The organism is Pseudomonas sp. LH1G9, assembly GCF_002949975.1.
GTDB classification, from domain to species: Bacteria; Pseudomonadota; Gammaproteobacteria; order Pseudomonadales; family Pseudomonadaceae; genus Aquipseudomonas; species Aquipseudomonas veronii.
This window is the reverse complement of record NZ_CP026880.1, coordinates 5053617-5110851: the sequence shown is the minus strand read 5'-3', so window position 1 is coordinate 5110851 and position 57235 is coordinate 5053617. Positions and strand designations below refer to the sequence as shown.

Below are 57235 nucleotides of genomic sequence, written 5' to 3'. Positions count from 1 at the left end.
GCCATCGCGCCAGGCGGCCTCGGCGGCACCTACGCCGGTAGCCCGATCGCTTGCGCCGCGGCCCTGGCCGTGCTGGAAGTGTTCGAAGAAGAGCACCTGCTGGATCGCTGCAAAGCCGTCGGCGAGCGTCTGGTCTCCGGCCTCAAGGCCATCCAGGCCAAGTACCCGGTGATCGGCGATGTGCGTGCCCTGGGCGCGATGATCGCGATCGAGCTGTTCGAAGGTGGCGACACCCACAAGCCAAACGCTGCTGCCGTTGCCGCCGTAGTGGCCAAGGCGCGTGAGAAAGGCTTGATCCTGCTGTCCTGCGGCCCTTACGGCAACGTGTTGCGCATCCTGGTGCCGCTGACCGCGCCGGACGAGCAACTGGACAAAGGCTTGGCAATCATCGAAGAGTGCTTCTCCGAGCTGTAAGCCCGGGCTGAACCGATCGATAGAAAAAACCCGCTTCGGCGGGTTTTTTTTTACCTGATGCAGCACATTCAGTGGTTGTTCATTGTACGTAGGCCGCCGCATTGTCTAAGGTGCAGGCATTGCAGATGGAGCGTGCAGGATGAGTGCTGTGGATTTACCCGCTGTACCCCGGGTGTTGATTGCTGAGGCAGACCCTTGGTCGCGGGACCTGCTCAAGCAGGTGTTGTTGAATGTGCGTTGCGACGCACGGCTGGATATGTGTGGCGATGGCCGGCAAGCGGCTACGCTGCTGCGCGACAAAGCCTACGACCTGATCGTGGCGGATTGGGAACTGCCGGGCATCGATGGCCTGAGCCTGTTGCGCAATGTGCGTCAGCAGCGTCGCTCGCCCGCGTTGCCGTTCATCCTCTTGAGCAGTCGCAATGACAGCGCCAGCGTGCGTGAGGCCTTGCCCTTGGCGCCCACGGCGTATCTGACCAAACCGCTGAACATGGACGGCCTGACCCAGCGCCTGCAAGACCTGCTGCTCAACGAAGGCGAAAGCGTGTACTGCGAAGTGCCGCGACTGGCGCCGGGCATGACCTTGCCGGTGTTCCTCGAGCGCCGCCGCGACGCCTGCGATGGCGCGCCGCTGTGGGTCGATGTGAAGGCCGCCGTGCAAGACAGCCTCGGGCCGGAGGGCCTGGACCTCAAGTGCCTGGAAGACCGCGTGTGTATGGACCCGCAGATCACCGCCGTGCTGATCGCCGCCGCCAACAGCGCCGGCCATCACGGCACGCCGGTGCAGACCCTGTCGGCGGCGTTGCACAAGCTGCAGGCCGGGCAAAGCATGAACCTGATACTCGGCCTGGCGCTCAAGCACAACGTGGTATTGGGTGATCCAGGCCTGGTGGCGTATGCCGAGCGTCACTGGCAGTTGTCCCAGGACACCGCCGACTACGCACGCCGTCTGGCGCGCATGCTGGAGCTGGACCACGAGCGCTGTTACAGCGCGGGCATCCTGCATCGGCTCGGCGACCTGGCGTTGTTGCGCTGCCTGGAAGACTGGCGCCAGGGTGGCGGGGCGCTGGATGACGCAGCGATTGGCGAGTCGCTGCACGCTTTGGGTGCCGCCTACGGTTCGGCGTTGCGCACGCGTTGGCGCTTGCCGCTGGAACTGCGCCAGTTGATCGCGGCGATCTACTCCCTGGAAGGCGGGGTGTATTCGCGGGAGGCGCTGGTGATGAACCTGGCGGCGCAGATGGCGCGGTTGACCGAGCATGAAGGGCTGGAAGCGCTGGTCAGGAGCAAGACCGCGCGCTTGCTGAAAGTGGGGCTGTCGGAGCTGATGAGGTTGCGCAAGGCCTAAAGGGCTATGAAATTCACATGTGGGAGGGGGCAAGTCCCCTTCCACTGTGATCTGTGTTGATTCTCTAGCCAGCAACCACGCGGTTTTTGCCCAGGCGCTTGGCCTCGTACATGGCGCCATCCGCGCGGGCGAACAGGCTGTCCAGGGTCGAGTCTTGCTCGTTGAGGCTGGCCAGGCCCTGGCTGACCGTCACGGTGAACGCGTGGCCTTCATAGCTGAAGCTCAACGCCTGGATTTCCTTGCCAAGCCGCTCAGCGACCTGCTGCGCCATCTCCGGCGCGCAACCGGGCAGCACGGCGGCGAACTCTTCGCCGCCAATGCGCCCGAACAGGTCGCCACGGCGCAGTACGCCACGACCGCTCTCGGCAATGCGCCGCAACACCTGATCGCCCTCCAAGTGGCCGTAGGTGTCGTTGACGTCCTTGAAGTCATCGATGTCCAGCAGCAGGAATGCCAGCGGCGCAGCCTGGGCGCGGGCGCTGTCGAAGGCCTGGTTGGCGCATTCGAAAAAGTGTCGGCGGTTGCTGCTCTGGGTCAGCACGTCGGTGGTGGCCAGGCGGTGCAGTTCCAGCTCCAACTGTTTCTTGTCGGTGATGTCCTCGGCCATGCCGACCACGATCAACGGTTCGCCCGGTTCGGCCTGCTGGTTGATGTAGCACTTGTCGCTGAGCCAGCGAATCTGCCCGCCGGCCGTGATGATGCGGTACTCGCGGTCTTCCACGGCGCCTTGTTCGAGTACGCGGGCCAGGCTGTGTTCGGCGTAGTCGAGGTCTTCGGGGTGAATGCTGTTGCGCCATTCCCGGTGGTCGGCCAGCAGCATGCCGGCGGAACGGCCAAACACCCGCTCATACGCCGGGCTCACATACAGCACGCGCCGCGACGCCCAGTCGATGGCCCATAGCACCGCATTCACGCTGACCAGCAGGGAACTGAGTAATTGCTCACGTTCACTCAGCCGCTCGACCTCGCCCTGGGCGTGCATCAACGCCAGCAAGGTTGCTGCGGCTGCGGGGCGTGGGGGTTCAGCGGTGGGGGGAGCGGGCAGGTGCGTTTTTTCTTGGACCATCGGCACAACTCTCTCTGGGCGCGCCGCAGGGTTCAGCAGCGGTCACAACAAGGGGCCACCATGATGGCGAAGTGTTGTTTGAGAGGGGCGAATTGCGTCTAAGTTCCGTCATTGGGGGCGATTGTGACGGATTTATGGGTGTCTGGAGAATGGCGTCAAAAAAGCGATCAAAGGGGAAGGCAAGCCTTCCCCTCCGCGTGTTCACACCGTTGCAGGGCGCAACGAGTAGGTCTTCAATTGGTGGGCAAAATCGCGCAGGGACTGGATGCCGCTGGCCTCGGCCTCATGCACCCACTCCTTGATCGCGGCCAGCATATCGTGGCCGTTGGAGCTGGTCTTGAGCCAGATCTGCTGCAGGGCCAGACGCTTTTCGTAGATCACTTTCAGGGCCTGGCTGTGTTCCAGCATGCTCTGGATACGCAGGTGGTGGCGGTCATCCAGCAGGCTGGTTTCCCGCGACAGCAGGCGCTTGGCACGGTGGAACTGGTGGCGCACCGAGTGATCGACCTTCTCCAGTTCCTGCTTGACCAGCGGGCCGATCACCAGCTTGCGGTACTGGGCCATGATCTGGAAACGGTTGTTGAGGATCGCCATGGCGGTGTCCATGTCCAGGTGGCCCTTGCCTTCGACACGGTGGGCAATCGGCGCGACGCGCTGCACCTTGGCCAGGCGCAGCAAGCTGAACAGCTTGATCCACGCCCAGCCGAGGTCGAACTCCCATTTCTTCACCGACAGTTTGGCGGAGTTGGGGTAGGTGTGGTGGTTGTTGTGCAGCTCTTCGCCGCCCACGATGATGCCCCACGGCACCAGGTTGGTCGCCGCGTCCCGGCATTCGAAGTTGCGATAGCCCACGGCGTGGCCGAGGCCGTTGATCACACCGGCGGCCCAGAATGGAATCCACATCATCTGGATCGCCCAGATGGTGATGCCGATGGTGCCGAACAGCAGAAGGTCGATCACACCCATGATTGCCACACCCAAGAGCGGGTAGGGCGTGTAGAGTTTGCGTTCGATCCAGTCGTCCGGGCAGTTCTTGCCGTAGATGCGCAGGGTCTCGGGGTTTTCCGCTTCGGCGCGATAGAGCTCGGCACCTTTGCGCAATACGGTAGACAGGCCTTTAATGACGGGGCTGTGCGGGTCGTCGACGGTTTCGCATTTGGCGTGATGCTTACGGTGGATGGCGGTCCACTCGCGGGTGTTCTGCGCCGTGGTCAGCCACAGCCAGAAGCGGAAGAAGTGTTTCAGGCCGGCATTGAGCTCCAGGGAGCGATGGGCTGAATAGCGGTGCAGATAGACGGTGACCCCAATAATGGTCACGTGGGTCATCAACAGGGTGACTGCCACCAGTTGCCAGGCTGACAGGTCAAGAAAACCGTTGTACCACATAGGCTGTATGGCCCTCAGATAAAGAAAAAAACAGCTCACGCATTATCACTAAGCTCACAGAGAAAACCAGCCGACCTTTCAGATAGGAGTGACGGGATGTTTCTTATTCTATAATCCGTAACCTTTGTAGGGCGAATCTAGCTTTTTAGTAAGGATTACTGGCCATATGTTGTTCTCATACCGAGGTGCCCGGCGCGCGGGGTTGGTATATCTGCTGGTTTCGCTGCTGTGGGTTGTGCTTACTCACCGGGTATTGATCAAGTTCCTTGATGACCCGGTTGAGTTAGATCAGTGGCTGCAGCTGCGCGGCTATGTGTGGGTGGCCCTCAGCGCCCTGGTGATTTACCTGATTTGCGCGCGCTTTGCGCGCGTCAACGAATTGCAGCAACCGCTCAAAGAGAGTCGTGAGCGCCTGCGCCAGGCCGCTGCCGTGTTCGATTGCACCCGTGAAGGGGTGCTGGTCACCGATGCCAAGGGGCAGATCGTCCATGTGAACCGGGCCTTTATGGCGATCACCGGCTATCGGCGCGAAGATGTCATGGGCGAGCAACCCAGCTTGTTCAAGTCAGGCCGCCATTCGTCGAGTTTTTACCAGCAGATGTTCCTGGCCCTGGAGCAAACCGGCGAGTGGAGCGGGGAAATCTGGAACCGGCGCAAAAGCGGCGAGATTTATCCACAGTGGCAAACCATCCGGGTGATTCACGACGACCTCGGCCATGTCAGCCATTACGTCGCGGTGTTTTCCGATATCAGCGCCATCAAGGATTCCGAGCACGAACTGGCGCACCTCGCGCACCACGACCCGCTGACCGACCTGCCCAACCGCCTGCTGTTCACCGACCGCGCCGAACAGGCCCTGGCTTCGGCGCAAGTGCATAAACGCGGTTGTGCGTTGCTGCTGCTCGACCTGGACCACTTCAAGATCATCAACGACAGCCTGGGCCATAACGTCGGCGACCAGTTGCTCAAATTGGTCGGTGAACGCCTGAGAAGCCAGTTCGGCACCGGCGTGACGCTGGCGCGGCTGGGCGGGGACGAATTCGCGGTGTTGGCGGAAAACTGTCCACAGGTGGTGCAGGCCGCCGCGCTCGCGCAACGCATGCTCGATGCGATGAAACTCCCGTTCAATTTCGACGGCCACCAATTGTTTATCAGTGCGAGCGTTGGCATCAGTCTGTTTCCCAGCGACGCGCTGAGTGCCCAGCAGTTGTTGCGTAACGCCGATTCCGCGTTGTTCAAGGCCAAGAGCGTCGGCCGTGAAGGCTACGCGTTGTACACCGAAGAGTTGACTGCCCACGCGCAGAACCGCGTGGAAATTGCCGGCGAACTGCGCCGCGCCCTCGACCAGCAGGAGCTGCGTGTCTACTACCAGCCGGTTCACGACCTGCACACCAGCCGCCTGATCGGCGTCGAAGCCCTGGTGCGCTGGCAACACCCGGAGCGTGGCCTGGTGCCGCCGGTCGAGTTCATCCCCATCGCCGAACGCACCGGGTTGATTGCCGATATCGACGCCTGGGTCATGCACGAGGCTTGCGCCCAGATGTGCCAGTGGCTGGAGGACGGCGTGCCGTTGAGGTTTATCGCGATCAACGTGTCCAGTCGCTTGTTTGCGCGACGCGAGTTGTATGAGCAAGTCGCCAAGGTGCTGCACGACACTGGCCTGGACCCGGCTTACCTGGAGCTGGAAGTCACCGAAAGCGCGGTGATGGAAGACCCCGAAGTGGCCCTGGAACAACTGCACCGCCTGCGCGAGCTGGGCCTGCGCCTGGCCATTGACGACTTTGGCACCGGCTATTCGTCGCTGCTGCGCCTCAAGCGCCTGCCGGTGCAGAAGCTCAAGATCGACCAGGGCTTTGTCGCCGGGGTGCCGTGGGATGAAGACGACGCCGCCATCGTGCGCGTGGTGATCGCCCTGGCGAAAAGCATGGGCATGCAGGTACACGCCGAGGGGATCGAACAGGTGGAGCAGGCGCGGTTCCTGCTGGAGCAAAACTGCGACATGGGCCAGGGCTATTGGTTTGGCCGCCCGATGCCGGCGTGTGAGATCGATTGGGACCGAGCCCCCGCCATCCCGAGTTGAAATGCAGTCAAGTGTGGGAGGGAGCAAGCCCCTCCCACAATTGGATATTCGCCAGGCTCGATTTTGGCACTTGGCCACAAAACGCCGTCGTAACCCCACGTCCGGCCAGAAAATTCTTTCTGGTTATATAAACATTCTTAAATAGTATTTTTAAGAATATCCGCGCTTATCTACTATCGCCCTCACGCCGCAAGCAGTGCCGCCACTGCGCGGCACTCTTCATTTCAGGAGCGAGACCATGAGCGCATCTCTACGTAGCGTCGACGGCCAGGACGAAGCAGCCATTTTGCGTGAGATCCAGAGCGCGTTGCGCGATCTGCGCTTTGGCGCGGTGGAAATCACTGTACACAACGCTCAAGTAGTACAGATCGAACGCAAAGAAAAATTCCGCCTGCAGAACCCGGGTAACAAACCGGCCTGAGCAAGAGCGGCGATAGACCCATCACTATAAGAAATGCCCCTGTAGGCGCGAGCTGGCTCGCGAAAAGCTTGAAGGCAACGCGTTGCACCTGATGTGCAGCGTTATCGTTGACGTTTTTCGCGAGCAAGCTCGCTCCTACAGTCGTCAGCCAACACCCCGGAATTTCAGGAGCTTTCTATGTCGTCGATTCGCCGTTACGCCCTGGCTGCCTTGGCCAGCGCCGTGTTTGCCGGGTCTGCCGTTGCCAAGGACTACGAGTTGCTCAACGTCTCGTATGACCCGACCCGTGAGCTGTACCAGGACTACAACGCTGAGTTCACCAGCTACTGGAAACAGTCCCACCCCGGCGACAGCGTCAAGATCCAGCAATCCCACGGCGGCTCGGGCAAACAGGGCCGTGCGGTGATCGACGGCCTGCGTGCCGACGTCGTGACCCTGGCCCTGGCCGGTGATATCGACGAAATCGCCAAGTTGGGCAAGACCCTGCCGGAAAACTGGCAGACCCGCCTGCCGGATGCGAGCACCCCGTACACCTCGACCATCGTGTTCCTGGTGCGCAAGGGCAACCCCAAAGGCATCAAGGACTGGGGCGACCTGATCAAGAAAGACGTGTCGGTCATCACCCCGAACCCGAAAACCTCCGGCGGTGCGCGCTGGAACTTCCTCGCCGCCTGGGCCTATGGCCTGAAAGCCGGTGGCAGCGAAGCCAAGGCGCAGGAATACGTCAAAGAGCTGTTCAAGCACGTACCGGTCCTCGACACCGGGGCGCGCGGTTCGACCATCACCTTCGTCAACAACGGTCAGGGTGACGTGTTGCTGGCCTGGGAAAACGAGGCGTTCCTGGCATTGAAAGAAAACGGCGGCGCCGACAAGTTCGACATCGTCGTACCGTCCCTGTCGATCCTCGCCGAGCCGCCTGTGGCCGTGGTCGACAAGAACGCCGAGAAAAAGGGCAACACCGAGATCGCTACCGAGTACCTCAAGCACCTGTACAGCCCGGCTGGCCAGGAGATTGCGGCGAAGAACTTCTACCGCCCACGCGATGAGAAAATCGCCGCCAAATACGCCCAGCAGTTCCCGAAGCTGGATTTGGTGACTATCGACAAAGACTTCGGCGGCTGGAAAACTGCGCAGCCGAAATTCTTTAACGACGGTGGCGTGTTCGACCAGATCTACTCGGCGCAATAAAAACACCGCCCTCTGTAGGAGCGAGCTTGCTCGCGAAGAAGGTCCAGGCACCGCATGCACCCAGAATGTGCGCGTTATCGTTGACGTTTTTCGCGGGCAAGCCCGCTCCTACAGAGCACGCATTCACCTGCGGGTTTTGTGTGTCAGACCTGCTAACCAAGGACTTTTATGTCGCGTCGTATTTCCCCCGTCATACCCGGCTTCGGGCTGACGCTGGGCTACACCGTGGTGTACCTCAGCCTGATCGTACTCATCCCCCTCGCGGCGATGTTTGTACACGCCGCTCAACTTACCTGGGATCAGTTCTGGAACATCATCACCGCACCGCGTGTGCTGGCGGCATTGAAGTTGAGCTTCAGCACCGCGCTGTACGCCGCGCTGATCAATGGCCTGATCGGCACGCTGCTGGCCTGGGTGCTGGTGCGCTACACCTTCCCCGGGCGCAAGATCATCGATGCGATGATCGACCTGCCGTTCGCCCTGCCCACGGCCGTCGCCGGTATCGCGCTGACCGCGCTGTACACACCGACCGGCCTGGTCGGCCAGTTCGCTGCCGACCTGGGCTTCAAGATCGCCTACAGCCCCTTGGGCATCACCCTGGCGCTGACCTTCGTCACGTTGCCGTTCGTGGTCCGCACGGTGCAGCCGGTCCTCGCCGATATCCCCGGGAAATCGAAGAAGCCGCCGCCTGCCTGGGCGCCAAGCCGTTGCAGGTGTTCCGCTACATCCTCGTGCCCGCGTTGCTGCCTGCCTGGCTGACCGGCTTCGCCCTGGCGTTTGCCCGTGGCGTCGGTGAGTACGGTTCGGTGGTCTTCATCGCCGGCAACATGCCGATGAAGACCGAGATCCTGCCGCTGCTGATCATGGTCAAGCTCGACCAGTACGACTACCACGGCGCCACCTCCATCGGTGTGCTGATGCTGGTGGTTTCCTTCGTGTTGCTGCTGCTGATCAATTTGCTGCAGCGGCGCATCGAACACCCATAAGGAGGCGCGGAACATGTCCCAATCGTCTATCTCCGCCGCGTCCTCGGCCAACGCTGCCCGGCGTGGCAGTGCGTTGTCGCGGCGCATCCTGATCAGCCTGGGCTGGCTGGTGTTCTTCCTGTTCCTGGTGCTGCCGCTGTTTATCGTGGTGTCCCAGGGCTTGAAGAATGGCCTCGGCGCGTTCTTCACCGCGATCCTCGAGCCCGATGCGCTGTCGGCGCTCAAGCTCACGGTGGTCGCCGTGCTGATCTCGGTGCCGCTCAACGTGGTGTTCGGCGTCAGCGCCGCATGGTGCGTGAGCAAGTACTCGTTCCGTGGCAAGAGCATCCTGGTGACGCTGATCGACCTGCCGTTCTCGGTGTCGCCGGTGATCGCGGGCCTGGTCTATGTGCTGATGTTCGGCGCCCAGGGCTTCTTTGGCCCGTGGCTGCAGGCGCATGACATCCAGATCGTGTTCGCCTTGCCGGGCATCGTGCTGGCGACCATCTTCGTCACCGTGCCGTTCGTGGCCCGGGAGCTGATCCCGCTGATGCAGGAACAAGGCACCCAGGAAGAAGAAGCCGCGCGGCTGCTTGGCGCCAATGGCTGGCAGATGTTCTGGCATGTCACCGTGCCGAATATCAAATGGGGCCTGATCTACGGCGTGGTGCTGTGTACCGCGCGGGCGATGGGTGAGTTCGGCGCGGTGTCGGTGGTGTCCGGCCACATTCGCGGCGTGACCAACACCTTGCCGCTGCACGTCGAGATTCTCTACAACGAATACAACCACGTCGCCGCGTTTGCGGTGGCGAGTCTGTTGCTGATCCTGGCGCTCTTCATCCTGCTGCTCAAGCAGTGGAGCGAGAACCGTATCAACCGCCTGCGCGCAGCTGCGGCTGAGGAATAATCCATGTCCATCGAAGTCCGTAATGTCAGCAAGAACTTCAACGCCTTCAAGGCCCTGAACAGCATCAACCTGGACATCCAGAGTGGCGAGCTGGTGGCGTTGCTGGGGCCCTCCGGCTGCGGCAAGACCACCTTGCTGCGCATCATCGCCGGTCTCGAAACCCCGGATACCGGCAGCATCGTGTTCCACGGTGAAGACGTCTCCGGCCACGACGTGCGTGATCGCAACGTCGGGTTTGTGTTCCAGCACTACGCGCTGTTCCGCCACATGACCGTGTTCGATAACGTCGCGTTCGGTCTGCGCATGAAGCCAAAAAACCAGCGCCCGAACGAAAGCCAGATCGCGGTCAAAGTCCACGAACTGTTGAGCATGGTGCAACTGGACTGGCTGTCCGACCGCTACCCGGAACAACTCTCCGGTGGCCAACGCCAGCGCATCGCCCTGGCCCGCGCCCTGGCGGTGGAGCCCAAAGTGCTGCTGCTCGACGAACCCTTCGGCGCCCTCGACGCTAAGGTGCGCAAAGAGCTGCGCCGCTGGCTGGCGCGCTTGCACGAAGACATCAACCTGACCTCGGTGTTCGTGACCCACGACCAGGAAGAGGCGATGGAAGTCGCCGACCGTATCGTGGTGATGAACAAGGGCGTGATCGAGCAGATCGGCTCACCGGGCGATGTCTACGAAAACCCAGCCAGCGATTTCGTCTACCACTTCCTCGGCGACTCCAACCGCCTGCACCTGGGGGGCGACCAACACGTGCTGTTCCGCCCCCACGAAGTGTCGCTGTCGCGCCATGAACTGGAAGACCACCATGCCGCCGAAGTGCGCGATATCCGGCCGCTGGGGGCGACCACGCGGGTGACCTTGAAAGTCGAAGGCCAGAGCGAACTGATCGAAGCCGAAGTGGTGAAAGACCACGACAGCCTGATCGGCCTGGCACGAGGCGAGACCTTGTTCTTCAAACCCAAGGTCTGGCAAAAAGCCTGAACACACTGCAATAACAAATGTGGGAGGGGGCTTGCCCCCGATAGCAGTGGATCAGTCACTGAAGATATTGACTGACCCACCGCTATCGGGGGCAAGCCCCCTCCCACATTCAAACTTCTCTCGGCTTTAGATCGCGGCGAGCGACTGGCCCGGAGCGGCGTTCAATCTGCTCTTTGAGCTCATGCCGCAACCCCAGCAAAAACGCCAACTCCGCCACCACAAACAACGGCCCGACGATCAGCCCCGACACATCATCCACAAACGCCGGCTTCTTGCCTTCGTAGTAATGCCCGACAAACTGAATCACCCAACCCACCACGAACATACCGATACCGCCGCTCAGCCAGACCGGCGTGCTTTGCGCCGCCAGTACATGCCCGGCCCACACCGACAAGCCCATCAACACGCTCATCAGCACGCCCAGCGCGAGTTCCAGGCGCAGGTAGAACCACGCCGCAAGCAGCGCGACGATCAGTGCCGGCGACAGCCAGAGCCCGGCCACCGGCCACTCCGGGCGTGAAAGCAACGCGGCGACGGCGACCACGATCAGCGGGATGCCGATAAAGTGGCTGGCGATATTGCGCGGGTCGCGGTGGTAGGCGGCGTATTGACTGAGGTGGTCGACGAGGCTTTTCATTGTTATTCCTCCTGTAGGATGTTTGATCATGCCCTGTCAGCCTTCGCCTAACTGTCAGCTGGGCGACAATCTTCGGAGTTCTCATGAACGCAGAGCAATGGCGACCCCGGCTGGCTGCCGGGCACTGGTTCAGCCACTTGCCCGGCGCTTTTCAGCATAGTCTGCTGGCCCACGCGCGGCTGCGGCTGCTGACGGCGGGGCAATACCTGTTCAAGCGTGGTGACCCGCCCTGCGGCTTGTATGCGGTGCTCGACGGCAGTTTGCGGATCAGCGCGGTGAACGAGCAGGGCAAGGAAGCGCTGCTCAGCCTGGTGGAGTCGCCCTACTGGTTCGGTGAAATCTGCCTGTTCGACGGCCTGCCGCGCACCCACGACGCCTGTGCGGTGGGGCCGTGCAGGCTGTTGCAGGTGCCCCAGCAGGCATTGCTCGACATTCTCGATGAAACCCCGCAGTACTGGCGCGACTTGGCCTTGCTGATGAGCCAAAAGTTGCGCCTGAGTTTCATCGGCCTCGAACAGCTCAGCCTGATGCCCGCCTCGGTGCGGCTGGCCCATCGTTTGTTGATGATCATTGAAGGGTACGGCGACATCGAGCCCTCAAAACGCCGCCTGCAGTTACCCCAGGAAGACCTGGCGGCGATGTTGAGCCTGTCGCGCCAGACCACCAACGCCTTGCTCAAGGATCTGCAAGCCCAGGGCATCGTGCGCCTGGGCTATGGCGAGATCGAAATCCTCGATGCACAGCGCCTGCGTGAGGCGGCGCACACCTGAGGGTGTTAGCCTGCAGGTCTGATCAATCGAGGTGTGTTATGCGCGTGCTGTTAGTGGAACATGAATCCGAAGAAGCACAGCGGATGGCCCAGGGTTTGAACGAGGCCGGTTATTCCGTGGAAGTCGCGGCCAACGGCATGGCCGCCCAGCGGCTTGTCGAGGGCAACGAGTACGACCTGGTGATTCTGGACGTGATGCTGCCCGGGCAGAATGCCTGGAAGTTGCAGCAGGCGATTCGGCACAAAGGCGAGACGCCGGTATTGTTTCTGACCAGCCCGGGTGGGATCGAAGACCGTCTGCGCGACTTGGAATTGCATGAGGATGATTATTTACTCAAGCCGTTTGAAGACAAGGCGCTGGTCATGCGCGTGAAAAAACTACTGCGTCGCGATCGCGGGCGCTGATAGATGTGTGGCCTGGGCTCTCGCGATCGCGGGCAAGCCCGGCTGTTAAATGTGGGAGGGGGCTTGCCCCCGATGACGGTGGATCAATTGATGAATGCGCTAGTTGATACACCGCCCCTCCCATAGTTTGATTTTTTAGTTATTAATAAATAGCTTCTTATTCCTTAACGAATATAAACCCCGTCCCTATACTGTCCAGCAACGTTAAACGCTGCAGGAGGGCACACCCATGCACAGCGAATCGATTCGTTACCTGATCGTGCCGGGCTGGCAAGGATCGCCAGAAGATCATTGGCAAACGCATTGGCAGAACAGCCTGCCCAACAGCGCCCGGGTGGAGCAGGCCGATTGGCTGACGCCGCGTCGCGAAGACTGGGTGGCCGCGCTGGCCGAGGCGATCGCCGCCGACAGCACGCCAGTGATTCTGATCGCCCATAGCCTGGGCTGCATCACCGTGGCCCACTGGGCTGCCACTGCACCGCTGCAGTTTTTGCGGCAGGTGCGCGGGGCGTTGCTGGTGGCGCCGGCGGATGTCGAACGCCCGGCCTGTGCCCCCGCGCTGCGTAACTTCGCGCCGATTCCACGCGACCTGCTGCCGTTTCCCAGCCAGGTGGTCAGCTCCGACAACGACAGTGCCGTCAGCGCCCCCAGGGCCATGGAGCTGGCGCGCGACTGGGGTGCTGAAGCCGGCATTTTGTCCGGCGCGGGGCATATCAATGTGAAGTCCGGCCACCAGCGCTGGGAGCAGGGTTTCGCGTATCTCTATCGCCTGCAAAGCCGCCTGGAGCATCACGCCCGGCGCACGGCCTGAACCTTTTTCAACGCCCCGTCCCTGAGCGGATTGGGGGCGGGAGCCTGCCATGAGTCTGCATGAAACCTTCGGTCAGCCGCTGCTGACCTTCCCCGACGCCGAAAAAAGCCCGCTGAGCATCCGCGCCAAGGCACTGGTGTTCGTCGACCCGCGTTCGCGGCAACTGCGCGAAGCGCTGGAACACCTCGCGCCCCGCGCCGTGCCGGTGTTGATCCGTGGCGAGACCGGCAGCGGCAAGGAGTTGCTGGCGCGGCATATCCATCGGGGCAGCGACCGCGCCGGGCTGTTTGTCTCGGTCAATTGCGGCGCGATCAGCCCGACCTATGCCGATGCCGAGCTGTTCGGCTACGCGGCCGGCGCCCACAGTGGCGCGGCGAGCAGCCGGGCCGGCTGGTTCGGCTCGGCCAACGGCGGCACCTTGTACCTGGATGAGATCGGCGACTTGCCGTTGCCGATCCAGGTCAAATTGCTCGCCGCCCTGGAAAACCACGAAGTCACCCGCGTCGGCGCGCAGCAACCAAGCCCGGTGGACGTGCGCCTGGTGGCGGCGACCAGCATCGACCTGGCCCAGGCCGTGGCCGCAGGCAAGTTCAATGAGCGCCTGTTCCACTACCTCAGCGAAGGCCGGTTGGACCTGCCGGCCTTGCGCGAGCGGGTCGGCGATATCCTGTCCCTGGCCGAATACTTTCTTGGCATCTACAGCCAGCGCCTGGACCTGCCGGTGCCGCTGATCAGCGACGCGGCCCAGCGCGTGCTGGAACACCACAGCTGGCCGGGCAATACCCGCGAGCTGGAGAACGTCATCCACTTTGCCTTGCTGGTCAGCAGCGGTGACGAAATCTTGCCGGAGCATTTGAACCTGCCGACCGCCGGTTCGCCGCTGGAGCAGGTGCAGCGGATATTCGAAAGCGCCAATGCGGCCGAACGGGAAACCTTGCGCAAATTCCTACATGAGCAAAATGGAATATCAACCTGAATAAAAGGTATTGTTCGGGAATAAAAAATCTAGGTATTGTCACTCTCACGCCGCGATAGCACTTCGCTGGCACTCCACACCAATACGGTCGTCAGAGACGCCCCGGAATGTCGATAAGGACACTCATGAAAAAGGTTCTGTTGTTTACCGCACTGGCGGCTGCCCTGACTGCGGGCTTCGCCCAGGCCAACGAAAAGCTGATAGTGGCCGCTACCCCGGTCCCGCACGCCGAGATCCTCGAGCTGGTCAAGCCGACCCTCGCCAAAGAAGGCGTGGATCTGGAAATCAAAGTCTTCACCGACTACGTACAGCCCAACGTGCAGGTGGCCGAGAAGCGTCTGGACGCCAACTACTTCCAGACCCTGCCGTACCTGGAAAACTTCAACAAAGGTAAGGGCACCAACCTGGTCACCGTAGTGGGCGTACACGTTGAACCCTTCGGCGGTTACTCGAAGAAAATCAAAAACATTTCTGAGCTCAAAGATGGCGCCACCGTGGCCATTCCGAACGAAGGCTCCAACAGCGGCCGTGCCCTGTTGCTGCTGCAGAAGGCCGGTGTGATCACCCTGAAAGACCCGACCAATGCGCTGGCGACGCCAAAAGACATTGCCAGCAACCCGAAAAACCTGAAGTTCAAAGAGCTGGAATCAGCCCTGTTGCCACGTGTGCTGGACCAGGTTGACCTGGACATGATCAACACCAACTACGCCCTGGAAGCTGGCCTCAACCCGGCCAGGGACGCGTTGATCATCGAAGACGCCAAATCGCCGTATGTGAACTTCCTGGTGGCGCGCCCGGACAACAAGGACAGCGCTGCTATCCAGAAACTGGCCAAGGCCCTGACCAGCCCGGAAGTCAAAGCGTTCATCGAGAAGAAGTACAACGGCGCAGTCGTGCCGGCGTTCTGATCGAGCGGTAAAACCTTTCAAGGTTTAAACGCCGACGGCTTGCACAGCGTCGGCGTTTTTTTATGGTTGGAATTTGGAATGCGCTCAAAATTGTGGGAGGGGGCTTGCCCCCGATAGCAGTGGTTCAGTCAATGCATCGGTGACTGTCATACCGCTATCGGGGGCAAGCCCCCTCCCACATTTGATTTTTATCTCACAGTGGATTTTCAGCGTTTCACCGCACTCGGGCGTTGATCGCCCTGCGCAATGCCACCAACCATTTCACCAGCTCCTGCGGATCAATCGGTTTCGCTTCGTTCATTGTTCATTCCCTCGAATCACAGACCCCACAACCATAGCCGTCATTGGCCAACCCCGCGAATCCGGCGGTTATCCTGTTGGGCGATATCAATGTGATATTTCGGTATCAAAAATGGACGGTTTATGCCAATAAAGGCCGGGCTACCCGGCGTCTTGAGCGTGGGCATTCGTTTGGCTTCGGAACCATTGGCGTTGGGCGCCATCCATGCACATGGAACCCTGCTAAAAGGTCGTAGTCGCCTACACTCCGGCAAGTTGGCATCACGTAAAGGAGCCTGCATGGGCGGTCACCCTTCGACAGTTATTTTCGCACTTGGCCTGTTGGCGCTGCTGAGCGGCTGCGGCCAGGAAAAAGCCGAGCCCAAGCAGCATGCGCGGGTGTTCGTGCAGACCGTGCAGCCGACTGACTACGCAGTGGCCGTCACGCTGACCGGCGATATCCAGGCGCGGGTGCAAACCGATCTGTCCTTTCGCGTGGGGGGCAAGATCATTCAGCGCATGGTCGATGTGGGCGACCATGTCAGCGCCAAGCAAGTGCTGGCCAAGCTCGACCCCAAGGACTTGCAGAGCAGTGTCGACTCCGCCCAGGCCCAGGTCGTGGCCGAGCAGGCGCGGGTCAAGCAGACCGCCGCCGCGTTCGTGCGCCAGGAAAAACTCCTGCCCAAGGGCTACACCAGCCGCAGCGAATACGACACCGCCCAGGCCGCGTTGCGCAGCAGCCAAAGCGCCCTGGCCGCCGCCCAGGCGCAACTGGCCAATGCCCGCGAGCAACTGGGCTACACCGCGCTGTTCGCCGAGGCCCCCGGAGTGATTACTGCGCGCCAGGCTGAAGTGGGCCAGGTGGTGCAGGCCACCGTGCCGATCTTCAGCCTGGCCCGCGAGGGCGAGCGCGACGCGGTATTCGATGTGTACGAGTCGTTGCTGGTGGAGCCGCCGGCCGATGCGCCGATCACGGTGAGCCTGTTGGATAACCCCAATATCAAGGTCCAGGGCCACGTCCGCGAAGTTACCCCGGCCGTCGCTGCCAATACCGGCACGGTGCAAGTCAAAATCGCTCTGGAGGCCCTGCCCGCGGGCATGCATCTGGGCTCGGTGGTCAGCGCTACCGCCAACGGTCCGGCCAAGCCCAGCATCGAGCTGCCATGGTCGGCGCTGACCAAAGACCTCAGCGACCCCGCCGTGTGGCTGGTGGATGGCGACGGCCTGGCGCAGCTGCGCAAGGTCAGTGTGGCGCGTTACCTCACCGGCAAGGTGATCATCAGTGACGGTCTGCAGGGCGGTGAAAAAGTCGTGGTGGCCGGCGGGCAATTGCTGCACCCCGGCATGCGCGTCGAAATCGCCCAGCCGCCCGACTCGGCCCAGGCCCAAGGAGTGCAACCATGATGCGCCTGACCGGCCTGCTCGCCGCCAGCCTGTTGCTGCTGGCCTGCTCCAAGAACGACCCGCCACCCGAGCCCGTGCGCCCGGTGTTGTCCATGGAAGTGAAAGCCGAAGACCAGGAAACCCTCGGCCGTTTCGCCGGCACCATCCAGGCGCGCTACGAAAGCAACCTGGGGTTCCGCGTGCCCGGGCGCATCGCCCACCGCACCGTGGATGTCGGCGCTGAGGTGGAGAAGGGCGCGGTACTCGCCGTACTCGACCCCACCGATCAGCAGAACCAACTGCGCGCGGTCCAAGGCGACCTCGCCCGCGTGCAGGCGCAGTTCATCAACGCCCAGGCCAGCGCCCGTCGCCAGCAGGCGTTGTTCAACCGTGGCGTCGGCGCCCAGGCCCAGTTGGACGTGGCCCAGACCGACCTGAAAACCACCCAGGCCAGCCTCGACCAGGCGCAGGCCTCGGTCAACCAGGCCAAGGACCAGCTCAACTACGCCCGATTGCGTACCGACCATGGCGGCATCGTTACCGCCTGGAACGCCGAGGCCGGCCAGGTGGTCAGCGCGGGCCAGCAAGTGGTGACCCTGGCGCGCCCGGACATCAAGGAGGCAGTGATCGACCTGCCCGCCGGCCTCGCCGAGCGCCTGCCGCCCGATGTGGTGTTCCTTGTCGCCGGGCAACTCGACCCCAGCGTGAACACCACTGCCACCGTGCGCGAAATCGAGCCCCAGGCCCAGAGCGCCACGCGCACCCGTCGCGCGCGCCTGACCCTGGCCGACACGCCGGCGGCCTTTCTGCTGGGTACGGCGATCAGCGTGACCTTGAGCTCGGCCATCCCACCGCGCATCGAACTGCCGTTGAGCGCCTTGCAGCAAATCGACGGCAAAACGCGGATCTGGCTGCTGGACACCCAAAGCCGGACCGTGCAGCCGCGTGAAGTCACGGTGCTCAGTCGTGACGCCGACAGCGTTGTGCTCAGCGGCGGGGTCAAGCCCGGTGAGCGCATCATCGTCGCCGGTGTGAACAGCCTGCAACCGGGGCAAACAGTCAAGATCGACGAGGACAGCCCGCGATGAAAGGGAGCTTCAACTTATCCGAATGGGCCCTCAAGCATCAGTCCTTCATCTGGTACCTGATGTTCGTCGCGCTGCTGATGGGCGTGTTTTCCTACAAGAACCTGGGCCGCGAGGAAGACCCTTCGTTCACCATCAAAACCATGGTGATCCAGACCCGCTGGCCGGGCGCGACCCAGGAAGAAACGCTCAAACAGGTGACCGACCGCATCGAGAAAAAACTCGAAGAACTCGACGCCCTCGACTACGTGGACAGTTACACCCGGCCCGGTGAGTCCACGGTGTTTGTGTACCTCAAGGACACCACCAGCGCCAAGGCGATCCCCGAGATCTGGTACCAGGTGCGCAAGAAGATCGACGATATTCGCGGCAGCTTCCCCCAGGGCTTGCAGGGGCCGTCGTTCAACGATGAGTTCGGTGACGTGTTCGGCTCGGTGTACGCCTTTACCAGCGACGGCCTGTCGATGCGCCAGCTGCGCGACTACGTGGAGCAGGCGCGCGCCGAGATCCGTGCGGTGCCGGGCCTGGGCAAGGTCGAGCTGATCGGCCAGCAGGACGAAGTGATTTACCTGAATTTCTCCACGCGCAAACTCGCGGCCCTGGGGATCGACCAGCGCCAGGTGGTGCAGAGCCTGCAGGCGCAGAACGCAGTGACCCCGGCCGGGGTGATCGAAGCCGGGCCGGAGCGCATTTCCGTGCGGACGTCCGGGCAGTTCGCCTCGGAAAAAGACCTGGCCAACGTCAACCTGCGTCTCAACGACCGCTTCTATCGCCTGGCGGACGTCGCCGACATCAGCCGTGGCTACGTTGACCCGGCGACGCCAATGTTCCGTTTCAACGGCAAGCCGGCGATCGGTTTGGCGATCGCGATGCAGAAGGGCGGCAATATCCAGTCGTTCGGCGAGGCCCTGCACACGCGCATGGACGAACTGACCGCCGACCTGCCGGTGGGCGTCGGCGTCTACAAGGTCTCCGACCAGGCGGAAGTGGTGCAAGAGGCCGTCGGCGGCTTCACCAGCGCGCTGTTCGAAGCGGTGGTGATCGTGCTGGTGGTGAGCTTTATCAGCCTCGGCTTGCGTGCCGGGCTGGTGGTGGCGTGCTCGATCCCGCTGGTGCTGGCGTTGGTGTTCGTGTTCATGGAATACAGCGGCATCACCATGCAGCGCGTGTCCCTGGGGGCGCTGATCATCGCGCTCGGCTTGCTGGTGGACGACGCGATGATCACCGTGGAGATGATGATCACGCGCCTGGAAAAAGGCGAAACCAAGGCGCAGGCGGCGACCTACGCCTACACCTCCACCGCGTTCCCGATGCTCACCGGCACCTTGGTGACCGTGGCCGGGTTTGTGCCGATCGGCCTCAACGCCAGTTCGGCGGGCGAGTACACCTTCACCCTGTTCGCGGTGATTGCCGTGGCGATGTTGGTGTCGTGGGTGGTGGCGGTGCTGTTTGCGCCGGTGATCGGCGTGCATATCCTCAGCGCCAACGTGAAACCCCACAGTGCCGAACCGGGGCGCATCGGCCGCGCTTTCAATGGCGGCATGCTGTGGGCGATGCGCAACCGCTGGTGGGCCATCGGCATCACCGTGGCGCTGTTCGCGGCGTCGGTGTTTTCCATGCAGTTTGTGCAGAACCAGTTCTTCCCGTCGTCGGACCGCCCGGAGATCCTCGTCGACCTCAACCTGCCGCAAAACGCCTCGATCAACGAAACCCGCAAAGCCGTCGACCGCCTCGAAGCGATCATCAAGGACGACCCGGATATCGAGCGCTGGAGCACTTACATCGGCCAGGGCGCGATCCGTTTCTACCTGCCTCTCGACCAACAACTGGAAAACCCCTACTACGCGCAGTTGGTAATCGTCAGCAAGGGCCTGAAGGCGCGCGGCGAGTTGATCGCGCGCCTGCAAAAACGCCTGCGTGAGGATTTCGTCGGCGTCGGCAGCTTTGTGCAGCCGCTTGAGATGGGCCCGCCGGTGGGGCGGCCGATCCAGTACCGCGTTTCCGGCAAAGACACCGACCAGGTGCGCAAGCACGCCATCGAACTGGCGACCTTGCTGGACAAGAACCGCCACCTGGGCGAGATCATTTACGACTGGAACGAACCGGGCAAAGTCCTGCGCATCGAGATTGCCCAGGACAAGGCGCGGCAGTTGGGCTTGTCTTCCGAAGACGTGGCGCAGTTGATGAACAGCGTGGTCAGCGGCGCGTCGGTGACTCAGGTGCATGACGATATCTACCTGATCGACGTGGTCGGCCGCGCCGAAGATGCCGAGCGCGGCACGCCGGAAACCTTGCAGAACCTGCAGATCGTCACGCCCAACGGCGTCTCGATTCCGCTGCTGGCCTTCGCCACCGTGCGTTATGAGCTGGAGCAGCCGCTGGTGTGGCGCCGCGACCGCAAGCCGACGATCACCCTCAAGGTGGCGGTGCGCGACGCGATGCAGCCGACCGATCTGGTCAAGCAGCTCAAGCCTGAGATCGATGCGTTCAACGCCGGCCTGCCGGTGGGCTACAAGGTCGCCACCGGCGGCACCGTGGAAGAAAGCAGCAAGGCCCAGGGCCCGATTGCCAGCGTGGTGCCGTTGATGCTGTTTTTGATGGCGACCTTCCTGATGATCCAGCTGCACAGCGTACAGAAGATGTTCCTGGTGGCCAGCGTCGCGCCGCTGGGGCTGATCGGCGTGGTGCTGGCGCTGGTCCCCACCGGCACGCCCATGGGCTTCGTGGCGATCCTTGGCATTTTGGCGCTGATCGGCATCATCATCCGCAACTCGGTGATCCTGGTGACGCAAATCGAGGAATATGAACTGGCCGGCTACACGCCGTGGGATGCGGTGGTGCAAGCCACCGAACACCGGCGCCGGCCGATCCTGCTGACGGCGGCTGCGGCGAGCCTGGGCATGATCCCGATTGCGCGGGAAGTGTTCTGGGGGCCGATGGCCTACGCGATGATCGGCGGGATCATCATTGCCACGCTGCTGACGCTGTTGTTCCTGCCGGCGCTGTATGTGGCCTGGTACAAGATTCGCGAACCGAAGCCGGAACATCAGGAAGAGCGCGGTTAAAAATGTGGGAGGCGGCTTGCTCCCGATAGCGGTGCTTCAGTTGGCGCAACTTTGACTGACCCAGCGCTATCGGGAGCAAGCCCCCTCCCACATTTGGAATGTATTGTCAGGCGGTTATTCAGGTTTTGCGCCAGACGCTGGCCAACCAGGGCTGCTGCTCGCGGGGTAGTCCGGCTGGGCGATAGTAGTGCTCCAGTTCCACAAAACCGGCGGCGGTCAGCAACGATTGCCACGCTTCCAAGTCGTGATAAGACCCATATCGCGGCCCATTCCAGCCTTCGCGGTTGTCACCGCGTGGATTGGAACTGAACAACACCCCGCCCGGTTTCAGCGCGCCATGCAGCTGCTTGAGCACACGCGGCAGTTCCTGCTTGGGAATGTGAAACAGCACCGCATTGGCAAAGATCCCGTCGAAGCGTGCGTTGGGTAGGTCCAGCTTCAAGAAGTCCTGCTGCAGCACCTCGCAGCCGCTGTCTTCGCGCGCCATCTGCGCAAAGCGCTCGGAGCCGTCGAGGCCCACGGCGATGTGGCCCATGCGCGTAAAGGTCTGCAAATCCCGCCCCGGCCCGCAGCCGAAGTCCAGCACGGTAAACGGCGCCGCGCCCTGGATATGCCGCAGCAGCGCGTCGATGTTCTGGCTCACATCGTGATCGCGGGTGCCTTCACGGAAGTCCTCGGCCACGCTGTTGTAGTGGTCGAGGGTGGTGGCGGTGATCTGGTTGAGGTCGTCGGGGGCGAGTTTCATGGGGGATGCTTCGAGGGCCAAATGCTGACTATATCCCATGTCCAGTCGACTGCGCCTGAAGGCGCTTATTGAGCCCCCCGCCGACAATCCCCGGCAGCGCTTCGGGCAACAGATTGCGCTTGAATTAATCAGTGAGATTTACGAAGCGGAGTGGCCCAAAGGATCGATAAAGAATCTCCCTCGAAGCGGAAAGCTGGATGAGTGTGAGCCTGCCGCGGGGAGAATTGTTAACGGTAGTTGTCGAATTTTGCCCGTGAAGCGGAGTTGCCGCTGCATCGCCAAGCGTGACGGCGGCCAGCGCCAACACCAGCGTCGCGCACCTGGCGCAGGTGGTTGTGGTTATAGTGGACATGGTATTCGCTCCTTGATTCGTCGCAGACGGTGTCGAGCCGATTAAACCTGCATAAGCCCCCTCCAACAACTGTCGACCTTGACAGGTCCAAACGAGTGCTCAGCGCGTGTTCAGCCCCCGCGCTTTGTGAATTAATCACAGTGATGAGTAAGGGTGAGGGTGGAAGTCCACTCACACTACATGTCAGTCAGTGTCTATTTGTATTGGAGCTTCTGTGTAAACACATTATTACTCCAGTTAAAGATCGCTCCTTTGTTGAACGTGAAGGAGTTGTTAACGGTAGTTGTTGAATATTGCCCGTGAAGCGGAATTGCCGCTGCATCGCCAAGCGTGACGGCGGCCAGTGCCAACACCAGCGTGGCGAACCTGGCGCAGGTGGTTACAGTGGACATGGCATTCGCTCCCTGATCCGTCGCAGACAGTGTCGGGCCAATTAAACCCGCGAAAACCCCCTCCAACAACTGTCAACCTTGACAGGTACAAACGAGTGCTCAGCGCTTGTTCAGCCCCCGCGCCAAGCGGTCTCCGCCCAGCTGAATCACCGCCACCAGCAGCACCAACAGCACAATCACCGTGAGCATGATCTGCGTATCAAAGCGCTGATAACCATAGCGGTAGGCAATATCCCCCAACCCACCTGCACCAATCGCCCCAGCCATGGCCGAGGAGTTGATCATGGTCACCAGGGTGATGGTGAACCCGCCGACGATCCCCGGTAGCGCTTCGGGCAACAGTACGTGCCAGATGATGTGCCAGCGCCGGCAGCCCATGGCTTGTGCGGCTTCGATCAAGCCGTGGTCGACTTCGCGCAGGCTCACTTCGGCGATGCGCGCAAAGAACGGCGTCGCGGCGATGGTCAGCGGCACTACCGCCGCCCACACGCCGTAGGTGGTGCCGACGATCAGCCGGGTGAAGGGGATCAGCGCCACCATCAGGATCAGAAACGGAATCGAGCGGAACAGATTGACGAACGCCCCCAGCACCCGGTTCAGCGCCGGAGCCTGGTAGATGCCGCCCTTGTCGCTGGTGACCAGGAACACCGCCAGCGGAATCCCCACCAGCAACGCGATCAGCGACGACACGCCGACCATCAACAGCGTGTCGATGGCGCCCTGCACTAAACGATCAAACCACATAACCCAGCACCTCCACCTGTTGTGCCCAATGCCCGGCGCGGCTGCGCAGTGTGTCGGGGTCATGGGGCGAGCCATTCACCGCCAGCAGCAATTGCCCCAGGGCATGCCCCTGAATCCGTTCCACGCCGCCTTGCAGCAAGCGCACGCGCCCGCCGAGGGCGCCGAACAGCGCGGCCAGGTCGGGTTCATCGGTGGCGCTGCCGGTGAACTGCAAGCGCAGTACCAGCGCGGCGTCAGCCGAGGCCGGCGTGGGTTGCAGGCGGCTTTGCAGTTCTTCCGACAGGCCGTGTTGCAGCGGCGCCAGCAGGGTTCGGCTGACCTCGTGCCGCGGGTTGCCGAATACTTCCCACACAGGGCCTTGCTCGACGATGCGCCCGTGTTCGAGCACCACCACGCGGTCGCAGATCTCGCGAATCACCGCCATCTCATGGGTGATCAACACGATGGTCAGGCCCAGCCGTTGGTTGATCTCGCGCAGCAGGCCGAGGATCGATTGGGTGGTCTCCGGGTCGAGGGCCGAGGTGGCCTCGTCGCACAGCAGAATCTCTGGGTCGTGGACCAGCGAACGGGCGATGCCCACGCGCTGTTTCTGCCCGCCGGAGAGTTGCGCCGGGTAGGCCTTGTGCTTGTCCTTCAGGCCCACCAGCTCCAGCAGTTCACGCACTTTCTGCTCGCGCTGCAACTTGGGGACGCCGGCGACTTTGAGCGGCAACTCGACGTTCTGCCACACGGTCTTGGCCGACATCAGGTTGAAGTGCTGGAAGATCATGCCGATGCGCCGCCGCAGCGCCACCAGGCGGTCTTCGTCGAACGCGCCGATGTCGACCTGATCGATCAGCACGCGCCCGCTGCTGGGTTGTTCCAGGCGGTTGATGGTGCGGATCAGCGACGACTTGCCGGCGCCGCTGCGGCCGATGATGCCGAACACTTCGCCGCGCTGGATCGCCAGGTCGATGCCTTGCAGCGCGTGTACCGTGCCGTCATAGGTTTTGCCCAGGTTGATAAAACGCACATGGGCGCGGTTGAGGTGCGGATGCAGTTCAGTCTGCTCTGCGTTCCTGGGTGGTGTGCCCAGGTCGCGCAGTTGGATGTTGGCGGCCGTCATGTTCAACCTTCCCAGCCGACTTGGTAGAGCTTGCCGAGGGATTTATCCAGGGCGGCGCGCACCACCGGCGAGTGCTGGTAGAGGTCGACGAACTTGATCACCCGCGGGTCGGTTTTGGCTTTCGGCTGGATCACGAACTGGATCACGTATTCCGGGTGGTCGAGGCCGTCGAACAGCAGCGCCGACTCGGCATCGAAGGTCTTGGACAGGCGGATATACGCCGGATAGCCCTGCACCAGATCCGCATCGTCATAGGCGCGCACCAACTGCACGGCCTCGACTTGCAGGATCTTGAGCTGCTTCGGGTTGGCGATGATGTCTTCTTCGGTGGCCTTGTAACCCACGCCCGGCTTGAGCGTGATCAGCCCCGCCTTGGCCAGCAGTTGCAGGCCGCGCCCGCTGTTGATCGGGTCGTTGGCAATCGCCACGCTGGCGCCTTGGGGCAGCTCGTTGAAGCTTTTGTATTTTTTCGAATACAGCCCGACGTTATTGATGATGCCCGGCGCATACGGCACCAGATCAAACCCGGCGGCGGCCTTGGCGTTTTCCAGGAAGGGGATGTGCTGGAAGTAGTTCACGTCGATATCGCCGGCGGCCAGGCTGACGTTGGGCGCGATCCAGTCGGTGAACTCCACCAGCTCGACGTTCAAGCCTTGCTTGCCGGCCTCGGCCACGGCGGCTTCCAGGGGAATCGCGAAGGCCGCGGTGGTGCCGACTTTCAGCGGCGCGTCGGCGGCGAATACTGCCGAGCTGAATAAACCGAGGGCCAGGGCCAGTGCTTTGACTGGGTGAGAGAGCAGGGTCTTTTTCATAATCGAGTTCCAGTCATAAGTGATGGGTGCAAACAATAGAGATCCCATGTGGGAGGGGGCTTGCCCCCGATTGCGGTGGTTCAGCAAACGATGCAGGTGACTGAACCATCGCTATCGGGGGCAAGCCCCCTCCCACATTTTTCGATCAGTGGCGGTAGGTGGCGCCGGTGTGTTGTTCGGGCAGGCGGGCGCTGGCGTGGAAGACTTTTTCCCGCAGCGTTCCGGTGTCGTAAGCGGTCTTGTACGACCCGCGCTTCTGCAACTCCGGCACCACCAGGTCGATGAAGTCCACATAGCTTTCCGGGGTGACGATGCGCGTGAGGTTGAAGCCATCCAGGCCGGTTTCAGCGACCCAGGATTCCAGCTCGTCCGCCACTTGCTCGGGCGAGCCGACCACGGTGATGTAGCGCCCGCCGAGGGCGTGCTGCTCGAGTAATTTGCGGCGGGTCCAATCGTTGTTCTGCAGGTGCTGGGTGGCGGACTGGATCGCGTTGCTCTTCACGTACTGGATCGGTTCGTCGAGGGCGTACTGGGAAAAATCGATCGCCGTGGACGCCGAGAAATGCGCCACGCCGGCTTCCGCGCTGGCATAGCTCAGGTACTCGGCGTGCTTGGCCCAGGCCAGTTCCTCAGTGGCGCCAACGATCACGTTGAGGCCCATGAACACCTTGATGTCGTGCGGGTTGCGCCCGGCCGCCACGGCGCTGGCGCGCACCTTGTCCACCTGGAGCCGGGTGCTGGCCTTGTCCCGCCCGCTGATGAACACGCACTCGGCATGCCGCCCGGCGAACACCAGGCCACGCGCCGAAGTGCCAGCCTGGAACAGCAGCGGTGTGCGTTGCGGCGACGGTTCGCACAGGTGATAACCCTCCACCTGGTAGAACTCACCGTGGTGCTCGACTTTGTGCACCTTGCCCGGCTGCGCATACACCCGCGCCTGCGGATCGTTGAGCACGGCGTCGTCTTCCCAGCTGCCTTCCCAGAGTTTGTACAGCACCTGCAGATACTCATCGGCCTGGTCGTAGCGTCGGTCATGTTCGACCTGTTCGGTCAGGCCCATGGCCTTGGCGGCGCTGTCGAGGTAGCCGGTGACGATGTTCCAGCCGACCCGACCACGGCTCAGGTGGTCGAGGGTGGACATGCGCCGGGCGAACAGATACGGCGGCTCGTAGGTCAGGTTGGCGGTCAGGCCGAAACCGAGGTGTTGGGTCACGGCGGCCATGGCCGAGAGCAGCAGCAACGGGTCGTTGACCGGCAGTTGGATCGACTCTTTGAGCGGCACGTCGATGACGTCCTGGTACACGTCGTAGACGCCGACGATATCGGCGATGAACAACCCGTCGAACAGCCCGCGCTCCAGGGTTCGCGCCAGGTCGGTCCAATACTCGAGGGTTTTGTACTGGGTGGACGTGTCCCGCGGGTGCGTCCACAAGCCGTGATTGATATGCCCGATGCAGTTCATGTTGAAGGCATTGAGCAGGATTTTTTTCTTCGCCATTCAGATGGTCCCCCGCAGTGGCGGTTTTTCATCGTTGAGGTAGTAATTACCCACCGCGTGGTACTTCCAGCGCACCGGGTCGTGCAGGGTATGCACGCGGGCGTTGCGCCAGTGGCGATCGAGGCCGTGCTCGGCCAGGGTCGCCTGGCTGCCGGCCAGTTCGAACAGGGTGCTGCCGGCCGCCAGGGAAATTTCGGTACTCAGGGCGCGTGCTTCGGCGACCGCGATCGAGGCGGCGGCCACGGTCTCGGCGTGGCTGTCGGCCTGGGCGCGGTCGAGAAACTCGCCCGCGCGCTCCAGCAAGGCTTCGGCGGCGTGCAGGCGAATGCTCAAGTGGCCGAAGCTCTTCAGCGTCAGCGGGTCTTCGCTGGCCTTGTCGCTGCCGGAGTCGATCCACGGGCGGGTCTTGGTGCGTACAAAGTGCAGCGCGTCCTCGAAGGCGGCGCGGGCGATGCCGGTGTCGATGGCGGCGTGGAGGATCTGCGCCAGCGGGCCGACGGTGGTCGGGCGTTCGAAGGCACTCTGGAACGGGAGCACGTCGTGCGCCGCGACCCGCACGTTGTCGAACACCACCGAACCGCTGCCGGTGGTGCGCTGGCCGAAGCCGCTCCAGTCGTCGATCACCGTCAGGCCCGTGCTGTCGCGGGGCACGAAGGCCAGGTGCTGGATGCCGTTCTCGTCCACCACGGAGGTCGGGATGCGTTGCGCGTAGATCGCGCCGGTGGCGTAGAACTTGCGGCCATTGATCCGAAAGCCGTCGCCGTCGCCGTCGCGGGTGAGGCGGGTCACGCGGTCGTGGGCGGTCTTGGTGCCCAGTTCCGCCAGGGCGTTGCCGAAGCGCTGGCCGGCCAGCACCTCGGCGTACAGGCGTTGTTGCTGCGCGGGGCTGCCGTTCACGCGCAGCACTTCGAGGGCGTAGAAATGGTTTTGCGGGATCTGGCCCAGCGAGGCGTCGGCCTGGGCGATCAGCGCGATGACCTTGGTCAGGGTGACGTTGGACACGCCAGCGCCGCCATAGGCTTTCGGCACGCTGATGCCCCACAGGCCGGAGCGCGAAAATACGTCCAGTTCGGGCAGCGGCAGGCGGCGCTCGCGGTCGCGCTGGGCGCTGTCGCGGCGCAGGTCTTCAGCCAGGTCGCTGGCGACAATCAGGGCTTGTTCGTCGCTGGTGATGAGCGCGACGTGGGTAGATAAAGTCATCGGTGTTCTCCAGAAGCGCGTGGAAAAAGTGTTCTGGGCGGTTAGATCCAGGAGTGACGAGCCGGCAATGTGCCGTTCAGGCGATAAGCGCCCACCGCGTGATACTTCCAGCGCACCGGGTCGTGCAGGGTGTGGACCCGGGCATTGCGCCAGTGGCGGTCGAGGTTGAATTCGGCGAGGGTGGCGCGGCTGCCGGCCAGTTCGAAGAGTTTTTCGCTGGCCAGCAGCGACACTTCGGTGGTCAACACCTTGGCCTCGGCCACGGCAATCGAGGCGCGTGCGGCGGACTGCGCGGTGATCGGCGCGGCGCTGACCTGGTCCAGCACCTGGCCGGCCTTGCGCAGGAGGGCTTCGGCGGCGTGCAGTTCGATCTTCAATTTGCCGATGTCGGCGATCACATACAGGTCATCGCTGGCGCGTTCGACCTTGGCGTCGATCCATGGGCGTGAGCGCTCGCGGACGAACGCAATGGCGTCATCCAGCGCGCCACGGGCAATGCCGGCATCGATGGCTGCCTGGATCAATTGCGAGACCGCGCCCTGGATATTCGGGCTTTGGCCGAGGCGCCAGTTTTCGACCACCAGCTCTGCGTCCACCGGCACCCGGTCGAGCAGCACGGTGCCACTGGCGGTGGTGCGTTGGCCGAAGCCGGACCAATCGTCGACGATGCGCAGCCCTTGCGTGCCACGGCGCACAAACGCCATGACCTGCCTGCCGTCATCGTTCAGCGCCTTCACCGCGACCCAATGGGCGAACAGGGCGCCGGTGGAGTAGAACTTCTGGCCGCTGATCACATAACCGTCGCCTTCGGCGCTGATCCGCGCCTTGAGCTCCAGGGTGTTTTTGGTGCCGCGCTCCGGGCCGCCGTTACCGATGCGCCAGCCGTCGAGCACGCTCTGGAACAGCTGTTTTTTCTGGCGCTCGGTGGCCGCGCCCTGCAGCAGGTGCAGGATGCCGAAATGGTTCTGCGGGATCTGCCCGAGGGCCGGGTCGGCCGCGCTGATGATCGCGAAGACTTCGGCCAGGGTGGTGAACGACACCTGCGGGCCGCCGTACTCGCGGGGAATGGAAATACTGCCCAGACCACTGCGGGTGAATTGTTCGATCTGCGCCCAGGGCAGCTTGCGCTGCTGGTCGCGCTTGGCGGCCTGTACGCGCGCGGCCTGGGCCAACTCATGGGCCGCGCTCAGCGCTTGGGCATCGTTGCGCAGTACAACGGCCGGCAACAGCAGGGGGGCGACGTCCAGATCACTCTGGGGGGGTGTTAGAGCCAAGTTAGACATCAGCGCCGCTCCTTGGCTGCACGTAATGCCCTGGCGTTCTGCACCGGGGTAATGCTGACCATACCGACCTCGCATTCAATGAAATGGAAACAAAACAATCAGGAATGTCCGGTGGTCCGGTTTATATACCCTAAACGTGTTAAATATTTAAATAAACTAACTTTTAGAAATATACATAGAAGGGCCGTTACCCACGCTTCAGGGGCGACGCGGTTGATAGATCTGCGCGGCGCTGGAAGGGCGCTTCGGCGTCGCCGGCACATAGGCGGCGATGCGCAGTGTGCGGGCCGGCGCCCAGCGTGAGTTATTGCCCACCCGATCGAGAATGCAGTACGTGACGTCCAGCCGGCTGTCGTCGCCGGCTTCGATGATGATCGCCGACGGCACCCACACCTGCACCGCGATGCCGACGGCTCGGGCCTGGATTTTCGGCAGGTCCAGGCGCGCATCGCCCCAGCGCAGGGTGATGGCGTCGCCGCGGGTCATGTTCAGGTAGGGTTCGATGGTCAGCGGAATACCGCGCCGCACCTGGCTGCTGTTGACGCCGTAGCGACGAATCATGTCGGGCAGGCCCACAGGGGCGAGGTTCTGGTTTTCGTCGCTGTACAGCGCGCTCGGTTGGCCGCCCGGGTAGTTGGTCTTGACCTGCACCGTGGTCACCGCTGAGCGTGCGGGGCCGTGGCCGATCTGCATGACCTGGTAGTGAACCCGCGCGTGGCCGTCCTGCACAAAGCTTTCCGGCACCCGCAGTTGGGTGGCGGTGCCGACCTTGCACGCGGTGACACGCCGCGAGTCGGCAAAGCAGTTGTTCCAGAACAGCTCGATCAGGTCACCCTCATCCATGCCGGGGTAGGGCGCGATGTCGACTTGCAGCTGTGTGGCGGCCAGGGCGTTGATGCCGTTGCCAAGTGCCTGGGGCAGGGTCGGGGCAGTGAGCAGGGCCGGGGTTGCGGTGCGCGTCATAGTAATCTCCTTGATGCAGCCAGCAGCAATCGTTCCGGACCCTTGGCGCGGGAACGCGACGGGGGCCGAAAGGAACGATTCAGTGAAAAGCCGGGATAGGATCCAATCCTCTGGGCGCTAGATAAGAGCGTTGGCCGGAGGGCGTCAATGGCGGCAAAAGGCTAAACGGCGGGTTTGGGACGATTCAGAACGGTCTGACTGGGCGCGGGAATTTCGGGGGTGGCGCAGGGGCTGTTTTACCCAGGCAGGCCGGGCGTGTGCGGGAGCGGGCTCCCCCACACGCGTTGTGCTGCCGGTGGGCGCGCGTCAATGCGCGAGAAACTTGCTCAGGAACTGTTTCGTGCGTTCTTCCCTGGGGTTGGCGAACAACGCCTTGGCCTCGCCTTGCTCCACGATCACCCCTTTGTCGAAGAAGATCACCCGGTTGGCGACATCCCGGGCAAAGCTCATTTCGTGGGTGACGATCACCATGGTGCGGTTTTCTTCGGCCAGGCTGCGAATGGTCGCCAGCACTTCGCCCACCAGTTCCGGGTCGAGGGCCGAGGTGGGTTCGTCGAACAGGATCACCTCCGGCTCCATGGCCAACGCCCGGGCAATCGCCACGCGCTGTTGCTGGCCGCCGGAGAGGCGCCGAGGGTAGGCGTCTTCCTTGCCGGCCAGGCCGACCCGCGCCAACAGCGTGCGGCCCAGGGCGGTCGCGGCCTCACGGGGCATCTTCTTGACCACGGTCGGGCCTTCGATGACGTTTTCCAGCGCGGTGCGGTGCGGGAACAGGTTGAAGTTCTGGAACACAAAACCCACGTGCTGGCGCAGGCGCCGCACCAGGCCCTGTTGCTGGTTGAGCGGCTTGCTGCTGTCGATCTCGATGTCACCGACCTTGATGCGACCGCTGGTGGGGGTTTCGAGGAAGTTCAGGCAGCGCAGGAACGTGGTCTTGCCGGAGCCGCTGGGGCCGATGATGGCGACGACTTCGCCTTCCTTGACCTCCAGGTCGATGCCGTTGAGCACCACCTGGCCGTTGAATTGTTTGGTCAGTTTTTCAACCACGATCATGCTTCAAGACTCCAGGTCATGCCGGTTGACCCGGTCTTCCAGACGATTTTGAAAATGCGCCAGGATGCTTGCCAGGACCCAGTAGATCAGGGCGGCGGACAGATACATGGTGAAGATTTCGAAGGTGCGCGCCGACACCAGTTGCGCCTGGCGGAACAGCTCGGGCACCTGGATGGTGGCTGCCAGCGCGGTGTCCTTGACCAGCGAAATAAAGCTGTTGCCCAGCGGCGGCAACGCGGTACGCATCGCTTGCGGCAGGATGGCCCGACGCAGGGTCTGCGCGCGGGTCATGCCGATACTGGCCGCGGCTTCCCACTGGCCGCGCTCGATGGACGCGATGGCGGCACGCAGGATTTCACAGGCGTAGGCGGCCATGTTCAGCGAGAAGCCGATCATGGCGGCCGGGATCGGGTCCAGCTCGATGCCCACTTGCGGCAAGCCGTAGTAGATCAGGAACAGTTGCACCAGCAGGGGCGTGCCGCGAAAGAACGACACGTAGACGCGAGCGACGCCGCGCAGCAGCATGAAGCGCGACAGGCGCATCAAGGCCAGGCCGAAGCCCAGCAGCAAGCCGAAAAACATCCCGCCGAGGCTGAGGATTACCGTGAAATACGCGCCCTTGAGCAGAAAGGGCGCGGAGTCCAGCGCGAGTTGGAAACCTGCTTCCATTATTGAGTGACGTCAGCGTTGAAGTACTTCTCGGACAGCTTCTTCAAGGTGCCGTCGGCGCGCAGTTTGTCGAGCGCCTTGTTCACGGCCTCGAGCAATTCCGGCTCGCCTTTGCGCAGGGCAATACCGGCTTCCTGGCGGGAGAAGGCGTCGCCGGCGGCGGCAGTGTCCTTGGCTTTCTTGGCGTATTCGAGTGCGGCGAGGCGGTCGATCAGAATCGCGTCGATGCGGCCGATGCGCAGGTCCTGGAACTTGGTAGGGTCATCGTTGTAGGTCTTGATGATGGCTTTGGGCTGATTGTCCTTGAGCCATTGTTCGTAGTTGGTGCCCAGGCCCACGCCGACTTTCTTGCCGGCCAGGTCGTCGGCGGTCTTGATGGTGTCGACGTTTTTGGCCAGGGTCAGGGCCTGGATACCGGAGACGGTATAAGGCTTGGAAAAGTCGTACTTCTTCTTGCGCTCTTCAGAGATGGTCACTTGGTTGACGACCGCATCCAGGCGCTTGGATTCCAGGGCGGCGAGGATGCCGTCCCATGGCGTGGCCTGCAGTTTGACCTTGACGCCCAGCTCCTTGGCCAGCGCCTCCGACAGCTCGACCTCGAAACCGCTGAGCTTGCCGCTTTCGTCGACAAAGCTGAACGGTGGGTAAGTGCCTTCGAGACCGATCTTGATCTCACCGGCTTTCTTGATGTTGCCCAACTGTTCGCCGGCCACGGCCTGGCCCAACCAACCAGCGCCGAGGGCCAGGCCCAGAGTGCCGACCAGCAATGTGCGACGGAATACAGAAATAGTCATGAAGAGCCCCTGTGTTGTTATGTTGAGCGAAGCAGGTGACGCGGTAGACGTATCCTGCCTTAAAGCGCGTAGCGCGTCTTCGCCTACGGCGCGATGATAAAGCCGGTTTTTAAGACTTGAAAATAATATAAATCTAAATTGATATTCTATTTTTGAACATGCACTCAATCCAATTGTGGGAGGGGGCTTGCCCCCGATAGGGCCGTGTCAGCTTATGCATGTATCACTGACCCACCGCTATCGGGGGCAAGCCCCCTCCCACATGTTGATCCCTGTTTATTCAGTTAAATACGGCGTTGTAAGCAAACAACGCCGGCGCCCCACCGGTATGCAGGAAAATGATCGGGCCATCCTCAAAGCGCTGACGCCCGATACCGTCCAGCAAGCCGGCCATGGCCTTGCCAGTGTAGACCGGGTCGAGCAGCAAGCCTTCCTGGCTCGCCAATAGCTTGACCGCTGAAAGGGTGCCGGCGTTCGGTTCACCATAACGCGGGCCGAAGTATTCGTCCCACAGGATCACCTTGAAGGCCTCGGGGATGTCCACACCGAGCAACGCGGCGGTGCGCTCGGCCAGGCCCTGCACTTTCGGGCACTGCGCTTCTTCAGTGCGCGATACGGTGATGCCGATCACTGGCAACTGCGGCAGCACTTCGCTCAACGCCAGGGCCAGGCCGCTGTGGGTGCCCGCACTGCCCGAGGCCAAGACCACGGCGGCGAATTCCAGACCGCTGTCTTCGATCTGCGCGGCCAGTTCCAGCCCGGCCCGCACATAACCCAGGGCGCCGAGCGCGTTGGAACCGCCGATGGGCACCAGGTACGGCTTCTTGCCGTTGCTGCGCAGGCGATCGGCGAGGGCGTTGAGCTGGTCGTCGGCGTTGTCGAGGTTCTCTACCAACTCGACCTTGGCGTCGAACAGGTCCAGCAGCAGACGGTTGCCGTTGCCGAGGTAGTTGGGGTCTTCGGTGCCGGTGGGGTTTTCCAGCAGGGCGACGCAGCCCAGGCCCAGCTTGGCGGCCAGCGCGGCGGTCTGGCGCACGTGGTTGGACTGGATGGCCCCGGCGGTCACCAGGGTATCGGCGCCCTGGGCGATGGCATCGGCCGCCAGGTATTCGAGTTTGCGCAGCTTGTTGCCGCCCATGGCCAGCGGTGTGGTGTCGTCGCGCTTGACGTAGATGTCCCTGCCCAGCCAGGTCGACAGCCGCTCGAGTTTTTCCAGGGCAGTGGCGCCGCCCAGCAGTTCCAGGCGGTTAAAACGGTCGAGCTGTTGTTTGATCATGGCTACGCACGGTTGCTAAGTGATGGGGCGACTATAGGCAGGCACTTTTCATCGGGCAACCGCCAATCGTTTATGCTTGATGGTTCTTAGCATCGCACCATTGGTTCTTAAGAGCGGCCGGGGTGCCTATCGTAAAGTGATGGCCATTTTGTCAGGAGTGAATACCGTGAGTGAGCGTTCCAGTCATTGGCAATTACCCACCATTGTCAGCCAACTGCGCAGCGCGCGGGACCAGTGGCGAGCGCGCAATGGCCGCATGAGTGGCGAGCACGGCGGTCGCGAGCTGCCTTCGCGCGAGGCCGTGGCGCAGATCCTCGAAGCGCTGTGCGGCGCGCTGTTTCCGATGCGCCTGGGGCCGGTGGACCTGCGTGAGGAAAGTGAAGATTTCTACGTCGGCCACACCCTCGACGTCGCCTTGAATGCCTTGCTCGGCCAAGCGCGCCTGGAACTGCGCTACGCCGCGCGCCAGAGCGGCCAGGATGACTGCGAGGTCGACGCCCGCGCCATCCGCCTGATCCAGGATTTCGCCCTGGCCTTGCCGTCCCTGCGCAGCCTGTTGGACACCGATGTGCTGGCCGCCTACCACGGCGACCCGGCTGCGCGCAGCGTGGATGAAGTGCTGTTGTGCTATCCGGGGATACTGGCGGTGATTCACCATCGCCTGGCCCACCATCTGTACCGCGCCGGCCTGCCGTTGTTGGCGCGCATCAGCGCGGAGATCGCCCACTCGGCCACCGGCATCGACATACACCCCGGCGCGCAGATCGGCCCGAGTTTCTTTATCGATCACGGCACGGGTGTGGTGATTGGCGAAACCGCGATCATCGGCGAGCGCGTGCGTATCTACCAGGCGGTGACGTTGGGCGCCAAGCGCTTCCCGGCGGATGAGGACGGGCAGTTGCAGAAAGGCCATCCACGCCATCCGATTGTCGAGGACGACGTGGTGATCTATGCCGGGGCGACGATCCTCGGGCGGATCACCATCGGCAAGGGCTCGACCATTGGCGGCAACGTGTGGCTGACCCGTAGCGTACCGGTGGGGGCGAACATCACGCAGGCGAATCTGCAGCATGACGACGGCACCCAAAAGTAGCGCACGCCCTTAAACATCACACACAAACCTGTGGGAGGGAGCTTGCTCCCGATAGCGGTGGGCCGCTCAATGCATGTGCTGGCTGACCCACCGCAATCGGGGGCAAGCCCCCTCCCACAGGGTGACTGCGTTTCAAATGTGAACCGTGTTTGAGCCTGCAACCGCTGGATGATTTGCCTCGTTCAATCACCTACCCCTCAGCCTTGCGGCCTATCGATCACACAAAACCCTGTGGGAGGGAGCTTGCTCCCGATAGCGGTGGGCCGCTCAATGAATGTGCTGGCTGACCTACCGCAATCGGGGGCAAGCCCCCTCCCACAGGGTGACTGCGTTTCAAATGTGAACCGTGTTTGAGTCGGCAACCGCTGGATGATTTGCCTCGTTCAATCACCTACCCCTCAGTCTTGCGGCCTATCGATCACACAAAACCCTGTGGGAGGGAGCTTGCTCCCGATAGCGGTGGGCCGCTCAATGCCTGTGCTGGCTGACCCACCGCAATCGGGGGCAAGCCCCCTCCCACAGGTTGACTGCGTTTCAAATGTGAACCGTATTTGAGCCTGCAACCGCTGGATGATTTGCCTCGTTCAATCACCTACCCCTCAGCCTTGCGGCCTATCGATCACACAAAACCCTGTGGGAGGGAGCTTGCTCCCGATAGCGGTGGGCCGCTCAATGCATGTGCTGGCTGACCCACCGCAATCGGGGGCAAGCCCCCTCCCACAGGGTGACTGCGTTTCAAATGTGAACCGTATTTGAGCCTGCAACCGCTGGATGATTTGCCTCGTTCAATCACCTACCCCTCAGCCTTGCGGCCTATCGATCACACAAAACCCTGTGGGAGGGAGCTTGCTCCCGATAGCGGTGGGCCGCTCAATGCCTGTGCTGGCTGACCCACCGCAATCGGGGGCAAGCCCCCTCCCACAGGTTGACTGCGTTTCAAATGTGAACCGTATTTGAGCCTGCAACCGCTGGATGATTTGCCTCGTTCAATCACCTACCCCTCAGCCTTGCGGCCTATCGATCACACAAAACCCTGTGGGAGGGAGCTTGCTCCCGATAGCGGTGGGCCGCTCAATGCCTGTGCTGGCTGACCCACCGCAATCGGGGGCAAGCCCCCTCCCACAGGTTGACTGCGTTTCAAATGTGAACCGTATTTGAGCCTGCAACCGCTGGATGATTTGCCTCGTTCAATCACCTACCCCTCAGCCTTGCGGCCTATCGATCACACAAAACCCTGTGGGAGGGAGCTTGCTCCCGATAGCGGTGGGCCGCTCAATGCATGTGCTGGCTGACCCACCGCAATCGGGGGCAAGCCCCCTCCCACAGGTTGACTGTATTTCAAATGTGAGCGGTATTTCAGTCGGCAACCGCTGAACGATTTGCCTCGCCCAGGCGTCATACCAGTCCTTGAGCTAGTGTAGGAATCACCTACCACTCAGCCCTGCGATTAGTCCAAAACCGCCTATCCATGTTTAACTTGAACGTTCGTTCAAGTTAAATCGGTGGTTCGCTGCCCGCTCACAACAGGAGGCTTACCTTTGCTGAGTCCGTTATTCACAGCCACATCTCACACCTCAGGGGTGCATCGTTCATGAGTGCATCGACCACCCCACCCAGCGGTCTGGTGCGTATGAATGCGCCCGTGTTCTATTTCGCCGCAAGCTTCATCCTGCTGTTCGGCATCACCGTCATCGCCATCCCGCAACAGGCCGGTGCCTGGCTGCTGGCGGCGCAAAACTGGGCGGCCAATACGGTCGGCTGGTACTACATGCTCGCGATGACTCTGTATCTGGTCTTCGTGGTGGTCACCGCGCTATCGGGCTACGGCAAGATAAAACTCGGTGCCGACCACGACGAGCCCGAGTTCAGTTACCTGTCCTGGGCCGGCATGCTGTTCGCCGCAGGGATCAGCATCACGCTGTTTTTCTTTTGCGTCTCCGAGCCGCTCACGCACCTGGTGCAACCGCCCCAGGGCGCGGCGATGAACGCCGATGCCGCGCGCCAGGCCATGCAGATCCTGTTTCTGCACTGGGGCCTGCATGGCTGGGGCGTGTTCGCCTTTGTCGGCATGGCCCTCGCGTACTTCGCCTACCGGCATAACCTGCCGCTGGCGTTGCGTTCGGCGCTGTACCCGCTGATCGGCAAGCGCATCAACGGCCCGATCGGCTATGCGGTGGACGGCTTCGGCATCATCGCCACGGTGTTCGGCCTCGGTGCCGACATGGGCTTCGGTGTGCTGCACCTCAACGCCGGGTTGGATTACCTGTTTGGCATTGCCCACACCCAGTGGATCCAGGTCGGCCTGATCACCCTGATGATGGGGGCGGCGATCCTGGTGGCGGTGGCCGGCGTAGACAAGGGCGTGCGCGTGATGTCCGACATCAACATGCTGCTGGCCTGTGCGCTGCTGCTGTTCGTGTTGTTCGCCGGGCCCACCCAGCACTTGCTCAACACCCTGATCCAGAACATCGGCGACTACCTCGGCGCACTGCCGACCAAGAGTTTCGACGTCTACGCCTACGACAAGCCGAGCGACTGGCTGGGTGGCTGGACCGTGTTCTACTGGGCCTGGTGGATTGCCTGGTCGCCGTTCGTGGGCCTGTTTATCGCGCGTATTTCCCGTGGCCGCACCATCCGCGAATTCGTGTTTGGCGTGCTGCTGATCCCGCTGGGTTTCACCCTGGCGTGGATGTCGATCTTCGGCAACAGCGCCATCGACCAGGTGCTCAATCACGGGATGACGGCGCTCGGCCAGTCGGCCATCGATGACCCGTCGATGAGCCTCTACCTGCTGCTGGAAACCTACCCGTGGAGCAAGACGGTGATCGCGGTCACGGTGTTTATCAGCTTCGTGTTCTTCGTCACCTCCGCCGACTCCGGCACCGTGGTGCTGTCCACGCTGTCATCCAAAGGCGGCAACGCCGATGAGGACGGGCCGAAGTGGCTGCGGGTGTTCTGGGGCGCGATGACCGCGCTGGTGACCAGTGCCTTGCTGTTTGCCGGCAGCATCGACTCGCTGAAATCGGCGGTGGTGCTGACCTCGTTGCCGTTCTCGTTGATCCTGCTGCTGATGATGTGGGGGCTGCACAAAGCCTTCTACCTCGAATCGCAGAAGCAGATCGCCCAACTGCATTCGTTGGCCCCGGTGTCCGCGGCGCGCAAGGGCCGTGGCGGTTGGCGCCAGCGTTTGAGCCAGGCGGTGCATTTCCCGTCGCGCGATGAGGTGTACCGCTTCCTTGAGTCGACGGTACGCCCGGCGATTGAAGAAGTGACCGCCGTGTTCGTCGAGAAGGGCCTGAATGTGGTGACCCAGCCTGACCCGTCCAACGACAGCGTCAGCCTGGAAATCGGCCATGGCGAAGAGCACCCGTTCGTTTATCAGGTACAAATGCGCGGTTACTTCACACCGTCGTTTGCCCGTGGCGGCATGGGTTCCAAGGAGCTCAACAACCGTCGCTACTACCGGGCCGAAGTCCACTTGAGCGAGGGCAGCCAGGACTACGATCTGGTGGGCTATACCAAGGAGCAGGTCATCAACGATATTCTCGACCAGTACGAGCGCCACCTGCAGTTCCTGCACTTGGTGCGTTGATGTTTCAGGCCCTGCTCCCGCGTGGGCAGGGCGCGCTTCACCCCCACGCAAGGCCTCTATTACGGGGCTTTCTTAAACTTAATTTCATGTGCCCCCGCCGCGTTTTGACGCGCAACTGTCATCTAGCCACTGCGTAATTGTGTGAAGCGTTTGACGCTTTCATTTCAGAACAGTGACGGAGACCGGTAACAATGAAGACGTTATTAAGCCCCATGGTCGGTGTCGCCATGGCGAGCTTTATGTTGTCCGCCCATGCCGATTTTATCGATGACAGCCACGCCGATGTGACCCTGCTCAACCGCTATCTCAACCAGCAGGGGCGTGACGTGGTCGGCAGCAACGCCAAGGCCCACAGCGTTCGCGATTGGGGCCAGGGTTTCGAGTTCAACTTCAAGTCCGGCTACACCGAAGGCCCCGTGGGTTTCGGCCTCGACTTGCAGGCGTTCTACGGTTTGAAACTGGACTCCGGCGGCGACCTCAATGACAAGAATCACCAGGGCCGCTACCCCGGCAGCATGTTCCCGCTGGACGACGGTAAATCCGCTGACCAGTTCGGCGTGCTGAGCCCGACGTTCAAAATGCGCTTCGCCAAGGATGAACTGCGGGTCGGTACGCTGTATGGCAACAACCCGGTGCTGGCCAACACCGACGGCCGCCTGTACCAGCAGACCAACACCGGTGTGCAACTGGTCTCCAAGGACCTCAGCGACTTCACCTTCACCGGTGGCGATATCTTCAAGACCAAGATCCGCAATGAAACCGGCGACCAGGGCATGATCACCGCGGGCGGCACCAAGGAAAGCGACCGCTTCCTCTTCGGCGGTGCCGACTACACCGGCTTGCCGGGCACCACCGTCAGCCTGTGGTATTCCAACCTTGAGGATTACTACCAACAGTTCTTCCTCGGTGCCAAGCGCCATGACGCGTTGTCGGTCGGTGCAATCGACACCGATGTGCGTATGTTCCGCAGCCTGGGGGTGGGCGGTAACGCCGATGGCGACAAGGATTATGCCGCGGCGGGGGTCTATGGCGATGGCGTGAACAAGGGCCGCATCAACCAGTCCACCGTCAGCCTGTTGGAAAGCTACAGCCTGGAAGGTCATACCGTCGGCCTCGGCATCCAGAAAAACAGCGGCAGCAGCGACTTCCCCTACCTGGATTCCGGCCTTAACAGCGGCGACAGCCGCCAGGGCCCCGGCTCGGGTGCCGACACCCCGGCGCTGACCAACATGCAGTTGAACAAATTCCAGCACGCCGGCGAACGCACCTGGCTGGCGCAATACAAATATGACTTCGGCAAACTGGGCCTCAACGGCCTGACGTTCTCCGCCGCCTATGCCCACGGCGATGACATCCGCACCGCACAGGGCACTACCAGCGAATGGGAACGCAACGTTGCCGTGGCCTACCAAGTGCCGACCGGCACCCTCAAGGGCCTGGGCGTGACCTGGAAAAACGCCCACGCCAGCCCAGACATTACCGGTGCCACCGTGCAGGATGAAAACCGCTTTTATGTCAGCTATGTCGTTCCACTTTGGTAGGAGTTTGCTGTAAAACGGAAAGGCAACGTTAAGCGATTCAGCTGCTTAAAAGGCCTGGGAATAGGCTTATTCCCAGGCCTTATTTGCCCCCGTCCAAGAGAGGATTCGATGACTTATATCGCTGCCGAAAACCGCTACGAATCTATTCCGTATCGCCGCGTCGGCCGCAGTGGCTTGGTGCTGCCGGCACTGTCCCTGGGGCTGTGGCACAACTTTGGCGACAGCACCCCGATCGACACCCAGCGCGCCCTGCTGCGCACCGCGTTCGACCTGGGGATCAACCACTTCGACCTGGCCAACAACTACGGCCCGCCCTATGGCAGCGCCGAGATCAACTTCGGGCGTTTGCTGCGCGAAGACTTCAAGCATTACCGCGACGAATTGATCATCTCCAGCAAGGCCGGTTGGGACATGTGGCCCGGCCCTTATGGCCAGGGCGGCGGTTCGCGCAAATACATCCTGGCGAGCCTGGACCAGAGCCTGCAGCGCCTGGGCGTCGACTATGTGGATATTTTCTACTCGCACCGCTTCGACGCCGACACCCCCCTGGAAGAAACCGCCAGCGCCCTCGCCACCGCCGTGCAGCAAGGCAAGGCGTTGTACATCGGTATTTCTTCCTACTCCGGGGTGAAAACCCGCGAAATCGCCGCCTTGCTCAACGAGTGGAAAGTCCCGCTGCTGATCCATCAGCCGGCCTACAACCTGCTCAACCGCTGGGTGGAAAAAGACCTGCTCGACACCACCGAAGCCCTCGGCGCCGGGGTGATCGCGTTCACGCCGTTGGCCCAGGGGCTGCTGACCGACAAGTACCTCAATGGCGTGCCGGCCGATGCACGGGTCAATCGCCCCGGCGGCGGTTCGTTGCAGGCCAAGCACTTGTCCGAAGCCAACCTCGCTCACGTGCGCGCGCTGAATGAAATCGCCAAGCGCCGTGGCCAAAGCCTGGCCCAACTGGCTCTGGCCTGGACCCTGCGTGACCCACGGGTAACCAGTGCGCTGATCGGCGCGAGCCGGCCGGAGCAGATCATTGAAAACGTCGGGGCGCTGAAGAACTTGAGCTTTACCGCCGAAGAACTGGCGGAGATCGATCGGTTCGCGTTGGAAGGCGGGATCAACTTGTGGGAAAAGCCATCGACGGCTGAATAATCCGGCACGACCCGGTCAATGTGGGAGGGGGCTTGCCCCCGATGGCGGTGGGTCAGTCAGTACATGCATTGACTGATACAGCGCAATCGGGGGCAAGCCCCCTCCCACATTTTGTCTTCAGTGTGGCGACTGTCGTGTTCGGCTCAGAACGGCACATCGCCAAGAATCGTCGCCCGATGCATCACCCGCCGCTGCGGCCGGTAGTCGTCCACCGCGTAATGCTGGGTGACGCGGTTATCCCAGAAGGCCACGTCATTCTCCTGCCAGCGCCAGCGAATCGTGAACTCCGGGCGTGTCGCGTGGGCGAACAGCAGCTTCAAGATCGCCTCGCTTTCCGCCGCTTCCAGCTCGTTGATTCTGGTGGTGAAGCCCTCGCTGACAAACAGCGACTTGCGCCCACTCACCGGGTGGGTGCGTACCACCGGGTGCGACAGCGGCGGGTTCTTCTTGCGGGTTTCTTCCCAGCGCGCCAGGTCTTCGGCAGTGTTGCCAAAGCGCTCCAGCGGGAAGGACTTGGTGAAATCGTGCGTGGCGGTGAGCCCGTCGAGCAGCCTCTTCAGCGGCTCGGATAGGGCCGCATACGCAGCAATCCCGCTGGCCCACAGCGTGTCGCCGCCAAACGCCGGCAGTTGCTTGGCACTCAGCACCGCGCCGAGGGCCGGGGTGGGCAGGAAGGTCACGTCGGTGTGCCAGACGGCGTTGTCGCGCACGTCGGTGACGGCGGTGTCGAGGATCAGCACTTCAGGCTGTTCCGGCACGTTGGGGTAGATCGGATGAATGTGCAGATCGCCGAAGTTCGCCGCGAAGCGTGCTTGTTGCTGCGGGGTGAGCGGCTGGTCGCGGAAAAACACCACCGAATGAGTGAGCAACGCCTGTTCGATGGCGTCGCGCTGTTCGGGGCTCAGCGGTTGAGTGATATCGACGCCACTGATCTGCGCGCCGAGGGCGGTGCTTAATGGGGTAACGGTCAGGCTGCTCATTGGGTTCTCATCACTCAGTGTGCCTGGCCATGCCACGGCACCCATTTACGCTGCAGGGCCCGCAGGCCCATTTCCATGGCGAAGGCGATCAGTGCGATCACCAGAATCCCCAGCACCACGACATCGGTGACCAGGAACTGCGCCGCCGACTGCACCATGAAGCCCAGGCCGCTGGTGGCGGCGATCAGCTCGGCGGCGACCAAGGTCGACCAGCCAACTCCCAGCCCGATACGCACGCCGGTGAGGATGTCGGGCAGCGCGCTCGGCAGGATCACGTGGCGAATCAGCTGGGCGCGCGTGGCCCCCAGCGACTGCGCGGCACGCAGCTTGGCCGGGTCGACGGTACGCACGCCGGTCGCGGTCGCGATGGCAATCGGGGCAAAGATCGCCAGGTAGATCAGCAGCACTTTGGACAGCTCGCCGATGCCGCACCAGATCACGATCAGCGGCAGGTAGGCCAGGGGTGGAATCGGCCGGTAAAACTCGATCAACGGGTCGAGAATGCCCCGTGCGATACGGTTCGAGCCGATGGCAATCCCCACCGGGACCGCGGTCAGCACCGCAAAGCCCAGGCCCAGGCCGATACGTTCGAGGCTCGCGCCGAGGTGCTGCCACAAGGTGGAATCCATATAGCCCGTGGTCGCCAGCAACCAGCCTTTTTGCAGCACGGCGGACGGTGGCGGCAGGAACAATGGTTCGATCAGGCCGCTGGCGGTCACCGCCCACCAGATCACCAGCAAAGCAACCAGCGTCAACAGGCTGATCCAACGCGTACTCAGGCTGCGCCGCAGCGGGATAACGGTGCGTGCCACCGGCTTGGCGACCGTGGCGGGAAGTTCGTAGCTGCTCATGCGGACACCTGCCGTTGGGAGAACACTTTGCCCAGCACGTGTTCGCGGGTTTCGATAAAGCGCGGGTCGGATTTGATCGCTCGCGCCGACTCGCCGGCCGCATAACGTTGACCGAAATCCAGGTGCAGGCGCTCGACGATCTGACCGGGGTTGGGCGCCAGCAGGATCAGATCGGTGGCAAGGAACACCGCTTCTTCGATGTCATGGGTAATCAGGAACACCGGCTTGGCCGTGCGCCGCCAGACTTGCAGCAGCAGCTCCTGCATCTGTTCGCGGGTGAATGCATCGAGGGCGCCGAAGGGTTCGTCCATCAGCAGTACACGCGGGTCTGCCGCCAGGGCGCGGGCCAGGCCGACGCGTTGCTTCTGGCCGCCGGACAGTTGCCAGATGCGCCGGCTGTCGAAACCGGCCAGGTCCACCAGCGCGAGCATTTCCCGGGCGCGCACTTCGCGTTGCGCCTTGCTCACGCCGGCCAGCTCCAGGCCGAAGCCGACATTGGCCAGCACGTCCTGCCAGGGCAGCAGAGCATCGTCCTGGAACACCACGCCGCGTTCGGCGCTCGGGCCTTTGACTGGCACGCCATCGAGGCTGATGCGCCCGGCAGAGGGCTCGACAAAACCGGCAATCAGGTTCAACAGCGAAGTCTTGCCACTGCCGGACGGGCCGAGGGCCACCAGCAATTGCCGGGGCCCAAGTTCGAGTGAAATATCAGACAGTACCGGTTCTGTGGCGCCTGGGTACCGTGCGCTGATGCGCTCCAGTTGTAGCAAGGCCATCGCGATGAACTCCTGATCAGTGGGTGATGAACTTGGCGCTGATGTAAGGGGCGTAGTCCGGCAGCACCGCCTCGACCTTGCCTTGTTCCTTGAGGAATGCCGCGGTATCGGTCACCGCCTTGATGGTCGGCGCGCCCAGCAGCGTCACCTGCTCAGCGGCCAGCGGGTAGACGTTGCCTTGCAGCAGCGCGGGGATGTCGCTGGCCTTGGCCCCGGAGAGTTTCACCAGCTTGTCGACGTTGCTTTTGTCGGCGAGCCAGGCTTGTGGGTCTTTGCGGTACGCGGCGTAGGCATCCAGGGTGACTTTGGCGAAAGCGCTGACGATTTCCGGGTGCTTCTCGGCGAAGTCCTTACGCACGATCCACGCGTCGAAGGTCGGCGCGCCGAACGTGGCCAGCTCGCCGGAAGTGATCAGCACCTTGCCGTTTCCTTGGCCACGCCCAGGGCCGGGTCCCATACGTAGGTGGCGTCGATATCGCCGCGCTTCCAGGCGGCGATGATGGCCGGCGGCGCGAGGTTGAGGATGGTCACTTTCGCCGGGTCGATGTTCCAGTGCTTCAGCGCGGCCAGCAGGCTGTAGTGGCCGGTGGATACGAAGGGCACGGCGACTTTTTTGCCGATCAGGTCCTGCGGGCCGTTGATCCCCGAACCGTTGCGCGCCACCAGGGCTTCGGCACCGCCGATCTGGGTGGCGACGAGGAAGGTCTGCACCGGCACTTTACGGGTGATGGCGGCGGTCAGCGGGCTGGAACCGAGGTAGCCGATCTGCACATCGCCGGACGCGATGGCGGCGATGATGTCGGAACCGTTGTCGAATTTGCGCCAGTCGATCTTGGCGTTCGTGGCTTTTTCATACGCGCTGTCGGCCTGGGCGACTTTCGCCGGGTCCACGGTGGTCTGGTAGGCGATGGTCACATCCGCCGCCTGGGCGAACAGGCTGGCACCTGCCAGGGACAATGCCGCCAAGAGGCGGAGAGGGGAATGCAGTTTCAAGGGGAAGCTCCTCAATCAGGCGGCCGAGTGTCGGCGTGTGAGGAGACTAAATGATCTAAGAATACGAAAATAAATAACTTTTTCGAATTAGCTTATGAGGAGAAGGGTGGGCGGGATTCTTCATCCCAGTGAAGGCAAATGTGGGAGGGAGCTTGCTCCCGATAGCGGTGGTTCAGTCACTGATCAGTTAACTGAGGACCGCTATCGGGGGCAAGCCCCCTCCCACATGAAGCTCATTTCCCTGGGGGAGTGAGTTCGGTTTTTAGTTGCTGATGGCCAGGATGCTAGCCTGGTACGAGCCGACGAACACATCGAAATCGCCCACTTCGTTCTGCTCCAGCTCCGCCTGTTGCGCCAGCGACTTGCGTGCCAGTTCTTCAAAGTGCGCCTGCTCTTCGGCGGGCAACGGTTCGCTGCGGAAATACTCGGCATGCACCTCGCTCTGGTGCAGGGAGAACTGGGCGAAACTTTCCTTGCGCTCGGCCATCGCGGCCAGCACCTGGGCCGATGGCGTCAGGGACGGGTCGTTGACCTTGGCCAACTGGGCGTCCAGTGCCTGGCGGTGTTCCTCGATGCCGTGGCTCTGATCGAGCAGGGCCGCCAGCGGCGCGATCTGCTCCAGCAGTTCGGTGGCCCATTCCTTCATGTCCACCGCCTGGCCCTTGCGCTGCAGTTGCAGGCCCGGACGCCGGCCTTCCTTGACCACGCTGAGGAAGTTCGAGGTGGCGTTGCCGCACTCGTTGTCGGCGAACAGCGGGCTGTCGTTCATCGCGCAATACAGCAGGAACGCATCGAGGAAGCGCGACTCCTGCAGGTCGATGCCCATCGGCAGGAACGGGTTGATGTCCAGGCAGCGCACTTCGATGTACTGGATGCCACGGGCCATCAGCGCCTGGATCGGCCGCTCGCCGGTGTAGGTCACGCGCTTGGGGCGGATGTTGGAGTAGTACTCGTTTTCGATCTGCAGGATGTTGGTGTTGAGCTGCACCCACTCTCCATCCTTGTGGGTGCCGACTTCGACATAAGGCGCGTAGGGCGTTGCCACCGCTTCGCGCAGGCTGTCGGTGTAGCTGGCCAAATCGTTGTAGCACGGCGTCAGGCCGGCCTGGGCGTTGCTCTGGTAACCCAGGTCGCTCATGCGCAGGCTGGTGGCATACGGCAGGTACAAGGTGTCGGCATCCAGCACGTCCAACTGGTGCGAACGGCCGCGCAGGAAGCCTGCGTCCAGCGCTGGCGAGGCACCGAACAGGTACATCAGCAGCCAGCTGTTGCGGCGGAAGTTACGGATCAGCGCGATATAGGCGTCGGACTGATAGTCGCGGTCGGTGCCGACGAAGCCTTCGCTTTCCTTGAGCAGCGGCCACAATTTTTCCGGCAGGGAAAAGTTGTAGTGGATGCCGGCAATGCACTGCATGGTCTTGCCGTAACGCAGGGCCAGGCCCTTGCGATACACGTACTTGAGCTGTCCGATATTGGAGGTGCCGTAGTAGGCAATCGGAATGTCTTCCTCGGCCGGCAACGGGCACGGCATCGAGGGGCTCCACAGGTATTCGCTGCCGAGCTTGCTGTAGGCAAAGCGATGGATCTTGTCCAGGCTGCTCAGGGTATCGGCCGGGTTGGGCAGGGCTGGGGTGATGAACTCCAGCAACGATTCCGAGTAGTCGGTGGTGATCTGTTCGTGGGTCAGCGCGGCGCCCAGGGCTTCGGGATGCGGCGTCTGCGCCAGGCGACCTTCATTGGTGACACGCAGGCATTCGCGCTCGATGCCGTGCAAGCAATGCTCCAGCAGGGAGAGGTGTTCGCGCTTGCCGAGCAGGGCCAGGCGGCGGTTGAGAAGTTCGCTCAAGTTGGATTCCTTCACGCGTCAGTCGCCCCAATATGGGGGTGGGCAGGACGGTCTACAAGGGTGAAGTTAAAACTGGCGTGATCGCCTGGTTTTGAGTCGATTTGACCCGCTTTGAAAAAGCCTACATCACTCCATGAATTGGGCTGTAGCGCAGCAAGAAAATTCCGACGCTGTTATCGCAGCGCCGAAATTAACTCAAATCGAGGGCGGGGAGCTATAGGACAGCGAAGGTGCCCTGCGCTTTTGCGACAAGTCTTTCACCCTGGTACACGTCGGCTTCGACCACCAACGTGCGCCGCCCGGGGTGAATCACCCGCGCGGTACACAGCACCTCGCCGTTTTCCACCGCGCGGATGTAGTTGATTTTGCATTCGATGGTCGCGCTCTGCTGGTCGAACCCGTGGGCGCTGGAACAGGCCAGCCCCATGGTGATGTCGACCAGGCTGAAAATCGCCCCGCCATGCAGCTTGCCTGCGCGGTTGCGCAGTTGCGGCTCCAGGCTCAGGGCCACCTCGGCAACGCCCTGCTCCAGGCGTTGCAGGCGGCAGCCGATCAGTTCGCTGAACGCGCTTTGGGTCAAGCCGGCCGGAATCTCCATCAGCGTTTCTTCAACTGTTTGGCGTTGGCGAACAGCGAGGCCATGGCGTTGTTGCTCGGCGCTGCAGTCGCGGTTTCCTTGCGCGGCGCGTTGTTTTGCGACTGGCGCGGCGCCGAGCCTGGGCGGGCGCCACGGGCACCGTCGATTTTCTCGCCGGGGGTGTCGCTCATACGCATCGACAGGCCGACGCGCTTGCGCGGGATGTCGACTTCCATGACCTTGACCTTGACCACGTCACCGGCCTTCACCGCTTCGCGCGGGTCTTTGATGAACTTCTCCGAAAGCGCGGAGATATGCACCAAACCGTCCTGATGCACGCCGATGTCCACAAAGGCACCGAAGTTGGTCACGTTGGTCACCACGCCTTCGAGGATCATGCCCAGTTGCAGGTCCTTGAGGTCTTCGACGCCGTCCTGGAACTCGGCGGTCTTGAACTCGGGACGCGGGTCGCGCCCGGGTTTTTCCAGCTCTTGCAGGATGTCGGTGATGGTCGGCACGCCGAAGGTCTCGTCGGTATACTTCTTCGGGTCCAGGCGCTTGAGGAACGCAGCGTCGCCGATCAGCGAGCGGATGTCGCGGTCGGTCTCGGCGGCGATGCGTTGCACCAGCGGGTAGGCTTCCGGGTGGACCGCCGAGGCGTCCAGCGGGTTGTCGCCGTTCATCACACGCAGGAAGCCGGCGGCCTGTTCGAAGGTTTTTTCACCCAGGCGTGCGACTTTTTTCAGCGCGGCGCGGGTCTTGAACGCACCGTTTTCGTCGCGGTGGGTCACGATGTTCTGCGCCAGGGTCGCGTTGAGGCCGGAGATCCGCGCCAGCAGCGCGACGGAGGCGGTGTTCACGTCCACGCCCACGGCGTTCACGCAGTCTTCCACCACCGCATCCAGGCCGCGTGCCAGTTTCAGCTGCGACACATCGTGCTGGTATTGGCCGACGCCGATGGATTTCGGGTCGATTTTCACCAGTTCGGCCAGCGGGTCTTGCAGGCGACGGGCGATGGACACCGCGCCACGGATCGACACGTCGAGGTCCGGGAATTCCTTGGAAGCCAGTTCCGACGCCGAGTACACCGAAGCGCCCGCCTCGGAGACCATGACCTTGGTCATCTTCATGGCTGGGTATTTTTTGATCAGTTCGGCGGCCAGTTTGTCGGTTTCACGGCTGGCGGTGCCGTTGCCGATGGCGATCAGGTCCACCGCGTGCTTGGCGCACAGGGCGGCGAGGATCGCGAGGGTCTGGTCCCACTTGTTGTGGGGCACGTGCGGATACACGGTGGCGTGGTCCAGCAGCTTGCCGGTCGAGTCGACCACGGCGACCTTGCAGCCGGTGCGCAGGCCTGGGTCGAGGCCCAGGGTGGCACGCGGGCCGGCCGGTGCGGCCAGCAGCAGGTCGTGCAGGTTGTGGGCGAAGACGTTGATCGCTTCGGTTTCGGCGCCGTCGCGCAACTCGCCGAGCAGGTCGGTTTCCAGGTGGGTGTAGAGCTTGACCTTCCAGGTCCAGCGCACGACTTCACTGAGCCACTTGTCCGCAGGACGGTTCTGATTCTGGATGCCGAATTGTTGACCGATCATGCCTTCGCACGGGTGCATGGTGCCCGGCAGTTCGTCGCCGACTTTCAGCGCGGAGCTGAGAATACCTTCGTTGCGGCCGCGGAAAATCGCCAGGGCGCGGTGGGACGGCATGCTCTTGAGCGGTTCGTCGTGTTCGAAGTAGTCGCGGAACTTGGCGCCTTCTTCCTCTTTGCCGGCGATCACGCGGGCGCTGAGGATGGCTTCCTGCTTCAGGTAGGTGCGCAGCTTTTCCAGCAGGCTGGCGTCTTCGGCGAAGCGTTCCATCAGGATGTATTTGGCGCCTTCGAGGGCAGCCTTGACGTCGGCGACGCCTTTTTCAGCGTTGATGAAGCGCACGGCTTCGGTATCCGGGTTCAGCGATGGGTCGTTGAACAGGCCGTCGGCCAGGTCGCCGAGGCCGGCTTCCAGGGCGATCTGGCCCTTGGTGCGGCGCTTCTGTTTGTACGGCAGGTAGAGGTCTTCGAGACGGGTCTTGGTATCGGCGAGTTTGATGTCGCGTTCCAATTGCGGGGTCAGCTTGCCCTGTTCCGCGATGCTGGCGAGGATGCTGATGCGCCGTTCGTCGAGTTCTCGCAGGTAGCGCAGGCGCTCTTCCAGGTGCCGCAGTTGAATGTCGTCGAGGCTGCCGGTCACTTCTTTTCGGTAACGGGCGATGAAGGGCACCGTGGAGCCCTCATCCAGTAGAGCGACGGCCGCTTCGACCTGTTGGGGGCGTACGCCGAGTTCCTCGGCGATGCGGCTGTTGATGCTGTCCATAAAACCACCTGAAATTCTTAAAAGCAGCTCGCAAGCCCGGAAAACAGGGCCCGACGAGGCTGGTTGAGCGGCCCGACTGGCGCCGCTGCCTGGGTCAAGAGGCTGCCTATTGACCCTCGAAATCGTAAAAATCACGACAAGCGGGTGAAAAAAAGCCCGGCAGTAAACGGTAACGATCTGACGTTGCCCTGCACGAAGGCGCCGCATTATAACCAGCGTTCTGTCCTTGGGGGGACTGCGCCACAGGTTGTAGGGCGTGGGTTCGCTGGCAGTAGAGGAAAAATCTGCTAACAATGCACACGGTGCGTATAACGGCAGCTAGGCCATAATGCGCGCCGAGATAAGAGGAGCATCCAATGAGCAGCACTGCACAAACTGCTGAAGGCGAAAAAATTCTCATCGTTGATGACGATCCGGGGCTGAGCAGCCTGCTGGAGCGTTTTTTCAACTCCAAGGGTTATCGTGCCCGCGCGGTGCCAAACACCGAGCAGATGGACCGCCTGTTGGGGCGGGAAGTGTTCAACCTGGTCGTGCTCGACCTGATGCTACCCGGCGAAGACGGCCTCACCGCCTGCAAACGCCTGCGCGGCGCGAACAACCAGATTCCGATCATCATGCTCACCGCCAAGGGCGATGAGCTGAGCCGCATCAAGGGCCTCGAACTGGGCGCTGATGACTACCTGGCCAAACCGTTCAACCCGGACGAGCTGATGGCGCGGGTCAAGGCCGTATTGCGTCGCCAGGCGGCGCCGGTGCCGGGCGCACCGGGCAGTGAAGACGAAAGCGTCACCTTCGGCGATTACGAACTGTCATTGGCCACCCGTGAGCTCAAGCGTGGCGATGAAGTCCACATGCTCACCACCGGCGAGTTCGCCGTGCTCAAGGCGCTGGTGATGAACGCGCGCCAGCCGCTGACCCGCGACAAACTGATGAACCTGGCCCGTGGTCGGGAATGGGACGCTCTGGAGCGCTCCATCGACGTGCAGATCTCCCGTCTGCGCCGAATGATCGAGCCGGACCCGTCCAAGCCGCGTTATATCCAGACGGTGTGGGGCGTGGGGTATGTGTTTGTGCCGGATGGCACTGCAACCAAGTGACCGATGATTTGCAGGGGCGGGCATCCTGGCGTTTGGCTCCATGAGGGGCGACGGGATGTCCGGCGTCTGCAATTCTGCGAGCGCCGCTCGTTCCTGCAAGGTGTCTAGCTGTCTCCTATGAAAACCCCGCTGTGGTTCCCGCAAAGTTTCTTCTCCCGCACCCTTTGGCTGGTGCTCATCGTCGTTCTGTTTTCCAAGGCACTCACGCTGGTTTATCTGTTGATGAACGAAGACGTGCTGGTGGATCGGCAATACAGCCACGGTGTCGCCCTGACCTTGCGCGCCTATTGGGCGGCCGACCCCGAGAACCGCGAGAAAATCGCCAAGGCGGCCACACTGGTGCGCGTGGCGGGTGCAGGTGTGCCGGAAGGCGAGCAGCATTGGCCCTACAGTGAGATTTACCAGCGCCAGATGCAGGCGGAATTGGGCGACGACACCGAAGTACGGCTGCGTATGCATGTGTCGCCCGCGCTGTGGGTGCGCGCGCCGAGCCTGGGGGAAGATTGGCTGAAGGTGCCGCTGTATCCGCACCCTTTGCGAGGGCAGAAGATCTGGAATGTACTGGGCTGGTTCCTGGCTATCGGCTTGCTTTCGACGGCGTCTGCGTGGATTTTCGTGCGCCAGCTCAATCAACCGCTTAAGCGCCTGGTGTTCGCCGCCCGCCAGCTGGGACAGGGGCGCAGTGTGCGCCTGCCGGTCAGCGACACGCCCAGCGAGATGACCGAGGTCTACAGCGCGTTCAACCAGATGGCCGAGGACGTCGAACAGGCCGGGCGCGAGCGCGAGCTGATGCTTGCGGGCGTGTCCCATGACTTGCGCACGCCATTGACGCGTTTGCGGCTGTCCCTGGAGCTGATGGGCAACCATACCGATCTCACGGACGACATGGTGCGTGATATCGAGGACATGGACGCGATTCTCGACCAGTTCCTGGCCTTTATCCGCGATGGTCGCGACGAGGTGGTGGAAGTCGTCGACCTGACGGACCTGGTGCGCGAGGTGGTAGCGCCCTACAACCAGAATGGCGAGCAGGTGCGGATGCGCCTGGAGCCGATCCAGCCGTTTGCGTTGCGTCGGGTCTCGATGAAGCGCCTGCTGAACAACCTGATCGGCAACGCCTTGCACCACGCCGGTTCGGATGTGGAAGTGGCGGCGTATGTCTCCGGTGACAGTGCTGCGCCCTATGTGGTGCTGAGCGTGATGGATCGCGGGGCCGGTATCGACCCGGCCGAGCTGGAAGGCATCTTCAACCCCTTCACCCGTGGCGACCGTGCTCGGGGTGGCAAGGGCACCGGTTTGGGGCTGGCGATTGTGCGGCGGATTGCCTCGATGCATGGCGGCAATGTTGAGCTGCGCAACCGCGAGGGCGGCGGGCTGGAAGCGCGGGTGCGCTTGCCGTTGGGTTTGATGTTGCCCCGAGACGCGGTGTAGCTGCAGCGGCAAGCTGCACGTTTAGAGCTGCAAGAGAAAAACAAACGGCTTCTGCCCGTCTCTTGCAGCCTGAAGCTTCAAGCTGAAGACTGCTCCTCTAGCCCTTGCCCTTGGTCCGGGTCATGTTCGGCCCGCCACTCTTTTCCAGATGCTGAATGATGATCCCCGCCACATCCTTGCCGGTGGTGGTCTCGATGCCTTCCAGGCCAGGTGATGAATTGACTTCCATCACCAGCGGGCCATGGTTGGAACGCAGGATGTCCACACCCGCCACGCTCAACCCCATGACCTTGGCCGCCCGTAGCGCGGTCATGCGCTCTTCGGGGGTGATCTTGATCAGGCTGGCGCTGCCGCCACGGTGCAGGTTGGAGCGGAATTCCCCAGGCTTGGCCTGGCGTTTCATCGCGGCAATCACCTTGTCGCCGACCACGAAGCAGCGGATATCCGCACCGCCGGCTTCCTTGATGTATTCCTGCACCATGATGTTCTGCTTGAGGCCCATGAATGCCTCGATCACCGACTCCGCCGCCGTGGCGGTTTCGCACAGCACCACGCCGATGCCCTGGGTGCCTTCCAGCACCTTGATCACCAGCGGCGCGCCGTTGACCATTTCGATCAGGTCGGGAATGTCGTCGGGGGAGTGGGCAAAGCCGGTGACCGGCAGGCCGATGCCCCGGCGCGACAGCAATTGCAGCGAGCGCAGCTTGTCCCGCGAGCGCGCGATCGCGACGGATTCATTCAGCGGGGAGACGCCCATCATTTCAAACTGGCGCAACACCGCGCAGCCATAAAAGGTCACCGAGGCGCCGATACGCGGGATCACCGCATCAAAGCCTTCCAGTGGTTTGCCGCGGTAATGGATCTGCGGCTTATGGCTGGCAATGTTCATATAGGCACGCAACGTGTCGATCACCACCATTTCGTGGCCACGTTCGGTGCCGGCCTCGACCAGGCGGCGGGTGGAATACAGACGCGGGTTTCGCGACAGCACAGCAATCTTCATGCAGCACCTGGGGCAGAAATAGTGGAGACCGGGAACACCGGCTTGTCTTGAACGTATTTGACGCCGGGATTGACCACCAACTGGCCGTCAATCAGCGCCTTGGAACCGAGGAGCAGGCGGTAGCGCATGGCCTTGCGGCAGGCGAGGGTGAACTCCACCCGCCATACCCGGTCGCCCAGCGCCAGGGTGGTGCTGATCACATAGCGCACCTGCGCATGACCATTGGAGCTCTTGATGGTTTTCATCGCCACCAGCGGCGCTTCGCAGCGGCGGTGACGCAACTGCACAACGCTGCCCAGGTGTGCGGTAAAGCGCACCCATTTCTCACCGTCGCGCTCAAAGGGTTCGATATCGGTGGCGTGCAGGCTCGAAGTGCTGGCACCGGTGTCGATCTTCGCGCGCAGGCCTGCCACTCCCAAGTCGGGAAGTGCCACCCACTCACGCAGACCGACAACGGTCAAATGGTCAAATGTCTTCAATATGGGGAACCGGTCAATTCGCCCAGGCTTGAGGGGAAACCTCGGCCAGCGCGTTGAATGCGGGCTTGGCGAACCAGTAGCCCTGCATCAGAAATATTCCACAGTCGGACAGGAAGTCGCGCTCACCGGCACTTTCAATGCCTTCAGCGATGACAGTAACGCCCAACTGCTCACAGATTGTGACAATCCCCTGGACGATGACCTGGCGGACACGATCCTGGTCGACATCGCGAATCAGCGCCATGTCGAGTTTGATCAAGTCAGGTTGGAAATCGGCCAGCAGGTTCAGCCCCGAATAGCCCGCGCCGAAATCGTCGATGGCAGTTTTGAAGCCGAATTCGCGGTATTCACGCAGAATATTCGTCAAATGGCGATGGTTATCTATGTGTTCGCTTTCCAGTGTCTCGAAAATCAGCTGGTCAAGCGGAAAATTGTGCGTGCGGGCGGCCTCCAGGGTGCTGCGAATGCACAGCTCGGGTCGATACACCGCGTTGGGCATGAAATTGATGGAAAGACAGGTTTGCATCCCCAGGGCGGCGGCGCCGGCGATTGCCTGAGTACGGCAACGCTGGTCGAAACGGTAGCGGTTGCTATCGTTGACCTGGGCCAGCACCGACAACGCCCCTTCGCCCTGTGAACCCCGCACCAAGGCTTCGTGGGCAAAAACCGAATGGTCGCGAAGGTCTACGATCGGTTGGTAGGCGAATGCAAAATCAAAACCCAAGGGCTCGCTTTGCTGGCAGCCCACGCAATGCTGGTTGGACGAGGTGAGTGAAGTCGGGAAGTCGGTCACAGGGTATCCTCGCGAAAACAGGGGGCTACCTGGCGTATCTTAGGTGAGCCTTGGGGTTTATGCGTCGAAGGGTTTCAACAGTAAAGTTGCGACATTTTTCAGAACGAGGAATTCAAGTGGCTCAGAAGCAGGCAGAGGAAGAAAAAATCCGTTTGGACAAATGGCTGTGGGCGGCGCGTTTCTATAAGACCCGTGCCTTGGCCAAGGCCGCTATCGAGAGTGGCAAGGTGCATCATCGCGGCGAACGCTGCAAGCCGGGCAAAGAGCCGCGCGTGGGTGATGAGTTGCAGATTCGCATAGGGTTTGACGAAAAAACTGTCGTGGTCCAGGCGCTTTCCAGCGTGCGCCGTGGCGCGCCCGAAGCGCAGGCGCTGTATGCCGAGACCGAAGCCAGCGTCGCCAAGCGCGAAAACGCAGCGGCGATGCGTAAGGCCGGCGCCACAGGCATGACCACCGATGGCAAGCCGAGCAAGAAGCAGCGCCGCGACCTGTTCAAGTTTCGCGGCAGCGGTAATGACGATTGATCGCGCACATCGTCAGCGCAAAGCAGATTGATAGATGTGGGAGCGTCAGCAGGATGCGCGCATGACGCTCAATCGCCCGATCACCGGCAGCTTGGCGAGTAACCCGAACACTGGCGCGGTCAGCCGTAGCAACACCTGCGACACCTTTGCCGCAAACGGTGTGTAATAGCCCCATCCCAATGCCAGCAGTGCCAGCAACACTCCGCCGATATAATCGTCCTGCGCCCAATGTGCGCCCGCCACCAGCCGCGGCATCATGAACAACAACGCCAGGCCCCAGATCACCAGCACCTGGCCCAGCCGCTGGGCGAATACCGTCATGAACATTCCCCAGATCAGCAGCACCGAAGCGTGATCCCCAGGGAAACTCTGGCTCGAACGGTCTTTCAACTCCCAGGTTTTCTCCAGCCCCGGGAAATAGTCGCTCATCTGAATCGCGCCGCTGAGCACCATCGAAGGGCTGCTGTGTTGCCAACCCATCTGCGCCGCGAGTTTGGAAAACAGCATGCGGATAAACAGCAACAGCAGCAGAATCCCGAAGAAGCCAAGAAACGCCTGGCGCACCTGCGCCGCCTTGAACACCCAATCGCCGCGAATCAACAGCGTCAGCAGAATCACGCCGACCACCGCATCAAACGGCCGCAGGCTGGCCGCGGCCCACACATGCAGCCAGGTCGGATTGCTCGCCAGGGGGCATTGAACAGGTGAAACAGCCACTCGTCGAAAAACACGCATAGCATCTGGCCTGCGGGCCACAGCCAAAAACACAGCAGCCCGAATGCGAGTAGATTGCAAAAAGCCCATCGCCGGAGGTTCCACTTGGCTTGGAACAAACCCGGATTGTTCATAAACTGTCCCTCTTTGCTCTATATAAGCTCTCTGTTTTCCGGAGAAAGTCGCACTAAAATGGTGCGAAAGCGTTCAATCTTATAAATATTGTAATAATTTTGTCATCAATTCAGATACCCAGACCTATGACTGATTTACCGGATACCGACTTCACCCAACGCTTCATCTTCGACGAGAACGACGCCCGCGGCGAACTGGTCTCGTTGGAGCGCAGCTATGCCGAAGTCCTCGCCAAGCACCCCTATCCGGAGCCGGTCGCGCAACTGCTCGGTGAATTGATGGCGGCGGCGGCGCTGTTGGTCGGCACCATGAAATTCGACGGGTTGCTGATCCTGCAGGCGCGGTCCGAAGGTCCGGTCCCGTTGCTGATGATCGAGTGCTCCAGCGAGCGTGAGATCCGTGGCCTGGCCCGGTATGAGGCTGACCTGATCGCCCCGGACGCGACCCTGGCCGACCTGATGCCCAACGGCGTGCTGGCGCTCACCGTCGACCCGACCGACGGCCAGCGTTACCAGGGCATCGTCGACCTCGACGGCGAAAACCTGTCGGACTGCTTCACCAACTATTTCGTTATGTCCCAGCAGATCGGCACGCGCTTCTGGCTCAACGCCGACGGCAAGCGCGCCCGTGGCCTGTTGCTGCAACAGCTGCCCGCCGACCGCATCAAGGACGACGACGAACGCGCCGAAAGCTGGCGCAACCTCACCGCCCTGGCTGGCACCCTGACCGCTGAAGAATTGCTGGCCCTGGACAACGAAACCATCCTGCATCGCCTGTACCACGAAGAGACTGTGCGCCTGTTCGACGCGCAGGGCTTGCGCTTCCATTGCAGTTGCTCTCGCGAGCGTTCGGCGAACGCGCTGGTCAGTCTCGGCCTGGAAGATGCGCAAAATCTGGTGGTGGAACACGGTGGTCAGATCGAAATCGACTGCCAGTTCTGCAACCAGCGCTACCTGTTCGACGCCGCCGATATCGCCCAATTGTTCGCCGGCGCCGGTATCGGTACCCCCTCAGATACCCGCCACTAAAACGTTTAAGCACAGGTAAATCACCTGACAAATGCCGGATTAGCGCTGTTCTGACGGGAGGGCCCTACTTTTTTTGGGCTTTTCTGGCATAATCCGGCCCACTTTTTTCGCGGTAGTAGTGCGCAACTTTCTACTACAAAACGTTTGGAGCACTCGGCCACAGGCCGACGGGGAACCTCATGACGCAAGCCAATAACGCCGTATACACCGATCTGAGTGTTGACGATCTGGTCAAAGAAGCCCTGCAGCGCGGTGAAGGCGTGCTTGCCGATACTGGCGCACTGGTCGTAGAAACCGGTCACCGTACCGGCCGTTCGCCAGTCGACCG

Annotated in this window: 49 protein-coding genes and 3 pseudogenes (2 of these 52 only partly in view); 25 read left to right on the top strand and 27 right to left on the bottom strand. The window is 62.0% G+C overall.

The features are described 5' to 3' along the window. Positions 1 to 414: the 3' portion of a 4-aminobutyrate--2-oxoglutarate transaminase gene (gene gabT, locus C5F70_RS23555; protein WP_017848615.1), read on the top strand. Its footprint begins 864 nt before the window's first position; the window shows 414 of its 1278 coding nt (coding positions 865–1278); its start codon lies beyond the left edge, outside the window; it ends in the stop codon at positions 412 to 414. Positions 415 to 553: 139 nt separating this feature from the next. Further along, positions 554 to 1762, top strand: a complete 1209-nt coding sequence (locus tag C5F70_RS23550; RefSeq protein ID WP_104904138.1) for an HDOD domain-containing protein — start codon at positions 554 to 556, stop codon at positions 1760 to 1762. A 64-nt stretch (positions 1763 to 1826) separates the two neighbouring features. Here C5F70_RS23550 and C5F70_RS23545 read toward each other — a convergent pair whose 3' ends face one another. Then, complete coding sequence (locus C5F70_RS23545; RefSeq protein WP_046488792.1) at positions 1827 to 2828, bottom strand: sensor domain-containing diguanylate cyclase; 1002 nt, start codon at positions 2826 to 2828, stop codon at positions 1827 to 1829. A 201-nt stretch (positions 2829 to 3029) separates the two neighbouring features. Beyond that, complete coding sequence (gene desA / locus C5F70_RS23540) at positions 3030 to 4214, bottom strand: delta-9 fatty acid desaturase DesA (protein ID WP_046385075.1); 1185 nt, start codon at positions 4212 to 4214, stop codon at positions 3030 to 3032. Positions 4215 to 4380: 166 nt separating this feature from the next. Between desA and dibA the strand changes: the two genes are divergently transcribed. The 6 genes and pseudogenes from dibA to C5F70_RS23505 all read left to right on the top strand — a co-directional run bounded on the left by dibA (position 4381) and on the right by C5F70_RS23505 (position 10759). Next, on the top strand, positions 4381 to 6294 hold the full coding sequence (dibA, locus tag C5F70_RS23535; RefSeq protein WP_102617784.1) for a phosphodiesterase DibA: 1914 nt from the start codon (positions 4381 to 4383) through the stop codon (positions 6292 to 6294). A gap of 238 nt (positions 6295 to 6532) precedes the next feature. Beyond that, positions 6533 to 6715, top strand: a complete 183-nt coding sequence (gene oscA / locus C5F70_RS23530; protein ID WP_010565387.1) for a sulfur starvation response protein OscA — start codon at positions 6533 to 6535, stop codon at positions 6713 to 6715. A 177-nt stretch (positions 6716 to 6892) separates the two neighbouring features. Continuing rightward, positions 6893 to 7903 carry a sulfate ABC transporter substrate-binding protein gene (locus C5F70_RS23520; RefSeq protein ID WP_104904136.1) on the top strand — a complete coding sequence of 337 codons (1011 nt, stop codon included), beginning with the start codon at positions 6893 to 6895 and terminating at the stop codon, positions 7901 to 7903. Between the two features lie 168 nt (positions 7904 to 8071). Further along, a pseudogene (gene cysT / locus C5F70_RS23515) lies at positions 8072 to 8889 on the top strand (sulfate ABC transporter permease subunit CysT). A 13-nt stretch (positions 8890 to 8902) separates the two neighbouring features. After that, complete coding sequence (gene cysW, locus C5F70_RS23510; protein ID WP_017848608.1) at positions 8903 to 9775, top strand: sulfate ABC transporter permease subunit CysW; 873 nt, start codon at positions 8903 to 8905, stop codon at positions 9773 to 9775. Positions 9776 to 9778: 3 nt separating this feature from the next. Beyond that, complete coding sequence (locus C5F70_RS23505; RefSeq protein ID WP_104904135.1) at positions 9779 to 10759, top strand: sulfate/molybdate ABC transporter ATP-binding protein; 981 nt, start codon at positions 9779 to 9781, stop codon at positions 10757 to 10759. A gap of 109 nt (positions 10760 to 10868) precedes the next feature. Here C5F70_RS23505 and C5F70_RS23500 read toward each other — a convergent pair whose 3' ends face one another. Then, positions 10869 to 11396 (bottom strand): DUF962 domain-containing protein, encoded by a 528-nt coding sequence (locus tag C5F70_RS23500; RefSeq protein WP_104904134.1) that lies wholly within the window; start codon positions 11394 to 11396, stop codon positions 10869 to 10871. Positions 11397 to 11479: 83 nt separating this feature from the next. Between C5F70_RS23500 and C5F70_RS23495 the strand changes: the two genes are divergently transcribed. From C5F70_RS23495 to C5F70_RS23460, 8 genes are all read left to right on the top strand, one after another. Continuing rightward, complete coding sequence (locus tag C5F70_RS23495; RefSeq protein ID WP_017848605.1) at positions 11480 to 12166, top strand: Crp/Fnr family transcriptional regulator; 687 nt, start codon at positions 11480 to 11482, stop codon at positions 12164 to 12166. 38 nt (positions 12167 to 12204) lie between these two features. Beyond that, positions 12205 to 12570: a response regulator gene (locus C5F70_RS23490; protein ID WP_017848604.1), complete on the top strand. Its 366-nt coding sequence runs from the start codon at positions 12205 to 12207 to the stop codon at positions 12568 to 12570. Positions 12571 to 12799: 229 nt separating this feature from the next. Continuing rightward, positions 12800 to 13381 (top strand): alpha/beta hydrolase, encoded by a 582-nt coding sequence (locus C5F70_RS23485; RefSeq protein ID WP_017848603.1) that lies wholly within the window; start codon positions 12800 to 12802, stop codon positions 13379 to 13381. A 49-nt stretch (positions 13382 to 13430) separates the two neighbouring features. Continuing rightward, positions 13431 to 14357 (top strand): sigma 54-interacting transcriptional regulator, encoded by a 927-nt coding sequence (locus tag C5F70_RS23480; protein ID WP_104904133.1) that lies wholly within the window; start codon positions 13431 to 13433, stop codon positions 14355 to 14357. A gap of 125 nt (positions 14358 to 14482) precedes the next feature. Beyond that, entirely contained in the window at positions 14483 to 15265 is a 783-nt protein-coding gene (locus C5F70_RS23475) for a MetQ/NlpA family ABC transporter substrate-binding protein (RefSeq protein ID WP_017848601.1), read from the top strand. A gap of 579 nt (positions 15266 to 15844) precedes the next feature. Beyond that, positions 15845 to 16948 (top strand): efflux RND transporter periplasmic adaptor subunit, encoded by a 1104-nt coding sequence (locus tag C5F70_RS23470; protein WP_104904132.1) that lies wholly within the window; start codon positions 15845 to 15847, stop codon positions 16946 to 16948. After that, positions 16945 to 18015, top strand: coding sequence for an efflux RND transporter periplasmic adaptor subunit (locus C5F70_RS23465; protein ID WP_104904131.1), 1071 nt, complete (start codon positions 16945 to 16947; stop codon positions 18013 to 18015). Before C5F70_RS23470 ends, C5F70_RS23465 begins: the two co-directional genes overlap by 4 nt. Then, on the top strand, positions 18012 to 21077 hold the full coding sequence (locus tag C5F70_RS23460; protein WP_102617778.1) for an efflux RND transporter permease subunit: 3066 nt from the start codon (positions 18012 to 18014) through the stop codon (positions 21075 to 21077). The genes C5F70_RS23465 and C5F70_RS23460 overlap by 4 nt, the downstream gene beginning before the upstream one ends. Positions 21078 to 21195: 118 nt before the next feature. Here the strand turns inward: C5F70_RS23460 and C5F70_RS23455 are convergent, their stop codons facing one another. The 13 genes from C5F70_RS23455 to C5F70_RS23395 form a co-directional block, all read right to left on the bottom strand. After that, the gene (locus C5F70_RS23455) at positions 21196 to 21822 is read right to left on the bottom strand and encodes a bifunctional 2-polyprenyl-6-hydroxyphenol methylase/3-demethylubiquinol 3-O-methyltransferase UbiG (RefSeq protein ID WP_046385066.1); all 627 of its coding nucleotides are present in this window, start codon (positions 21820 to 21822) and stop codon (positions 21196 to 21198) included. A 546-nt stretch (positions 21823 to 22368) separates the two neighbouring features. Beyond that, positions 22369 to 22566, bottom strand: a complete 198-nt coding sequence (locus C5F70_RS23450; protein ID WP_104904130.1) for a hypothetical protein — start codon at positions 22564 to 22566, stop codon at positions 22369 to 22371. Positions 22567 to 22665: 99 nt separating this feature from the next. After that, positions 22666 to 23310: a methionine ABC transporter permease gene (locus C5F70_RS23445; protein WP_010214125.1), complete on the bottom strand. Its 645-nt coding sequence runs from the start codon at positions 23308 to 23310 to the stop codon at positions 22666 to 22668. Further along, on the bottom strand, positions 23300 to 24415 hold the full coding sequence (locus tag C5F70_RS23440) for a methionine ABC transporter ATP-binding protein (RefSeq protein WP_017848595.1): 1116 nt from the start codon (positions 24413 to 24415) through the stop codon (positions 23300 to 23302). The genes C5F70_RS23445 and C5F70_RS23440 overlap by 11 nt, the downstream gene beginning before the upstream one ends. 2 nt (positions 24416 to 24417) lie before the next feature. Next, positions 24418 to 25227, bottom strand: a complete 810-nt coding sequence (locus tag C5F70_RS23435) for a MetQ/NlpA family ABC transporter substrate-binding protein (protein ID WP_017848594.1) — start codon at positions 25225 to 25227, stop codon at positions 24418 to 24420. Between the two features lie 145 nt (positions 25228 to 25372). Further along, positions 25373 to 26725, bottom strand: coding sequence for an LLM class flavin-dependent oxidoreductase (locus C5F70_RS23430; RefSeq protein ID WP_104904129.1), 1353 nt, complete (start codon positions 26723 to 26725; stop codon positions 25373 to 25375). Further along, a complete protein-coding gene (locus C5F70_RS23425; RefSeq protein WP_104904128.1) occupies positions 26726 to 27925 on the bottom strand; it encodes an SfnB family sulfur acquisition oxidoreductase in 1200 nt (399 codons plus the stop codon). A gap of 41 nt (positions 27926 to 27966) precedes the next feature. Further along, positions 27967 to 29208, bottom strand: coding sequence for an SfnB family sulfur acquisition oxidoreductase (locus tag C5F70_RS23420; RefSeq protein ID WP_046488771.1), 1242 nt, complete (start codon positions 29206 to 29208; stop codon positions 27967 to 27969). A gap of 198 nt (positions 29209 to 29406) precedes the next feature. Then, positions 29407 to 30171: a hypothetical protein gene (locus C5F70_RS23415; RefSeq protein WP_104904127.1), complete on the bottom strand. Its 765-nt coding sequence runs from the start codon at positions 30169 to 30171 to the stop codon at positions 29407 to 29409. Positions 30172 to 30477: 306 nt separating this feature from the next. After that, entirely contained in the window at positions 30478 to 31224 is a 747-nt protein-coding gene (gene tcyN / locus C5F70_RS23410) for an L-cystine ABC transporter ATP-binding protein TcyN (RefSeq protein WP_046385059.1), read from the bottom strand. A gap of 3 nt (positions 31225 to 31227) precedes the next feature. Continuing rightward, positions 31228 to 31893, bottom strand: coding sequence for a cystine ABC transporter permease (tcyL, locus tag C5F70_RS23405; protein WP_017848588.1), 666 nt, complete (start codon positions 31891 to 31893; stop codon positions 31228 to 31230). Then, entirely contained in the window at positions 31893 to 32687 is a 795-nt protein-coding gene (gene tcyJ, locus C5F70_RS23400; RefSeq protein ID WP_017848587.1) for a cystine ABC transporter substrate-binding protein, read from the bottom strand. Before tcyJ ends, tcyL begins: the two co-directional genes overlap by 1 nt. 280 nt (positions 32688 to 32967) lie before the next feature. Beyond that, positions 32968 to 33963 (bottom strand): D-cysteine desulfhydrase, encoded by a 996-nt coding sequence (locus C5F70_RS23395; protein ID WP_102617769.1) that lies wholly within the window; start codon positions 33961 to 33963, stop codon positions 32968 to 32970. Positions 33964 to 34129: 166 nt separating this feature from the next. Here C5F70_RS23395 and epsC point away from each other — a divergent pair, with 166 nt between their 5' ends. The 4 genes from epsC (at position 34130) to mgrA (ending at position 41335) form a co-directional block, all read left to right on the top strand. Next, positions 34130 to 35056, top strand: a complete 927-nt coding sequence (gene epsC, locus C5F70_RS23390) for a serine O-acetyltransferase EpsC (RefSeq protein ID WP_046488766.1) — start codon at positions 34130 to 34132, stop codon at positions 35054 to 35056. A gap of 1630 nt (positions 35057 to 36686) precedes the next feature. Continuing rightward, positions 36687 to 38648: a choline transporter BetT gene (gene betT / locus C5F70_RS23385; RefSeq protein ID WP_017848584.1), complete on the top strand. Its 1962-nt coding sequence runs from the start codon at positions 36687 to 36689 to the stop codon at positions 38646 to 38648. A 212-nt stretch (positions 38649 to 38860) separates the two neighbouring features. After that, positions 38861 to 40189 (top strand): OprD family outer membrane porin, encoded by a 1329-nt coding sequence (locus C5F70_RS23380; protein WP_104904126.1) that lies wholly within the window; start codon positions 38861 to 38863, stop codon positions 40187 to 40189. Between the two features lie 108 nt (positions 40190 to 40297). Further along, positions 40298 to 41335: an L-glyceraldehyde 3-phosphate reductase gene (gene mgrA, locus C5F70_RS23375; protein WP_017848582.1), complete on the top strand. Its 1038-nt coding sequence runs from the start codon at positions 40298 to 40300 to the stop codon at positions 41333 to 41335. Between the two features lie 143 nt (positions 41336 to 41478). On the opposite strand, the gene tauD is transcribed toward mgrA, so the two are convergent. The 7 genes and pseudogenes from tauD to C5F70_RS23340 all read right to left on the bottom strand — a co-directional run bounded on the left by tauD (position 41479) and on the right by C5F70_RS23340 (position 49703). Continuing rightward, complete coding sequence (gene tauD / locus C5F70_RS23370) at positions 41479 to 42315, bottom strand: taurine dioxygenase (RefSeq protein WP_079442629.1); 837 nt, start codon at positions 42313 to 42315, stop codon at positions 41479 to 41481. Between the two features lie 14 nt (positions 42316 to 42329). Then, positions 42330 to 43166, bottom strand: a complete 837-nt coding sequence (tauC, locus tag C5F70_RS23365) for a taurine ABC transporter permease TauC (RefSeq protein WP_017848580.1) — start codon at positions 43164 to 43166, stop codon at positions 42330 to 42332. Beyond that, positions 43163 to 43942: a taurine ABC transporter ATP-binding subunit gene (gene tauB, locus C5F70_RS23360; protein WP_017848579.1), complete on the bottom strand. Its 780-nt coding sequence runs from the start codon at positions 43940 to 43942 to the stop codon at positions 43163 to 43165. The genes tauC and tauB overlap by 4 nt, the downstream gene beginning before the upstream one ends. A gap of 16 nt (positions 43943 to 43958) precedes the next feature. Then, positions 43959 to 44935 (bottom strand): annotated as a pseudogene (tauA, locus tag C5F70_RS23355) (taurine ABC transporter substrate-binding protein). A gap of 262 nt (positions 44936 to 45197) precedes the next feature. Next, on the bottom strand, positions 45198 to 46781 hold the full coding sequence (gene gshA, locus C5F70_RS23350; protein WP_104904125.1) for a glutamate--cysteine ligase: 1584 nt from the start codon (positions 46779 to 46781) through the stop codon (positions 45198 to 45200). 214 nt (positions 46782 to 46995) lie between these two features. After that, a complete protein-coding gene (locus tag C5F70_RS23345) occupies positions 46996 to 47379 on the bottom strand; it encodes a PaaI family thioesterase (protein WP_017848576.1) in 384 nt (127 codons plus the stop codon). Further along, positions 47379 to 49703 (bottom strand): Tex family protein, encoded by a 2325-nt coding sequence (locus C5F70_RS23340; RefSeq protein WP_104904124.1) that lies wholly within the window; start codon positions 49701 to 49703, stop codon positions 47379 to 47381. The genes C5F70_RS23345 and C5F70_RS23340 overlap by 1 nt, the downstream gene beginning before the upstream one ends. 356 nt (positions 49704 to 50059) lie before the next feature. On the opposite strand from C5F70_RS23340, the gene ompR reads away from it, so the two are divergent. Together ompR and C5F70_RS23330 are read left to right on the top strand one after the other, a co-directional pair. Next, complete coding sequence (gene ompR, locus C5F70_RS23335) at positions 50060 to 50800, top strand: two-component system response regulator OmpR (protein WP_003213175.1); 741 nt, start codon at positions 50060 to 50062, stop codon at positions 50798 to 50800. A 117-nt stretch (positions 50801 to 50917) separates the two neighbouring features. Then, positions 50918 to 52231 carry an ATP-binding protein gene (locus tag C5F70_RS23330; RefSeq protein ID WP_017848574.1) on the top strand — a complete coding sequence of 438 codons (1314 nt, stop codon included), beginning with the start codon at positions 50918 to 50920 and terminating at the stop codon, positions 52229 to 52231. A gap of 97 nt (positions 52232 to 52328) precedes the next feature. Here C5F70_RS23330 and rimK read toward each other — a convergent pair whose 3' ends face one another. The 3 genes from rimK to C5F70_RS23315 all read right to left on the bottom strand — a co-directional run bounded on the left by rimK (position 52329) and on the right by C5F70_RS23315 (position 54506). Then, the gene (gene rimK / locus C5F70_RS23325; RefSeq protein ID WP_003213178.1) at positions 52329 to 53234 is read right to left on the bottom strand and encodes a 30S ribosomal protein S6--L-glutamate ligase; all 906 of its coding nucleotides are present in this window, start codon (positions 53232 to 53234) and stop codon (positions 52329 to 52331) included. Continuing rightward, complete coding sequence (locus C5F70_RS23320; RefSeq protein ID WP_231590053.1) at positions 53231 to 53647, bottom strand: ATP-dependent zinc protease; 417 nt, start codon at positions 53645 to 53647, stop codon at positions 53231 to 53233. Before C5F70_RS23320 ends, rimK begins: the two co-directional genes overlap by 4 nt. Positions 53648 to 53726: 79 nt before the next feature. Beyond that, positions 53727 to 54506 (bottom strand): EAL domain-containing protein, encoded by a 780-nt coding sequence (locus C5F70_RS23315; protein ID WP_046488753.1) that lies wholly within the window; start codon positions 54504 to 54506, stop codon positions 53727 to 53729. A 116-nt stretch (positions 54507 to 54622) separates the two neighbouring features. Here C5F70_RS23315 and C5F70_RS23310 point away from each other — a divergent pair, with 116 nt between their 5' ends. Next, positions 54623 to 55030, top strand: a complete 408-nt coding sequence (locus tag C5F70_RS23310; protein WP_017848571.1) for an RNA-binding S4 domain-containing protein — start codon at positions 54623 to 54625, stop codon at positions 55028 to 55030. 45 nt (positions 55031 to 55075) lie between these two features. On the opposite strand, the pseudogene C5F70_RS23305 reads toward C5F70_RS23310, so the two are convergent. After that, positions 55076 to 55878: pseudogene (locus tag C5F70_RS23305) on the bottom strand (phosphatase PAP2 family protein). 126 nt (positions 55879 to 56004) lie between these two features. Between C5F70_RS23305 and hslO the strand changes: the two are divergent. Together hslO and C5F70_RS23295 are read left to right on the top strand one after the other, a co-directional pair. Further along, positions 56005 to 56907: an Hsp33 family molecular chaperone HslO gene (gene hslO / locus C5F70_RS23300; RefSeq protein WP_017848569.1), complete on the top strand. Its 903-nt coding sequence runs from the start codon at positions 56005 to 56007 to the stop codon at positions 56905 to 56907. A gap of 179 nt (positions 56908 to 57086) precedes the next feature. After that, a protein-coding gene (locus C5F70_RS23295) for a phosphoenolpyruvate carboxykinase (RefSeq protein WP_017848568.1) crosses the window boundary here: on the top strand, positions 57087 to 57235 show its 5' end (the start). 1393 nt of this gene lie beyond the right edge of the window; the window shows 149 of its 1542 coding nt (coding positions 1–149); it begins with the start codon at positions 57087 to 57089; the stop codon falls past the right edge of the window.

Excerpts from the sequence above, each read along its gene's own strand:
- C5F70_RS23550 (WP_104904138.1), top strand. The coding sequence starts at position 554 with ATGAGTGCTGTGGATTTACCCGCTGTACCCCGGGTGTTGATTGCTGAG.
- C5F70_RS23545 (WP_046488792.1), bottom strand. The coding sequence starts at position 2,828 with ATGGTCCAAGAAAAAACGCACCTGCCCGCTCCCCCCACCGCTGAACCC.
- desA (WP_046385075.1), bottom strand. The coding sequence starts at position 4,214 with ATGTGGTACAACGGTTTTCTTGACCTGTCAGCCTGGCAACTGGTGGCA.
- dibA (WP_102617784.1), top strand. The coding sequence starts at position 4,381 with ATGTTGTTCTCATACCGAGGTGCCCGGCGCGCGGGGTTGGTATATCTG.
- oscA (WP_010565387.1), top strand. The coding sequence starts at position 6,533 with ATGAGCGCATCTCTACGTAGCGTCGACGGCCAGGACGAAGCAGCCATT.
- C5F70_RS23520 (WP_104904136.1), top strand. The coding sequence starts at position 6,893 with ATGTCGTCGATTCGCCGTTACGCCCTGGCTGCCTTGGCCAGCGCCGTG.
- cysW (WP_017848608.1), top strand. The coding sequence starts at position 8,903 with ATGTCCCAATCGTCTATCTCCGCCGCGTCCTCGGCCAACGCTGCCCGG.
- C5F70_RS23505 (WP_104904135.1), top strand. The coding sequence starts at position 9,779 with ATGTCCATCGAAGTCCGTAATGTCAGCAAGAACTTCAACGCCTTCAAG.
- C5F70_RS23500 (WP_104904134.1), bottom strand. The coding sequence starts at position 11,396 with ATGAAAAGCCTCGTCGACCACCTCAGTCAATACGCCGCCTACCACCGC.
- C5F70_RS23495 (WP_017848605.1), top strand. The coding sequence starts at position 11,480 with ATGAACGCAGAGCAATGGCGACCCCGGCTGGCTGCCGGGCACTGGTTC.
- C5F70_RS23490 (WP_017848604.1), top strand. The coding sequence starts at position 12,205 with ATGCGCGTGCTGTTAGTGGAACATGAATCCGAAGAAGCACAGCGGATG.
- C5F70_RS23485 (WP_017848603.1), top strand. The coding sequence starts at position 12,800 with ATGCACAGCGAATCGATTCGTTACCTGATCGTGCCGGGCTGGCAAGGA.
- C5F70_RS23480 (WP_104904133.1), top strand. The coding sequence starts at position 13,431 with ATGAGTCTGCATGAAACCTTCGGTCAGCCGCTGCTGACCTTCCCCGAC.
- C5F70_RS23475 (WP_017848601.1), top strand. The coding sequence starts at position 14,483 with ATGAAAAAGGTTCTGTTGTTTACCGCACTGGCGGCTGCCCTGACTGCG.
- C5F70_RS23470 (WP_104904132.1), top strand. The coding sequence starts at position 15,845 with ATGGGCGGTCACCCTTCGACAGTTATTTTCGCACTTGGCCTGTTGGCG.
- C5F70_RS23465 (WP_104904131.1), top strand. The coding sequence starts at position 16,945 with ATGATGCGCCTGACCGGCCTGCTCGCCGCCAGCCTGTTGCTGCTGGCC.
- C5F70_RS23460 (WP_102617778.1), top strand. The coding sequence starts at position 18,012 with ATGAAAGGGAGCTTCAACTTATCCGAATGGGCCCTCAAGCATCAGTCC.
- C5F70_RS23455 (WP_046385066.1), bottom strand. The coding sequence starts at position 21,822 with ATGAAACTCGCCCCCGACGACCTCAACCAGATCACCGCCACCACCCTC.
- C5F70_RS23450 (WP_104904130.1), bottom strand. The coding sequence starts at position 22,566 with ATGTCCACTGTAACCACCTGCGCCAGGTTCGCCACGCTGGTGTTGGCA.
- C5F70_RS23445 (WP_010214125.1), bottom strand. The coding sequence starts at position 23,310 with ATGTGGTTTGATCGTTTAGTGCAGGGCGCCATCGACACGCTGTTGATG.
- C5F70_RS23440 (WP_017848595.1), bottom strand. The coding sequence starts at position 24,415 with ATGACGGCCGCCAACATCCAACTGCGCGACCTGGGCACACCACCCAGG.
- C5F70_RS23435 (WP_017848594.1), bottom strand. The coding sequence starts at position 25,227 with ATGAAAAAGACCCTGCTCTCTCACCCAGTCAAAGCACTGGCCCTGGCC.
- C5F70_RS23430 (WP_104904129.1), bottom strand. The coding sequence starts at position 26,725 with ATGGCGAAGAAAAAAATCCTGCTCAATGCCTTCAACATGAACTGCATC.
- C5F70_RS23425 (WP_104904128.1), bottom strand. The coding sequence starts at position 27,925 with ATGACTTTATCTACCCACGTCGCGCTCATCACCAGCGACGAACAAGCC.
- C5F70_RS23420 (WP_046488771.1), bottom strand. The coding sequence starts at position 29,208 with ATGTCTAACTTGGCTCTAACACCCCCCCAGAGTGATCTGGACGTCGCC.
- C5F70_RS23415 (WP_104904127.1), bottom strand. The coding sequence starts at position 30,171 with ATGACGCGCACCGCAACCCCGGCCCTGCTCACTGCCCCGACCCTGCCC.
- tcyN (WP_046385059.1), bottom strand. The coding sequence starts at position 31,224 with ATGATCGTGGTTGAAAAACTGACCAAACAATTCAACGGCCAGGTGGTG.
- tcyL (WP_017848588.1), bottom strand. The coding sequence starts at position 31,893 with ATGGAAGCAGGTTTCCAACTCGCGCTGGACTCCGCGCCCTTTCTGCTC.
- tcyJ (WP_017848587.1), bottom strand. The coding sequence starts at position 32,687 with ATGACTATTTCTGTATTCCGTCGCACATTGCTGGTCGGCACTCTGGGC.
- C5F70_RS23395 (WP_102617769.1), bottom strand. The coding sequence starts at position 33,963 with ATGATCAAACAACAGCTCGACCGTTTTAACCGCCTGGAACTGCTGGGC.
- betT (WP_017848584.1), top strand. The coding sequence starts at position 36,687 with ATGAATGCGCCCGTGTTCTATTTCGCCGCAAGCTTCATCCTGCTGTTC.
- C5F70_RS23380 (WP_104904126.1), top strand. The coding sequence starts at position 38,861 with ATGGTCGGTGTCGCCATGGCGAGCTTTATGTTGTCCGCCCATGCCGAT.
- mgrA (WP_017848582.1), top strand. The coding sequence starts at position 40,298 with ATGACTTATATCGCTGCCGAAAACCGCTACGAATCTATTCCGTATCGC.
- tauD (WP_079442629.1), bottom strand. The coding sequence starts at position 42,315 with ATGAGCAGCCTGACCGTTACCCCATTAAGCACCGCCCTCGGCGCGCAG.
- tauC (WP_017848580.1), bottom strand. The coding sequence starts at position 43,166 with ATGAGCAGCTACGAACTTCCCGCCACGGTCGCCAAGCCGGTGGCACGC.
- tauB (WP_017848579.1), bottom strand. The coding sequence starts at position 43,942 with ATGGCCTTGCTACAACTGGAGCGCATCAGCGCACGGTACCCAGGCGCC.
- C5F70_RS23345 (WP_017848576.1), bottom strand. The coding sequence starts at position 47,379 with ATGGAGATTCCGGCCGGCTTGACCCAAAGCGCGTTCAGCGAACTGATC.
- C5F70_RS23340 (WP_104904124.1), bottom strand. The coding sequence starts at position 49,703 with ATGGACAGCATCAACAGCCGCATCGCCGAGGAACTCGGCGTACGCCCC.
- ompR (WP_003213175.1), top strand. The coding sequence starts at position 50,060 with ATGAGCAGCACTGCACAAACTGCTGAAGGCGAAAAAATTCTCATCGTT.
- C5F70_RS23330 (WP_017848574.1), top strand. The coding sequence starts at position 50,918 with ATGAAAACCCCGCTGTGGTTCCCGCAAAGTTTCTTCTCCCGCACCCTT.
- rimK (WP_003213178.1), bottom strand. The coding sequence starts at position 53,234 with ATGAAGATTGCTGTGCTGTCGCGAAACCCGCGTCTGTATTCCACCCGC.
- hslO (WP_017848569.1), top strand. The coding sequence starts at position 56,005 with ATGACTGATTTACCGGATACCGACTTCACCCAACGCTTCATCTTCGAC.